At 68.4% G+C, this 57,261-nt stretch carries 51 protein-coding genes (1 of these 51 running past the window's edge); 34 read left to right on the top strand and 17 right to left on the bottom strand.

The genetic code is table 11. The features are described from left to right. Positions 1–504: 504 nt before the first annotated feature. The 6 genes from D3869_RS22985 to D3869_RS22960 are packed head-to-tail and all read left to right on the top strand — an operon-like array spanning position 505 to position 10,247. Positions 505–2,853, top strand: coding sequence for a GumC family protein (locus D3869_RS22985; RefSeq protein WP_175426579.1), 2,349 nt, complete (start codon positions 505–507; stop codon positions 2,851–2,853). Positions 2,854–2,905: 52 nt separating this feature from the next. Then, positions 2,906–5,146, top strand: coding sequence for an NAD-dependent epimerase/dehydratase family protein (locus tag D3869_RS22980; protein ID WP_137142148.1), 2,241 nt, complete (start codon positions 2,906–2,908; stop codon positions 5,144–5,146). After that, on the top strand, positions 5,143–6,420 hold the full coding sequence (locus tag D3869_RS22975) for a lipopolysaccharide biosynthesis protein (RefSeq protein ID WP_247895987.1): 1,278 nt from the start codon (positions 5,143–5,145) through the stop codon (positions 6,418–6,420). Before D3869_RS22980 ends, D3869_RS22975 begins: the two co-directional genes overlap by 4 nt. Next, entirely contained in the window at positions 6,407–7,633 is a 1,227-nt protein-coding gene (locus D3869_RS22970) for a glycosyltransferase family 4 protein (protein ID WP_137142147.1), read from the top strand. Before D3869_RS22975 ends, D3869_RS22970 begins: the two co-directional genes overlap by 14 nt. Further along, positions 7,630–8,964 carry an O-antigen ligase family protein gene (locus D3869_RS22965; protein ID WP_137142146.1) on the top strand — a complete coding sequence of 445 codons (1,335 nt, stop codon included), beginning with the start codon at positions 7,630–7,632 and terminating at the stop codon, positions 8,962–8,964. Before D3869_RS22970 ends, D3869_RS22965 begins: the two co-directional genes overlap by 4 nt. A gap of 17 nt (positions 8,965–8,981) precedes the next feature. Continuing rightward, entirely contained in the window at positions 8,982–10,247 is a 1,266-nt protein-coding gene (locus D3869_RS22960) for a glycosyltransferase family 4 protein (RefSeq protein ID WP_137142145.1), read from the top strand. Between the two features lie 119 nt (positions 10,248–10,366). Here the strand turns inward: D3869_RS22960 and rffA are convergent, their stop codons facing one another. Beyond that, the gene (gene rffA, locus D3869_RS22955; protein ID WP_247895986.1) at positions 10,367–11,653 is read right to left on the bottom strand and encodes a dTDP-4-amino-4,6-dideoxygalactose transaminase; all 1,287 of its coding nucleotides are present in this window, start codon (positions 11,651–11,653) and stop codon (positions 10,367–10,369) included. A gap of 606 nt (positions 11,654–12,259) precedes the next feature. After that, positions 12,260–15,058, bottom strand: coding sequence for a carbohydrate-binding domain-containing protein (locus tag D3869_RS22950; protein ID WP_137142144.1), 2,799 nt, complete (start codon positions 15,056–15,058; stop codon positions 12,260–12,262). 331 nt (positions 15,059–15,389) lie between these two features. Between D3869_RS22950 and D3869_RS22945 the strand changes: the two genes are divergently transcribed. Beyond that, positions 15,390–15,746 carry a c-type cytochrome gene (locus D3869_RS22945; RefSeq protein ID WP_137142143.1) on the top strand — a complete coding sequence of 119 codons (357 nt, stop codon included), beginning with the start codon at positions 15,390–15,392 and terminating at the stop codon, positions 15,744–15,746. 34 nt (positions 15,747–15,780) lie between these two features. Here the strand turns inward: D3869_RS22945 and D3869_RS22940 are convergent, their stop codons facing one another. Further along, positions 15,781–16,794, bottom strand: coding sequence for a LysR family transcriptional regulator (locus D3869_RS22940; RefSeq protein WP_432613431.1), 1,014 nt, complete (start codon positions 16,792–16,794; stop codon positions 15,781–15,783). A 221-nt stretch (positions 16,795–17,015) separates the two neighbouring features. On the opposite strand from D3869_RS22940, the gene D3869_RS22935 reads away from it, so the two are divergent. The 11 genes from D3869_RS22935 to D3869_RS22885 all read left to right on the top strand — a co-directional run bounded on the left by D3869_RS22935 (position 17,016) and on the right by D3869_RS22885 (position 30,668). Next, positions 17,016–18,329: a M20 family metallopeptidase gene (locus D3869_RS22935; RefSeq protein WP_247895985.1), complete on the top strand. Its 1,314-nt coding sequence runs from the start codon at positions 17,016–17,018 to the stop codon at positions 18,327–18,329. 40 nt (positions 18,330–18,369) lie between these two features. Continuing rightward, positions 18,370–19,980, top strand: coding sequence for an ABC transporter substrate-binding protein (locus tag D3869_RS22930; RefSeq protein ID WP_137142142.1), 1,611 nt, complete (start codon positions 18,370–18,372; stop codon positions 19,978–19,980). 113 nt (positions 19,981–20,093) lie between these two features. Beyond that, positions 20,094–21,074 (top strand): ABC transporter permease, encoded by a 981-nt coding sequence (locus D3869_RS22925; RefSeq protein WP_014241864.1) that lies wholly within the window; start codon positions 20,094–20,096, stop codon positions 21,072–21,074. Further along, complete coding sequence (locus tag D3869_RS22920; RefSeq protein ID WP_137142141.1) at positions 21,071–21,943, top strand: ABC transporter permease; 873 nt, start codon at positions 21,071–21,073, stop codon at positions 21,941–21,943. Before D3869_RS22925 ends, D3869_RS22920 begins: the two co-directional genes overlap by 4 nt. Beyond that, the gene (locus D3869_RS22915; RefSeq protein ID WP_137142140.1) at positions 21,943–23,607 is read left to right on the top strand and encodes an ABC transporter ATP-binding protein; all 1,665 of its coding nucleotides are present in this window, start codon (positions 21,943–21,945) and stop codon (positions 23,605–23,607) included. The genes D3869_RS22920 and D3869_RS22915 overlap by 1 nt, the downstream gene beginning before the upstream one ends. 10 nt (positions 23,608–23,617) lie before the next feature. Further along, entirely contained in the window at positions 23,618–24,568 is a 951-nt protein-coding gene (locus D3869_RS22910) for a ketopantoate reductase family protein (protein ID WP_137142139.1), read from the top strand. Positions 24,569–24,595: 27 nt separating this feature from the next. Further along, positions 24,596–25,825: a Zn-dependent hydrolase gene (locus D3869_RS22905; protein WP_137142138.1), complete on the top strand. Its 1,230-nt coding sequence runs from the start codon at positions 24,596–24,598 to the stop codon at positions 25,823–25,825. Positions 25,826–25,995: 170 nt separating this feature from the next. Next, positions 25,996–27,057, top strand: coding sequence for a histone deacetylase family protein (locus D3869_RS22900; RefSeq protein ID WP_040136159.1), 1,062 nt, complete (start codon positions 25,996–25,998; stop codon positions 27,055–27,057). Continuing rightward, positions 27,054–28,631, top strand: coding sequence for an acetolactate synthase large subunit (locus tag D3869_RS22895; RefSeq protein ID WP_137142137.1), 1,578 nt, complete (start codon positions 27,054–27,056; stop codon positions 28,629–28,631). The genes D3869_RS22900 and D3869_RS22895 overlap by 4 nt, the downstream gene beginning before the upstream one ends. A gap of 62 nt (positions 28,632–28,693) precedes the next feature. Continuing rightward, positions 28,694–29,638 carry a 3-keto-5-aminohexanoate cleavage protein gene (locus D3869_RS22890; RefSeq protein WP_137142136.1) on the top strand — a complete coding sequence of 315 codons (945 nt, stop codon included), beginning with the start codon at positions 28,694–28,696 and terminating at the stop codon, positions 29,636–29,638. Between the two features lie 91 nt (positions 29,639–29,729). Continuing rightward, a complete protein-coding gene (locus tag D3869_RS22885) occupies positions 29,730–30,668 on the top strand; it encodes a DMT family transporter (RefSeq protein WP_137142135.1) in 939 nt (312 codons plus the stop codon). Here the strand turns inward: D3869_RS22885 and D3869_RS22880 are convergent. After that, entirely contained in the window at positions 30,634–31,719 is a 1,086-nt protein-coding gene (locus D3869_RS22880) for a LacI family DNA-binding transcriptional regulator (RefSeq protein ID WP_137142601.1), read from the bottom strand. The two genes, D3869_RS22885 and D3869_RS22880, sit on opposite strands and share 35 nt — an antisense overlap. A gap of 134 nt (positions 31,720–31,853) precedes the next feature. Here D3869_RS22880 and D3869_RS22875 point away from each other — a divergent pair, with 134 nt between their 5' ends. The 7 genes from D3869_RS22875 (at position 31,854) to D3869_RS22845 (ending at position 39,389) form a co-directional block, all read left to right on the top strand. Beyond that, positions 31,854–32,897: a TRAP transporter substrate-binding protein gene (locus D3869_RS22875; RefSeq protein WP_137117246.1), complete on the top strand. Its 1,044-nt coding sequence runs from the start codon at positions 31,854–31,856 to the stop codon at positions 32,895–32,897. Positions 32,898–32,975: 78 nt separating this feature from the next. Beyond that, complete coding sequence (locus D3869_RS22870) at positions 32,976–34,826, top strand: TRAP transporter large permease subunit (protein WP_137142600.1); 1,851 nt, start codon at positions 32,976–32,978, stop codon at positions 34,824–34,826. A 44-nt stretch (positions 34,827–34,870) separates the two neighbouring features. Continuing rightward, on the top strand, positions 34,871–35,410 hold the full coding sequence (locus D3869_RS22865; RefSeq protein WP_137117247.1) for a VOC family protein: 540 nt from the start codon (positions 34,871–34,873) through the stop codon (positions 35,408–35,410). Positions 35,411–35,418: 8 nt separating this feature from the next. Continuing rightward, a complete protein-coding gene (locus tag D3869_RS22860; protein ID WP_137142134.1) occupies positions 35,419–36,690 on the top strand; it encodes a ribulose-bisphosphate carboxylase large subunit family protein in 1,272 nt (423 codons plus the stop codon). Next, positions 36,687–37,991: a four-carbon acid sugar kinase family protein gene (locus tag D3869_RS22855; RefSeq protein WP_137142133.1), complete on the top strand. Its 1,305-nt coding sequence runs from the start codon at positions 36,687–36,689 to the stop codon at positions 37,989–37,991. Before D3869_RS22860 ends, D3869_RS22855 begins: the two co-directional genes overlap by 4 nt. Positions 37,992–38,183: 192 nt before the next feature. Continuing rightward, positions 38,184–38,915 (top strand): helix-turn-helix domain-containing protein, encoded by a 732-nt coding sequence (locus D3869_RS22850; protein ID WP_114857017.1) that lies wholly within the window; start codon positions 38,184–38,186, stop codon positions 38,913–38,915. Between the two features lie 99 nt (positions 38,916–39,014). Beyond that, positions 39,015–39,389, top strand: a complete 375-nt coding sequence (locus tag D3869_RS22845; RefSeq protein WP_137142132.1) for a response regulator — start codon at positions 39,015–39,017, stop codon at positions 39,387–39,389. Between the two features lie 15 nt (positions 39,390–39,404). Here D3869_RS22845 and D3869_RS22840 read toward each other — a convergent pair whose 3' ends face one another. Together D3869_RS22840 and D3869_RS22835 are read right to left on the bottom strand one after the other, a co-directional pair. Further along, positions 39,405–39,593 (bottom strand): hypothetical protein, encoded by a 189-nt coding sequence (locus D3869_RS22840; protein ID WP_137142131.1) that lies wholly within the window; start codon positions 39,591–39,593, stop codon positions 39,405–39,407. Positions 39,594–39,679: 86 nt separating this feature from the next. Continuing rightward, positions 39,680–39,964, bottom strand: a complete 285-nt coding sequence (locus tag D3869_RS22835; RefSeq protein ID WP_014241890.1) for an HU family DNA-binding protein — start codon at positions 39,962–39,964, stop codon at positions 39,680–39,682. Positions 39,965–40,135: 171 nt separating this feature from the next. Between D3869_RS22835 and D3869_RS22830 the strand changes: the two genes are divergently transcribed. From D3869_RS22830 to D3869_RS22820, 3 genes are all read left to right on the top strand, one after another. Beyond that, positions 40,136–40,690 carry a sigma-70 family RNA polymerase sigma factor gene (locus D3869_RS22830; RefSeq protein WP_137142130.1) on the top strand — a complete coding sequence of 185 codons (555 nt, stop codon included), beginning with the start codon at positions 40,136–40,138 and terminating at the stop codon, positions 40,688–40,690. A gap of 2 nt (positions 40,691–40,692) precedes the next feature. Continuing rightward, the gene (locus D3869_RS22825) at positions 40,693–41,568 is read left to right on the top strand and encodes an anti-sigma factor family protein (RefSeq protein WP_137142129.1); all 876 of its coding nucleotides are present in this window, start codon (positions 40,693–40,695) and stop codon (positions 41,566–41,568) included. Between the two features lie 79 nt (positions 41,569–41,647). Then, entirely contained in the window at positions 41,648–42,370 is a 723-nt protein-coding gene (locus D3869_RS22820) for a Bax inhibitor-1/YccA family protein (protein WP_109469072.1), read from the top strand. Positions 42,371–42,442: 72 nt separating this feature from the next. Here D3869_RS22820 and D3869_RS22815 read toward each other — a convergent pair whose 3' ends face one another. Together D3869_RS22815 and oxlT are read right to left on the bottom strand one after the other, a co-directional pair. Next, positions 42,443–42,931: a hypothetical protein gene (locus D3869_RS22815; protein WP_137142128.1), complete on the bottom strand. Its 489-nt coding sequence runs from the start codon at positions 42,929–42,931 to the stop codon at positions 42,443–42,445. 153 nt (positions 42,932–43,084) lie between these two features. Next, complete coding sequence (oxlT, locus tag D3869_RS22810) at positions 43,085–44,413, bottom strand: oxalate/formate MFS antiporter (protein WP_137142127.1); 1,329 nt, start codon at positions 44,411–44,413, stop codon at positions 43,085–43,087. 775 nt (positions 44,414–45,188) lie between these two features. Here oxlT and napE point away from each other — a divergent pair. The 6 genes from napE to D3869_RS22780 are packed head-to-tail and all read left to right on the top strand — an operon-like array spanning position 45,189 to position 49,955. Further along, positions 45,189–45,410, top strand: a complete 222-nt coding sequence (napE, locus tag D3869_RS22805; protein WP_137142126.1) for a periplasmic nitrate reductase, NapE protein — start codon at positions 45,189–45,191, stop codon at positions 45,408–45,410. A 13-nt stretch (positions 45,411–45,423) separates the two neighbouring features. Further along, positions 45,424–45,933: a ferredoxin-type protein NapF gene (gene napF / locus D3869_RS22800; protein ID WP_137142125.1), complete on the top strand. Its 510-nt coding sequence runs from the start codon at positions 45,424–45,426 to the stop codon at positions 45,931–45,933. After that, positions 45,923–46,237 (top strand): chaperone NapD, encoded by a 315-nt coding sequence (locus D3869_RS22795; protein ID WP_137142124.1) that lies wholly within the window; start codon positions 45,923–45,925, stop codon positions 46,235–46,237. The genes napF and D3869_RS22795 overlap by 11 nt, the downstream gene beginning before the upstream one ends. 44 nt (positions 46,238–46,281) lie before the next feature. Beyond that, a complete protein-coding gene (gene napA, locus D3869_RS22790) occupies positions 46,282–48,774 on the top strand; it encodes a periplasmic nitrate reductase subunit alpha (RefSeq protein ID WP_137142123.1) in 2,493 nt (830 codons plus the stop codon). A 15-nt stretch (positions 48,775–48,789) separates the two neighbouring features. After that, complete coding sequence (locus tag D3869_RS22785) at positions 48,790–49,272, top strand: nitrate reductase cytochrome c-type subunit (RefSeq protein ID WP_137142122.1); 483 nt, start codon at positions 48,790–48,792, stop codon at positions 49,270–49,272. Then, positions 49,269–49,955 (top strand): cytochrome c3 family protein, encoded by a 687-nt coding sequence (locus D3869_RS22780; protein WP_137142121.1) that lies wholly within the window; start codon positions 49,269–49,271, stop codon positions 49,953–49,955. Before D3869_RS22785 ends, D3869_RS22780 begins: the two co-directional genes overlap by 4 nt. Before the next feature lie 94 nt (positions 49,956–50,049). Here the strand turns inward: D3869_RS22780 and D3869_RS22775 are convergent, their stop codons facing one another. The 9 genes from D3869_RS22775 to cyoA form a co-directional block, all read right to left on the bottom strand. Next, positions 50,050–50,334 carry an HU family DNA-binding protein gene (locus D3869_RS22775; RefSeq protein WP_014241890.1) on the bottom strand — a complete coding sequence of 95 codons (285 nt, stop codon included), beginning with the start codon at positions 50,332–50,334 and terminating at the stop codon, positions 50,050–50,052. A gap of 231 nt (positions 50,335–50,565) precedes the next feature. Beyond that, a complete protein-coding gene (locus tag D3869_RS22770) occupies positions 50,566–50,919 on the bottom strand; it encodes a hypothetical protein (protein WP_014241891.1) in 354 nt (117 codons plus the stop codon). A gap of 126 nt (positions 50,920–51,045) precedes the next feature. After that, positions 51,046–51,579, bottom strand: coding sequence for a response regulator transcription factor (locus D3869_RS22765; protein WP_137142120.1), 534 nt, complete (start codon positions 51,577–51,579; stop codon positions 51,046–51,048). Beyond that, positions 51,569–52,843 (bottom strand): ATP-binding protein, encoded by a 1,275-nt coding sequence (locus D3869_RS22760; RefSeq protein WP_137142119.1) that lies wholly within the window; start codon positions 52,841–52,843, stop codon positions 51,569–51,571. Before D3869_RS22760 ends, D3869_RS22765 begins: the two co-directional genes overlap by 11 nt. A gap of 184 nt (positions 52,844–53,027) precedes the next feature. Continuing rightward, positions 53,028–53,762 (bottom strand): SURF1 family protein, encoded by a 735-nt coding sequence (locus D3869_RS22755; protein ID WP_247895984.1) that lies wholly within the window; start codon positions 53,760–53,762, stop codon positions 53,028–53,030. Continuing rightward, on the bottom strand, positions 53,759–54,160 hold the full coding sequence (gene cyoD, locus D3869_RS22750) for a cytochrome o ubiquinol oxidase subunit IV (RefSeq protein WP_137142118.1): 402 nt from the start codon (positions 54,158–54,160) through the stop codon (positions 53,759–53,761). Before cyoD ends, D3869_RS22755 begins: the two co-directional genes overlap by 4 nt. Then, complete coding sequence (gene cyoC / locus D3869_RS22745; protein WP_137142117.1) at positions 54,157–54,792, bottom strand: cytochrome o ubiquinol oxidase subunit III; 636 nt, start codon at positions 54,790–54,792, stop codon at positions 54,157–54,159. Before cyoC ends, cyoD begins: the two co-directional genes overlap by 4 nt. A gap of 3 nt (positions 54,793–54,795) precedes the next feature. Then, complete coding sequence (gene cyoB, locus D3869_RS22740; protein ID WP_137142116.1) at positions 54,796–56,802, bottom strand: cytochrome o ubiquinol oxidase subunit I; 2,007 nt, start codon at positions 56,800–56,802, stop codon at positions 54,796–54,798. Positions 56,803–56,815: 13 nt separating this feature from the next. Further along, positions 56,816–57,261, bottom strand: partial view of a ubiquinol oxidase subunit II gene (cyoA, locus tag D3869_RS22735; protein WP_137142115.1) — the 3' end only. It continues 742 nt past the right edge of the window; the window shows 446 of its 1,188 coding nt (coding positions 743–1,188); its start codon lies off the right edge, out of view; it ends in the stop codon at positions 56,816–56,818.

The following is a 57,261-nucleotide window of genomic DNA, read 5'->3' as shown; positions in this document are numbered from 1 at the left end:
GCAGATCGCGGGGATATCGCGCCAAACCGCTTCCACGATTATTTTAAAATCCAGCGTTGATGCACAGCATTCCGCGACACGACGCAACCCGTTGTCTGTCATATTACGCGGGAATGCACGGCCATATCTGGAATTGGGCGGCATCTCGAAGCCTGAACCGGCTCCGCTGCACCCGGCAGACTGTGACCGGCGCGGAGTTGACGGTCAAACACGCGGACGGGGTAACGGATATGATTATTTATGACGGTCGCCGTCGTAAGCACAGCGACGGATGGGCCTTCTTTTTTTCAATTGTTGACCGGCGCCATTCACGGTACTCGGAGTCTGTCCGGCAACGGTTGCAGCGGCGGAACGCCACGGTTCATTCGGGACGCCTCTTTAAAAGGCGCCCGAATTCTCGGTTATCTCTACAGAAAACAAAAAGGCCGCAGCGCGTCCTTTGACCCATGCGCCACGCCCACACCGGGCCGGACCGCCAGCCAGCAAGACGAAAGGGGCGACGACGTGACATCTTCGATCGGCAAAGGCGGAACGCTTCCAGGCCACGAAGCGCACGCCAGCGTCCTTCCGGACAGCCTTCTGCAGTCCGGCGCCGCGGACTCCACTGACGTCCGCGGGCGGCAGGAGGCGACCGTTTTCGCCACGCTGGCCGTGCTGTGGCGGCGCAAGCTGCTGCTGCTCACCATCATCCTGCTGGGAACGGCGACCATCACCTACGTCATGCAGTCGCTGAAGCCGATGTACCGCGCCACCGCGATGGTGCAGCTCGATTCCCGGCGGGTCGAGCTGGCGGAGTTCAAGTCGGTGGTGTCCAACCTGACGCCTGAGGCGCCGGCGGTGCGCAGCGAGGTGTCGATCGTCGGTTCGCGCGCGCTGGCGGAACGGGTGGTGGAGAAGCTCGGCCTGCTCAACGACCCCGAATTCAACCCGACGCTCAAGGCGCCGGACGGCGCGGACGATCACTGGCTGAAGCGGGTCACCAAGGCCGGCGTCGGCGCCCTGCCGCCGGAGGGCAACGACGTGCTGCGCCGGATCGTGCAGCAGGCGACCGCCCTGTTCCACGTCGACGACAGCCCCAACGCCCAAGACCCGGACCAGGCCCGCCTGCTGACCATCGACACGCTGCTGCGCCGGATCGAGGCGCGCAACGACGACCGATCCTTCACCATCATCATCGAGGCGTCGTCGGTCGATCCCGCGAAGGCCGCCGCCATCGCCAACGCCTTCGGCCAAGCCTATCTGGACTATCGGACGGAAATGAACCGCGACCTGACCGAGCGGGTCAACCAGTGGCTCGGCGGGCGGCTCATCGAGGCGCGCGAGGCGGTGCGCGGCGCCGAGGAGGCCATCCGCGGCTTCCGCAAGGAGAACAGCCTGCTGGAGCTGCCGCCGGACGGGCGCAACATGGTCCAGCAGCAGATGAACGAACTCGCCACCCAGCTGACCGCCGCGCAGGCGCAGAAGGCGGCGGCCGAGGCGCGCGTCCGTCAGGCCCGCGACCAGACCGCCGCCAACAACGGCGCGGCGATCCCGGAGGTGCTGGCGTCCGCGCTGATCCAGAAGCTGCGCGAGGCGGAGGCGATGCTGGAGCGCCGGCTGGCCGAACTCCAGCAGGTCTATGGCGACAAGCATCAGGACATCGTGAATCTTCGCCGCGGCATCGGCGAGTTGAAGGCCCGCATCCGCGACGAGGTGGGCAAGATCCAGAAGGGACTGGACGCCGATCTGGAGGTGGCGCGCATCCGCGAGGCCACTCTGCTGAAGAGCATCGCCGACCTGCAGGAGCAGCAGAAGGGCATCGAGGCGACGGGCATCCAGCTCCGCGACCTGGAGCGCGCCGCCGACGCGCACCGCACGCTCTACCGCAGCCTCGCCGAACGCTACGAGCAGACGATGGCGCTGAAGAACACCGGCGCGCTGGACGCGCATCTCAGCGCTCCGGCCCTGCCGCCGATCCGCCCGGCCTTCCCGCAGCTGCGCATGTCGCTGGGCGTCGGGCTGGTCGGGTCCACGGCGCTGGCGGTGGCGCTGGTGCTGCTGCTGGAGCGCCTCAGCTCCGGCCTGCGCACGCCGACCCAGGTGGAGCGGGCAACCGGCGTGCCCTGCCTCGGCATGGTCCCGTCGCTCCCCCGCAACGAGGCGGCCTGGAACCTGCCGCTCCATCCCGACAGCCGCCGCGCCCGCGAGATCGGCGCCTTCCGCGAGGCGATCCAGACCGTCCGCACCATGGCCTGCATGCCGCGCAAGCGGGGGACGCCGCCCAAGGTGCTGCTCGTCACCTCCTCCATCCCCAAGGAAGGCAAGTCGGTGCTGGCGGCCAATCTGGCGCGGTCGCTGGCCGGGCTGGGGCTGAACACGCTGCTGATCGACGCGGACTTCCGCCGCCCCTCCATCGCGAAGCTGCTGGGCTACCAGCCGCAGGGCAGCGTCGCCGACCTGCTGGACGGCCGCGTCGGCATCGACGACCTGGTCCATCAGGAGACCACCAACCTCGCCGTCCTGGGCAACGCCGTCGGCACCCCCGACGCGCACGACCGCATCAGCTCCCAGGCGATGAGCGACCTGATCCAATGGGCGCGCCACAACTACGACGTGGTGGTGATCGACAGCGCCCCGGTGATGCTGTTCTCCGACGCGCTGGCCCTGTCCTTCCTGGCCGACAGCGTGATCTACGTCGTCCGCTGGCAGCACACCCCGCTGGACACCGTGATGGCCGGCTTCAACAAGCTGAAGTCGGTCGACAGCGCGGTCGGCGGCGTCGTGCTGTCGCGGGTCGTCGCGTCCAAGCACGTCAAGTACGGCCACAAGGACGACGCCTACTACTACGCCCTGCACGCGCCCGCGCGGCATTGACGGCGCCGACGGACGGCGCCCACGCGACGGCAATCCCAAAAGCGAGGATTCCATGACCAACGCCGAGTTCCCGCGGCTCGCCATCATCGGCTGCGGCAGCATCGTGAGCCATCACCTGTTGCCGGCGCTGCTCCGCCTGGGCTGGCGGCCGAGCGTGCTCGTCGATCCCACGCCGGGACGGCTGGAGGCGGTGCAGGCCATGCTCGGCCGCAACCGCGCCCCGGTCGCCGTGGCCGACTGGCGGGAAGCGGCGGACCAATTCGACGCGGCGCTGGTGGCGGCCCCGCCGATGTTCCACGCGCCGGTCGGCCAGAGCCTGCTGGAGGCCGGGAAGCACGTCTTCATGGAAAAGCCGCTGGCCGTCACGCTGGCCGATGCCGAACAAATGGTGCGAACCGCGGAGGAGCGCCGGCGCGTGCTCGCGGTCGGTCTGATGCGCCGCTACGTCAACGGCGTCCGCTGGCTGAAGGCGCTGGTGGATTCCGGCCAGCTCGGTCGCGTCCTGCGCTTCGAGGCGCGGGAGGGCTTCGTCTACAACTGGGGCATCAGCTCGCCGGCCATGCTGCGCCGCGACGGGGCGGGCGGCGGCGTGTTGCTCGACACCGGGTCGCACACGCTGGACCTGCTGCTGTGGTGGTTCGGGGAGACGGCGGAGGTCGACTACAGCGACGACAGCTACGGCGGGCTGGAATCCGACTGCCGGCTGTCCCTGACCATGGCGTCCGGCGCCACCGGAACGCTGGAGCTGAGCCGCACCCGCGCCCTGCGCAACACCATCCGCGTCTACGGCACCAAGGGCAGCGTCGAGGTCCATCTCTACGAGAACCAGATCGCTTCGGACGTGCCGCAGATCCTCGATTTCGTCCATGACGGCTTCTCGGCCAACCACATCCCGCCGCAGATCTTCGGCGACCTGTTCCAGGCGGAGCTGAAGGATTTCGCCGACGCCATCCGCGACGGACGCCCGGCCACCGTCGGCGGGCGCGAGGCCCTGCCCTCCACCGCCTTGATCGAGCGCTGCTACGCCAGCCGCAAGCCGCTGGCCCTGCCCTGGGTGGACGGTCCGGCCCCCGCTGCCGCCCTTCGCACCGATGGTCCCACCGTGGTGGTGACGGGCGCCGCCGGCTTCATCGGCGGACGGCTGGTCGAGCGGCTGTGCCTGGAGTATGGCGCCAGGGTCCGCTGCATCGTCCGCGACATCGCGCAGGCGGTGCGTCTGGCCCGCTTCCCGGTGGAGATCATCCGCGCCGACCTGCTGGACCGCGAAGCCATCGGCACGGCGGTGGCCGGCGCCGACTGGGTCTTCCACTGCGCCTACGACGTGCGGTCGCGCCGCCAGAACATCGACGGGATGAACGCGCTGATCGACGCCAGCCTCACCAACGGGGTGAAGAGCTTCGTCCATCTCAGCACCTTCTCGGTCTACGAGCCGCTGCCCGACGGCCCGCTGTCGGAGGAGACGCGCGACGGCGACCGGGCTTGGAGCTATGTCCAGAACAAGCTCGACCTGGAGGCGATGGTGCTCGACGCGGCGCGCAAGCGCGGCCTGCCGGGGGTGGTGCTCCAGCCCTCCATCGTCTACGGCCCCTTCTGCAAGCCCTGGACGAACGCCCCCGCCGAGATGCTGCTGAGCGGAACGGTGGTGCTGCCGCAGGAAGGCGGGCTGTGCAACGCCGTCTACATCGACGATCTGGTGGACGCGATGATCGCGGCGACCCGCAGCCCCCAGGCCATCGGCGAGCGCTTCGTGATCTCCGGCCCCGACGCCCCGCCCTGGGCCGCCGTCTTCGGGCGCTTCCAGGAGGCGCTGGGCGTCGACAGCCTGCGCTTCCAGCCCGCCGAGGCCATCCGCAAGGAAATGAAGAGCCTGCGGCGCGACATCGCCATGGTGCTTCAGGACCCCAAGAAGATCATCCAGATCATCGTGCGCTGGCGCCCCGCCCGCCGGCTGCTCCAGGGCGGGTTCGACAGCCTGCCGCCGCGGCTTCGCCACCTCGTGATGGTCCATTATTTCCTGAAGAAGAAGGCCAGCCGCAACCAGCTCTGGCTGCCCGACGCGCAGAAGCTGGCGCTCTATCAGGCCAGGGCGCTCATCGACCTGACCAAGGCGCGGCGCCTGCTCGGCTACGAGCCGCGCTTCGCCTTCGAGGACGGCATGGCGCTGACCGCGGACTATCTGCGCTGGGCCTACCGCGACGTTCCGCGCACCGCTCCCGCCGCCGCGCGGCCTGCCAATGAGGACCGGCATCCCCTGCCCGCCCCCACCGAGACGACGCGGGTCGGCAGCGCATGAGAATGATCCCGGCGTCGCTTCCAGCCTCGTTGGTGCGCAGCTTCTGGACCCTCGCCGACCAGGGCGTGGTCAGCCTGGGCATGTTCGCCATCAACATCCAGCTCGCCCGGACCTTCCCGTCGGAGGAATACGGGACCTTCGTCTTCTTCCTCTCGGTCCTGCTGGCGCTCCAGGTCGTCAATGTCAGCCTGATCCAGTACCCGCTGTCGGTGGAGGGCGCGGTGCTGGACCGCGCCGAACGCCGGACCCTGGCGGGCCGCGCCGTCCTGATGACCGCCGGGTCGATCCTGCCGCTGTCCGGCATCGTGGCGCTGGTCGGCTATGGGCTCGGCATGCCGGAGCTGGTCGGCCCCGCCGTGCTCTACTTCATCGTCTGGCAGGTGCAGGAGATCGGACGGCGCGGGCTGATGTCCGGGCTGAAGCACGACAAGGCGCTGTGGGGCGACAGCGTCACCTATCTGGGCCAGATCGCCGTTCTGAACCTGATGGCGCTGGGCGGTCACCTGACGCTGGAACGGGTGTTCATCGCCATGACCGGTCCGGCGCTGGCCGGGGCGGTGGTCCATTTCGCGATCCTGCGCCCGCGCTTCGACGGCCTGTCGGATTTGCCGGCGGTGGTCCGCCGCTTCTGGTCGATCGGCCATTGGGCGCTCGCCAACAACCTGTTCCTGATGCTGCGGGTGCAGAGCCTCGTCTGGCTGATGGCGGCGATGGACGGCATGGCGTCGACCGCGGCGTTCCAGGCCGTGGTCAATCTGGTGAACATCGCCAACCCGATCATCATTGGCATGGGCAACCTCGTCCCCCAGATCGCGGCACGCGGGCGCAGCACCCTGCACACGGAAGCGGGGGGGCTGCATCCCGACGAGCAGGCGTGGCTGGCGATCCGCGGCTACGTCGTCATCGGGGCGGCGCCGCTGCTGGTCTATTACAGCCTCGGCCTGCTGTTCCCCGACCAGATGCTGCACATCGTCTATGGCGCCATGTCGCCCTACGCCGACCAGGAATGGCCGCTGCGCCTGCTCTCCATCGGGGCGCTGGCCGGCTATCTGGCGGAGATGGTCTGCTCCTACTTCTACGGCGTGCAGCGCAGCCAGTTCGCGCTGGTGGTGAACGTCACCGGGACACTGGCGGTGTTCGCGGTGGTCGGCCCGCTGGCGGCGATGTACGGGGTCGCCGGGGTCTGCATGGCCCTGCTGTTCTCCAGCCTGCTGCGCGTCGGCGCCGCCCACCACTACCTTTCCAAGACGAGGACCGCCCATGTCGCCCGCTGACGGCAGCGCCGCATTTGCCATGGAAGAGTCCCGGCTGCGCCCGCTCGACCTCCGGCACGTCGTGATCCAGCCGGCCATCGCCCACCCCTCCTCGGCGAACGGGCTGCACAATGTGGTGCGCAACCTGATCGCGGAGCAGCGGGCCATGGGCGACGACGCCCGGCTGTGCCTGTTCTCCGACGATCCGGACGCCCTGACCGGCATCCCGGCGGACTGCCCGGCGCAGCGCTTCCCCCTCGGCGGGCCGCGCCTGTCCGGACGGTCGCTGACCATTGCGGACGCGACGCTGGACCGCCTGCTCGACGGCGCCGGACCGGACACGGTGGTGCACATCCATGGCGCGGTGAAGCCGCTGTTCGCGGCGCTCGCCCGCGGGCTGCACCGGCGCGGCGTCGCCTATGGCGTGACGCTGCACGGCCAGTGCTCCCACATCTACGACATCGCGGGCCGGGTGCGCCGCCCTCTGCCCGCCGCGTGGTTGCGCGTCTTCGATGGCCCGGCCTTCGCCCGCGCCCGCTTCGTCCACGCCATCACCGAGGAGGAGGCCGCCATCGTCCGCCGGGTCGCGCCCGGCGCCGCTGTCCGCCTGCTGCCCAACACCGCCTGGTCGGCGCGGCGCGGCGCCCTTCCCGCCCCGATCCCGAGGGCCGCGCCGTACGGCGGCCGGCCGACCTTCGGCTATTGCGCGCGCTACGAGATCGAGCACAAGGGCGTGGACCTGCTGATCGACGGCTTTGCCGCCTACCGCCGGGCCGGCGGGCGCGGGGTGCTGGAGCTGGCCGGGTCCGGCCCCGCCCGCACCGAGCTGGAGCGGCGTGCGAACGCCCATGGCCTCGGCACCCACATCCGCATCCACGGCCCGGTCTTCGGGGCGGAGAAGGCGGCGATGATGGCGGGCTGGCATTACTTCGTCCTGACCTCCCGCTTCGACGTGATGCCCACCGGCTGCCTGGAGGCCGCCCTGTCCGGCCTGCCGCTGATCGTGACGCGGGAGACCGGCCTCGTCCCCTATGTGGAGGGCCACGGCGCCGGCTTCGGCGTGTCCGCCCTGACGGCGGAGGCGGTGGCCGACGCGCTGGCGCGGGCCGAGCGCACCGGTCCGGGTTCCTGGCAGAGCATGGCGGCCAACGCCCACCGCATGGTGGTGGTGATCGGCGACTGGGGGCGGATCGCCGCCCGGCTGCGCGCCGCCGCCTACGGACGCCCGTCATGAGCGCCGTCCTCGCCACGCCGAAGCGCAGCCGGACCCGCGTGGCGGACCACTACCTGACCTTCCTGATGCTCGTCCTGCTGGGCTATTCCCTGGCCGGGCGCGGCTTCGCCTACATCGGGGCGCCGCCGCTGTTCATCGGGGAGGTTCTGCTGCTCTCCGGCTTGCTGGTCATGCTGCGCACCGGCGGGGTCTTCGCCACGGTCTCCAGCCTGCCGGGAACGTTGCTGGCGATCCTGATCGTCTGGGTGCTGGCGCGCACGCTGCCCTATTTCGGCACCTACAGCTTCGACGCGCTGCGCGACAGCGTGATCGTGATGTACGGGCTGCTCGCCTTCGTCGTCATCGCCCTGCTCTACGACGAGCCGGATCGGCTGCGCCGCCTCGTGCTGGCCTATGGCGGCTTCGCGGTGTTCTTCGTCACGGTCATGCCGGTCGTCTACCCGCTGTTCCAGCTTCTGAACGCGCAGATTCCGACCTGGCCGCGCTACGGCGTCCCCTTCATCAGCCTGCGGCCGGGCGAGGTCGGCGTGCATTTCGCGGGCGTCGCCCTGTTCGTTCTGCTGGGCTTCCGCCGCCTCAACCCGCTGCAACTGGCGATGCTGGTGTTCGGCATGGCGCTGGTCGCCGCGCACAGCCGCGGCGGGATGCTCGCCATCGTCGTGCCGCTGGCCATCGCGCTGGCCCTGGTGCCGCGCAGCCGGCAGCTCGCCCCACTGCTCGGCATCGCCGGGGTCACCGTCATCGTGGCGCTGGTCCTGAACCTGGAGATCGAGGTCTCGTCGCGGAAGCTGTCGGTCGACCAGCTCGTCACCAACGTGATGAGCATCCTGGGCACCACCGACACCGCCACGCTCGACGGCACCAAGCAGTGGCGCATCATGTGGTGGGACAAGATCATCGGCTACACCGTGCAGGGCGACCATTTCTGGGACGGCAAGGGCTTCGGCATCAATCTGGCCGACGATGACGGGTTCCAGGTGGTGGATGCCGAGGACGGGCAGGTGCTGCGCAGCCCGCACAACGCCCACATGACGATCCTCGCCCGCGCCGGGGTGCCCGGCTTCGCCCTGTGGGCGGCGCTGCTGGGAAGCTGGTCGGTCTTCATGATGCGCGCCTTCCTGCTGGCCCGCCGCAACGGCGACCGCGCCTGGGCGCGGCTGTTCGTCTTCCTCTTCTGCTACTGGTTGTCCATCGTCATCAACGCCTCCTTCGATGTGACGCTGGAGGGGCCGATGCTGGGCATCTGGTTCTGGGTCCTGTTCGGGGTCGGCATCGCCGCCGGCCTGATCTACCGCAACGAACTCGAAAACCGGTCCCCGCTGCCGCATTGATAGAGGGAGGATGAACGATGAGCGTGCCGTTCACCGGCGAATCCGCCAACTCCGGAAAGTCGGTTCTTCTGGTGGCCTTCGCCTGCGAGCCGGACAGCGGGTCGGAATCCGCCAACGGCTGGAACTGGGGCGAGGGGCTGAAGCGCTCGGGCTGCCGCGTGACGGTGGTGACGCAGGGGCGCCTGCGCCCGAAGATCCTGGACAAGATCGAACGCGGCGAAACCGCCTTCGAACCCGACGACTTCGTGTTCATCGACCGCCCCGACACCATGGCGCACCACGACAGCAAGACGCGGTTCCAGCTCTCCTACATCGCGTGGCAATGGCGCTGCCGGGCGGTGGTGAAGGAGCTGGTGCGCCGGCAGCCCTTCGACATCATCCACAACGTGACCATCGGCGGAATCCGTTTTCCCGCCTTCTGCGGCGGGCTGGCGCCCCTGTCGGTGATCGGCCCGGTCGGCGGCGGGGAGCGGGCACCCTGGCCGCTGATCCGACCGCTGGGCTGGAAGGCCATCGTGACGGAGCTGGTCCGCGACGCCGCCATCGCCATGACGCGCATCGACCCCTTCCTCCGCCTGACCTACCGGCGCTACAACCTGATCTATGTGAAGACCCATGAGAGCCGCCACGTCCTGCCCGCCGGGGACCGCCACAAGGCGCGCCAGCATTTCGGCTGCTCCCTCCCGCCTGAACGCTTCGTGCCGATGAAGGCCCAAACCGGCGGCGATGCCGGAGCGCCGCTGAAGCTGCGCTTCTCGGGCCGCTTCCTCTACTGGAAGGGTGGCTACTACGCGCTGGCCGCGCTGGCCAGGGCGCTGGAGAAGGGGGCGCGGGCACACCTTCAGATGATCGGCAGCGGTCCGCAGTCGGAGGAGTGGAAGACTCTCGCCGACCGGCTGGGCATCGCCGAACATGTCGATTTCGTCGAATGGCTGTCGCAGCCCGACTATATGGAGGTGCTGCGAAGCTCCGACGCGCTTCTGTTCCCCAGCCTGCACGACTCCGCCGCCAACGTCATCATGGAGGCGCTGGCCAACGCGCAGCCGGTGATCTGCCTCGATCTCGGCGGCTCGGGAATCATGATCGATTCCTCCTGCGGCTTCGCCATTCCCTGCCGCGGGCGCGCGGCGGCGGAGGTGATCGACGGGCTGGCCGACGCCATCGTGACCCTGGACCGGGACCGTCCGCGCCTGCGCGCCATGAGCCGTGCCGCCCACGCGCGCGCCCAGGATTTCGCGAGCTGCCGCATCACCCCCGACCTCTACACGCCGGCGCCGGCATGAGAGCAAGCATTGGGAATGGCCAATGCCGGGACGATTGATGCGGTTGGAGAATGATCGCTTCCATCATTTTCCAACCGTGGAAACCCTCTCGATCAACGCGAACACATTGATCGAGAGGGTCATGCCGGTGGCGTCCCATGTGGCGTTGCGGGTGGCGTTGCGGGTGGCGCTGGCAAAACCTCGCCGGATGCGCTTCGCACCCAAGCCGAATGACGAGCCAACACCTTTGAGGCAGCATAGCCTGTCGTTGCCGCCGCCCTCGAATGGGCCGTACGGAAGAAGTCCTGCACGGCTTCGACCACTTGCCCGGCTCCAGCACCCAGCCCGTACCACATCGGAAGACGCAGCAGCCTTGCGGAGAGATCGGTCGTAACCGGCAATTCCCCCGCGGCGCGCGAATAACGCCGTCCTGCCGGTGCGGTGTGCAGCGGCACGTAATGAAACGGCGCCTGAATACCGGTCGTTCGCAGGTGGGCGATCAACGCATTGCGTTCATCGGCTGTGCGCGCCAGGACGTAATACAGATGCGCATTGTGCCGACACTCGGCCGGGATCACCGGACGGCGCAACAGGCCGCGTTCCTCCAGCGGTGCCAGAGCCTCGTGGTAGGCGTTCCACAAGGCATGGCGCTCCTCGTCCAGCCGCTCGGCATTCTCGAACTGAGCGAGAAGAAACGCCGCCAGCATGTCAGAGGGAAGATAGGACGAACCGACGTCCACCCAGCTGTACTTGTTGACCTCGCCACGGAGGAAGCGCGTGCGGTTTGTGCCCTTCTCGCGGATGATTTCGGCGCGGGTGATCAAATCCGGATCGTTGACGACCAGGGCGCCTCCCTCGCCGGAGATCAGATTCTTGGTTTCGTGGAAGGAGAAGGCCGACAAGGCGCCGAAGGTGCCGAGCGGACGGCCGCGGTACGCGGACATTAGCGCCTGCGCGGCATCCTCGATCACCGCCAGGCCATGCCGGGCGGCGATGGCGCAGATCGCGTCCATGTCGCAGGCGACGCCGGCGTAATGCACCACGCAGATCGCGCGGGTGCGGGGCGTGATCGCCGCCTCGATCAGGCGCTCGTCGATGTTCAGCGTGTCCGGCCGAATGTCCACGAAGACAGGCACCGCCCCGCGCAGCACGAAGGCGTTCGCGGTGGACACGAAGGTGTAGGAGGGCATGATGACCTCATCCCCCGGACCGACGTTGGTCAGAAGGGCGGCCATCTCCAGCGCTGCCGTGCAGGAATGGGTCAGCAAGGCCTGCGGTGCCCCAAGCCGCCGTTCCAGCCACGCGTGACAGCGTTTGGTGAACGCACCGTCTCCGGAAAGGTGCGCCTGCTCCAGGGACTGGCGGATGTATTCCAGTTCGTTACCGGTTAACTTGGGGCGGTTGAAGCCAATCTTCATGTCGCTCATCAGCATCACCTCGCGCTCGGACTCGCCGCAGAACGCCATGGGTCGGGGAGCGAGCGCGGCGAAATGAAGGGCACGGGTGATCGCCCTCCACCGCTCGCCCGCCTGGGACCCGGCGATCCGTGTTTCCTGGATGGCCTGTTGATAGCGTTCCTTGGTCTCGGTCGGGGGTGTCAGTCATTGCACACCCCGGGCCGTCCTGATGCGGTTGCGCCAGCCGCACCGGGCGAACGACACGCAGTCGAACAGGGAAAATCCGTCTATCGAGGAGATGATATCAAAGCGCCCTTTCTAGGACACGTAGCTAGATTGAATGATAATGATGCGCTTACCCGTCAGAGACACATCGGGACGATGTGTAACACCAACGGCAAGTGAATAGTCCCAATGAGGCGCGGCCGATCCCATGTTGGAAGGCATGGGGGCAAGGTTCATTTGGACCGCCGTCTCGATGAGGCGGAACCGTGTCGGCTCTATCACGACGAGAAGGATGGAACGCAGCGTTCGGATCTGCCGATTATCTGGCTGCTGCCCCCGCAGCGCTCAGCAAACAAAGGGGCGGTCCTGTCGACGGACCGCCCCATTTTTCACCAGCCGGCCGAAGCCGCGTTACGCCGCGTGGCTCAGCAGCGACGGGTCGGCGTGGTCGAACAGCGGGTCATAGCCGGCCTCGACCGGCATGGCCGCGTACAAGCTGTTCGCCACCGCATCGGCCACGGCAACCGGAGCGGCCGCCGCCTGCTGGGCCGCGACGTGGCTCCACACGCTGTCCGTCCCGGCGTCGAGCGCCAGCGCCGTGGCCTCTCCGACCGGGGTGGCCGAGGGGAAGAAGCTCTTGTCCGCGTCCACCACCAGCGTGCCGTTCCACCACATCCCGGACTGGCCCTTGACCACGTCCTTGCCGTCCAGCGCGCCCTTGTCGTAGGTGACGACGCCGTCGGTGGGCAGGACGGACTTGCCGTTGATCGTGACCTTGTTGACGAACAGGCTGCGATCCTGCCCGTTCACCACGGCGTCGTTGTCGTACTGGATCTGCACCTTGTGCGCCTGATCGGCGCTCAGGCTGGTGGTGAAGCTGTAGTCCTTGGCCGCGGTGCCGGCCACGCCCTCGCCGACCTTCTGGCCATCGACCAGCAGGTTGAAATGGGCGTTCACCCCGCCCGCGGCGGCGCCGGAAGCGTTGACGGTGATCGTCGTCGTGCTGGGACCGCTCTGCGGCAGCGAGCCGCCCGCGGGGAACTCCTTGGCCGGGGCATCGACGACCAGCGTGCCGCCCCACCACATCGACGACTGGCCCTTGACCACATCCTTGCCGTCGAGCGCACCCTTGTCGTAGCTGACGATGCTGTCGGTCGGGTTGTGGGCGGTGCCGTTGATGGTGATCTTGTTGACGAACAGGTTGCGGTCCTGCCCGTTCACGAAGCCGTCGTTGTCATACTGGATCTGCACCTTGTGCGGCTGCCCGGCGGTCAGCGTGGTGGTGAAGTTGTAGTCCTTCGCCGCCGTGCCGACCGTGGCGTCGCCGATGGCCTTGCCGTCCACCAGCACCTTGAAATGCGCGTTCACCCCGCCCGCGGCGGCGCCGGAGGCGTTGACCTTGATCGTCGTGACGCTGGCCGTGGGGGTCGTCGGAACAGTGGTCGTGGTGTCCACCGCGAAGCCGGCGGAGGCCCCAGCCTTGCCCGCGTTGCCGGCGAGGTCGGTGTAGCTGCCGGCCTTCACCGCGACGTTGGCGTCGGTGATCTTCGTGTTGGTCGAGGGTGTGAAGACGGCGGTGTAGGTGGAGGCGTCCACCGTCTTGAAGCCGCTCAGCGTGCCGCCCTTCACCGTGGTGTCGGCCAGCGCGAAGTCCTTCACCGCCTCGCTGAAGGCGAAGGTGACGAGCGGCGCCTCACCCTTGGTCACGCTGGTGTCGGCGATGCTCACCTTGACCGTGGGCGGCGTGGTGTCGGTCGGGGTGGGGGCCGGCGGGGCGGTGGGGGTGACCGTCGTCCAGCCGGCGGTCGAGGGGTAGGCCTGGGACAGGGTCGAATGCTCGTCCTGCGTGGTCGCGTTCATGTAGGCGGACCAGCTGTCGCCCTCCGGAAAGTCGCCCCAACGCCAGCGGTCACCGTCCGGCATGTAGTAGGTGTTGTTGTCCCACGTGTTGCCGCCGTTCAGCATGCCGGCTTCGTCGTAATCGGCGACGCCGCCCGACTGGCCGTTGCCGTCCTTCGAGACGATGATGTTGTCGTGGATCTTGTTGTTGGTCGTTTTCCAGGTCCCGAACTCGCCGGCGCCGCGGTCCTGCTGGATCATCACGATGCTGTTGGCGCCCTTGACCCCGGTGATGTCGATCTTGTTGCCGTAGGCCTCGACGTTCTGGGAGTTCTGGATCTGGATCGACCCGCCCCACAGCCAGCCCTCAGCCTGCGGCTTGGCGCCGTTGCCGACCATCACATTGTTGCGGATGATGGCGTCGTAGCTGATCTCGTGGGTGATGCCGCCGCCGCTGTTGTTCACGAGCACGTTGTTCTCGTACAGCGTCCCGACATTGTCGATGTCGGTCCACAGGCCGAAGCCGGTGTTGTCGTGGGAGTAGTTGCCGCGGACCACCAGATCGGTGGTGTAGGCGAACTTGGTGCCGCCGCCCTCCCAGAACACGTCGATGCCCGACCAGGCGCCGTTACGCGCGATCTCGTTGCCCTCGACCAGGATCTTGGCGCCGGCGCCGCCGAGCCCCATCTCGCCGTTGTCGTGGACGTAGTTGCCGATGAACTTGCTGCCGTCCTGCGCCGTGGCGCCGACCGCGTAGTTCAGCCGCAGCTCGTTGTCCTGGATGGTCCAGTTGGCGTCGCCCTGGATGGCGCCTTCCTGCGCCGGCGGGGTGTATTTCTCAATGACGAGGTTCTTGACCGTCACGCCCTTCGCGGTGCCGCCGAAGGCGTGGGCGGTCGTCCCGGCCTCCACCTTGTGTCCCGCCGGGTTGTCGCCCAGATAGATCTTGTCGGCGTTGTAGTCGAAGTAGAAGGTTCCCGCCTTCAGCTTCGACAGCGCGTCCACGGGCGTCAGCGGCTTGTCGTCGACATAGACGGTCTCCGGATAGCCGGCGCGCATGGCGCCGGGCGTCGCCTCATCCGTCGCGCGGCGCTCGCCCTGCTGCGTTTGCCCACCGATGACCCAGCGCCCGGCGCTGTCCTGGGTGAAGCCGGTCAGCAGCTTCGACCCGTTCAGCACGGCGCCCTCGGCCCCGATGAAGGTCTGGTTGTCCTTGGGCGTGATCGACTGAAGACGGTACTCGCCCGGCTGCAACCAGAAGGTCGCGCCAGCGGGAGCGCCATTGACGATGGATTGGATGTTGGCGCCCGGTGCGATGACGATCGCACCAGCGGGGGCCGTCAGCGTCTTCGGTCCGTACAGGTTAGCCATATGTCAATGCTCTCTTAAGATGTTGTCTTCTGGTATGAGTTCTCAGGCGTTTTCGCCCTTTGGCATATGCATCTACTACCAATTAGGCGCCCGCTCCTGGCGGGGCATTTTTGTGAGATTCCGTGTATCTTTTGCGAAGACTCCGGGAAGTCGCTGTTTTCCAAAAGAGATTCTTTTGCTTATCAATGTGGCGGCAGCGTGGCGGAAATCTTTGCTTGCGAACTCTGTCCTATCCCGTCCGAGGAATGGACAGGCGGAGGTGGGCCGCCCTACTCTGGAAAATTATTAGCGTTCTCTGATGATCCCGGCATGACCGGAAGGAGGCGCCGCCATGCGGGCCAGCATCCTGCTCGTCGCCCTGACGTTGACGGTTCCGCCCTGCCCGCTCGCGGCGCAAACCAACCCGGATGGGCTTGGAAGCGTCGAATACGGCCGCCGGCTGGCCGAGGAGATCTGCGGGGAATGCCATCACGTATCGGCGGGACGGACAGCCAAGCCGTCCGCGACGGACGAAGGCGTCGAAGCGCCCGACCTGACTGAACGGCTGTCCGATCCGGGAGTGACCGAAATGGCGTTGCGCAGCTACCTGCGCAGTTCGCACCCGGTTATGCCCAACATCCGCCTCACACCCGACGAAACGGACGACATCGTGGCCTATCTGATGACGCTGAAGACGCGGGCACGGTGATCGCGGCGGGCCGAATGGCGCCGCCTGACGGCGCTCACGCGCCGCCGAACTGGCGGTCGATCCACTCGCTCACCGCCGCCGGGTCGAAACGCAGGTCGAGCGGGATGCCGGCGATGGCGGCGCGGCAATGCTCGATGAAGGCCCGCTCCGCCCGGTTCATCTTGGCGGCGGGATTCCACAGCAGATGGATGTCCACCGGCGCCACCCCCTCCTCCGGCGGCAGCGGCCAGAGCAGGCCGTCGCGCACGTCGCGCTCCGCCACATGCCGGGGCAGCGGCCCGATGCCCAGCCCGACGGAGATCATGCGCCGCACCTCATCCAGATTGACCGAGGCGCCGACGATCCGGCTCTCGATCCCTTCCTGCGCGCGGAAGACGGCCAGCGGCGACAGCACCCCGCCGATCTGGTCCGAGGTGAAGGAGACAAACCCCTCGCTGCGCAGATCGCCCAGCGTCAGGCCGGTGCGGCCGAACAGATGGTGCCGCGGCCCGCAATACAGGCGGTAGATCTGGCGGGCGAACAGCGCGTGCTCGACCAGCGGCGGCGGCTCCCGCATCAGGCAGAGACCGAGCGAGCCGGTCTTCTGCTGGATCGCCATGTGAACGTCCGCGCTCGCCATCACGTCCAGCCGGAAGGTCACCTGCGGGTGGGTGGCGTGGAAGCGCTCCAGCAGGGCGTCGAACAGCAGCGACTGGATTCGGCTGGCCAGCAGGATTCGGATGTGGCCGGAAATCTCCTCGCGGATGTCGCGCATCAGGACGGCGAAGCGGGAGATGTTGCCGTAGATCTCCAGAACCTCGGCGTAGATGATCTCGCCGGCCTCGGTCACGCGGAAGCGGCCCTGCCCGCGCTCGATCAGGCTGCGGCCCATCTGGTCCTCCAGCCGCTTCAGGGCCTGGGACACCGCCGGCTGGGTCAGCCCGAGACGCTGCGCCGCGCGGGTCAGCCCCTGCTCCTGCACGATCACCATGAAGGTGCGCAGCAGGTTCCAGTCGAGCTGGTGGCCCAGCCGTTCCAGATCGCGCGCCGTCATCGGAGGAAAACCCATCGCCATAAATCCTGCTTATGTCGGCAATGAGGATTATCGATTTGGCGGACGATGAGAAGCTGAATTGTAATACGCCAGTCGTCAGCGGTCGATCCCCGGCTTCGCCCAACCAGGCAAAACCAGGGTCATAGTCCGAAAGTCGAAATCGCCACAGTTTCTTTCCGGAGATTTACCGACACACACGGACGACTGCGCGGCGGAGTGGTAAGAACGGAGTCGTCATGCCCGCATCCCACGAGGGTGAGCGGAGCATTGCAGCCGTGGACCGGGATGCGATCCTGGGCGCGGTCGCGACGCTGCGCGAGGATGGAGTGAGCCTGCTGTCCGATCTGGTCCGGAGCCCCAGCCTGCTGGGGCAGGAAGGCCCGGCGCAGGATCTGATGGAACGGATCTTCCGGGACATGGGCCTGGAGGTGGACCGCTTCGCCATCGACGAGGAGGCGCTGAAGGCCCAGCCCGGCTGGTCCCCCTCGCTGATCTCCTACGAGGGCCGCGAGAACGTCGTCGGCGTCCACAAACCCCGGCGGGCGACCGGCAAGTCGCTGATTTTGAACGGCCACATCGACGTGGTGCCGACCGGGCCGGAGGAGCTGTGGTCCGCCCCGCCCTTCGAGCCGGTCGTCCGCGACGGCCGCCTCTACGGGCGCGGCGCCGGCGACATGAAGGCGGGCATCGCCGCCTACGTCATGGCCTTCAAGGCGCTGCAAAGCCTGGGCGTCCAGCCCGCCGCCCCGGTCTATCTTCAGTCGGTGGTCGAGGAGGAATGCACCGGCAACGGCGCGCTCGCCTGCGTCGCCCGCGGCTACAAGGCCGACGCCGCGGTGATTCCGGAACCCTTCAACCACACGCTCCAGATCGCCCAGGTCGGCGTGATCCGCTGCGAGCTGGAGGTGACCGGCCGCCCCGCCCATGTGCTGGACACCGGCGCCGGGCTGAACGCCATCGAGGCGGCCTTCCGCGTGCTCAAGCATCTGAAGGCGCTGGAGTCGGCCTGGAACCACCCCGACGGGCGGCATCCCGCCTACGCGCACCATCACCACCCCTACAACCTGAACGTCGGGCACATCGAGGGCGGCGAATGGGCGTCCTCCGTCCCCACCCGCTGCCGGATGGAACTGCGCTTCGGCTTCCCGCCCGGCCGCGCCGCCGCCGAGGTCAGCGCCGAGATCGAGCGCGCGGTGGCCGAGGCCTGCCGCGGCGACTCCGACCTCAAGGGAATCGACGCCCGCGTCATCTTCCGCGGCTTCCAGGCGGAGGGCTGCACGCTGGACCCCGATCACCCGATGCTGGAGGCGCTGGACGCCGCCCATCGGTCGATCTTCGGGACCCCGGCGCCGAAGCTGGCCCAGACCTGCACCACCGACGTCCGCAACTTCCTGCTCTACGGCGACACGCCGGCCACCTGCTACGGCCCGGAGGCGGAGCGCATCCACGGCATCGACGAGTCCGTCTCGCTCGACAGCGTGGCGAAGGTGACCGCCGTGCTCGCCCTGTTCATGGCCGACTGGTGCGGCCTGGAACCCATCGATCCATAACGGTCGCGTGACGAGAATCAACAATAAGGGGGCTTCAGACATGAGCAATCGTTTGCGTCACTTTCGTCAAACCCTGACCGCCGCGGCGCTGGCCGCCGCCCTGGCGGCGCCGCTGGCGCTGACCGTGCCCGGCGTGGCCGCGGCGCAGGAGCGCGGCGGCACGATGAACATCATCGTCCAGCCGGAACCGCCGATCCTGGTGCTGGGCCTCAACCAGCAGGGTCCGACGCAGACGGTCGCCGGCAAGATCTACCAGGGCCTGCTGACCTTCAGCTTCGACCTGAAGCCGCAGCCGGAACTGGCGGAAAGCTGGGAAGTCTCGCCCGATGGCAAGGTCTACACCTTCAAGCTGGTGAAGAACGCCAAGTGGCACGACGGCAAGCCCTTCACCGCCCACGACGTGGTCTTCTCCACCTCCAAGCTGCTGATGGAGACCCACCCGCGCGCCCGCGCCACCTTCTCCAAGTGCGAGAAGATCGAGGCGCTGGACGACTACACCGTCCAGTTCACGCTGAAGGAGCCGTTCGGCCCGTTCCTTCAGGCCTTCGAGGTGTCGTCGGCCCCGATGATGCCGAAGCACATCTATGAAGGCACCGACTTCAAGGCCAACCCGGCCAACGCCACCCCGATCGGCACCGGCCCCTTCAAGTTCAAGGAGTGGAACAAGGGCTCCTACATCCACCTCGTCCGCAACGACGAGTATTGGAAGGCCGGCAAGCCCTATCTGGACGACATCTATTTCCGCGTGATCCCCGACGCCGCCTCGCGCGCCGTCGCCGTGGAGCAGGGCACCGTCCAGCAGACCCAGTTCAACGACATCGAGACCTTCGACGTCCCGCGCCTGAAGGGCCTGCCCAACGTCGAGATGACGACCAAGGGCTACGAGTTCTTCGCGCCGCTGTCCTGGATCGAGATCAACACGCGCAACAAGCCGCTGGACGACAAGCGCTTCCGGCAGGCGATGATGCACGCCATCGACCGCAAGTTCATCCGCGACAAGATCTGGTTCGGCCTCGGCCGTCCGGCGACCGGCCCGGTGAACTCGGTCACCCGCTTCCACGAGTCCAACGTCCGGAAGTACGACTTCGACCCGAAGAAGGCCGAGGCGCTGCTTGAGGAGGCCGGCCTCAAGAAGGGCTCCGACGGCACGCGCGCCAAGGTCCGCCTGCTCGTCATGCCCTATGGCGAGACCTGGACCCGCCTCGGCGAGTATGTGAAGCAGGCGATGAAGCGCGTCGGCGTCGACGTGACGCTGGAGACCACCGACGCCGCCGGCTGGGTCAACCGCGTGTCCAACTGGGACTACGACCTGACCTTCAACTTCGTCTACCAGTACGGCGACCCGGCGCTCGGCGTGTCGCGCACCTACGTGTCGGAAAACATCCGCAAGGGCGTGATGTTCTCCAACACCATGGGCTACGCCAACCCCGAGGTGGACAAGCTGTTCGCCCAGGCCGCCCAGACCAACAAGGACGAGGAGCGCCAGCAGCTCTACTCCGCCGCCCAGAAGATCCTGGTCGAGGACGTGCCGGTGGCCTGGCTGCTGGAGATGGAATTCCCGACCTTCGTGGACAAGCGCTTCAAGAACGCCGTCACGACCGCCATCGGCGTGAACGAGAGCTACGACAGCGTCTACATGGTCAAGAAGTAAGAAAAGGGAGCGGTTGCCCCCCACCCTTCCCACGCTGCGCGTGGGCCCCTTCCCTTCCCTGCGAAGCGGGGGAGGGTTAGGGAGGGGGCAAAACGCATCCCGGGAGTGACAACATGCCCCGCATCGCCCTATTCATCTCACAGAGGCTGGTGAAGGCGGTCTTCGTCATTCTGGCGATCGCCGTGTTCAACTTCTTCCTGGTCCACGCAGCGCCCGGCGACCCCGCCGCGGTGATGGCGGGCGAGGCCGGGGCCGCCGATGCCAAGTTCGTCGAACAGCTCCGCCAGCAGTTCGGCCTCGACCGCCCCCTGTACGAGCAGCTCGGCACCTACATGTCCAAGGTGGTGCAGGCCGACCTCGGCTATTCCTACCGCCAGCAGCGTCCCGTCTTCGACCTGCTGATGGACCGCCTGCCCGTCACCCTGTCGCTGACGCTGACCGCCTTCGTGCTGGCCCTGCTGGGCGGCGTGGCGCTCGGCACGCTGGCGGCGATGCGCGCCGGCACCTGGTCGGACACCGCCATCACCGTGGTCGGCCTGACCGCCTACGCGACGCCGATCTTCTGGATCGGCCTGATGCTGATCCTTCTCTTCTCGGTCAATCTCGGCTGGCTGCCCGCCTTCGGCACGGAGAGCATCGGCGCCGGCTACACCGGCTGGGACGCCTTCCTCGACCGGGCGAAGCACCTCGTGCTGCCGGTGACCACGCTCGGCCTCTTCTACATGGCCGTCTACACCCGGCTGACCCGCGCCTCGATCCTGGAGGTGCGCGACATGGACTTCGTCAAGACGGCGCGGGCCAAGGGCCTGCCGGAATGGCGCATCGTGTCGGTGCACATCCTGCGCAACGCCATCCTGCCCGTCATCACCGTTGCGGGGTTCCAGGCGGGGCACCTGATCGGCGGCTCCATCCTGATCGAGACCGTCTTCGCGCTCCCCGGCATCGGGCGCCTCGCCTTCGAGGCCGTGTTGCAGCGCGACTATCAGGTCCTTCTGGGCATCTTCCTTCTGACCTCGGTGGTGGTGGTGGTGTTCAACCTGCTGACCGACCTGATCTATTCCCTCGTCGATCCGCGCATCGAGGTGGCGCCATGACCGCCGCGGCCATCACCCCCGCCCGCAAGGGGTCCGGCTTCTGGAGCGCCTTCGCCCGCAACAAGGGCGCGGTGATCGGGCTGGCCTTCCTGACCCTGGTCATCCTGATGGCGGCCTTCGCCGATGTGCTCTACCCGGCCAGCCCGTGGGACATGACCGCGATGCCCTTCCAGCCGCCGCTGTCGGAGGACGCTCTGCTCGGCTCCGACACGCTGGGCCGCGACATCGCGGCGGGCATCGCCCACGGGGCGCGGGTGTCGCTGCTGATCGGGCTGACCTCGACCGCCGTCGCCGTGCTGATCGGCGTGTTCCTGGGGGCCGTCTCCGGCTTCTACGGCGGACGCGTCGACGATCTGGTGATGCGCTTCACCGAGCTGTTCCAGACCATCCCGAACTTCGTCCTGGCCGTGGTGCTGGTGGCGATCTTCACGCCGTCGCTGACCTCCATCGTGCTGGCCATCGCCATCGTCTCCTGGCCGCCGCTGGCGCGGCTGGCGCGCGGCGAGTTCATGAGCCTGCGGAGCCGCGAGTTCGTGCACGCCGCGGTGACCACCGGCCAGTCGAACATGACGATCATCTGGCGCCAGATCCTGCCCAACAGCCTGTCCCCGATCATCGTGTCGGCCTCGCTGATGGTGGCGACGGCGATCCTGCTGGAAAGCTCCCTCTCCTTCCTCGGGCTCGGCGATCCGAACCTGATGAGCTGGGGCTACATGGTGGGCGCGGCCCGCACCGTGATCCGTCAGGCCTGGTGGATGAGCTTCTTCCCCGGCATCGCGATCCTTCTGACCGTGCTTGCCCTCAACCTCGTGGGTGAAGGGCTGAACGACGCGCTGAATCCCAAGCTGGCGCGAAAGGGCCGTTCCTGATGACCGAGACGCCTCTCCTCGACGTCCGCAACCTGACCATCGACCTGCCGCGCGGCGCCGACCGGCCGCACGCGGTCCAGGACCTGACCTTCACGCTGGAGCCCGGGGAAATCCTCTGCGTGGTCGGCGAGTCCGGGTCGGGCAAGTCGATGACCGCGCACGCCGTGCTGGGCCTGCTGCCCAAGGCGGTGAAAGTCTCCTCCGGCGAGATCCGTCACCAGGGCACCAACGTGTTCAGCCTGCCGGAGCGCGACCAGCGCGCGCTTCGCGGCGGCCGCATCGCCATGATCTTCCAGGAGCCGATGACGGCGCTGAACCCGCTGATGCGGGTCGGCGACCAGATCGACGAGGTCCTGCGCTACCACACCACGCTCGACCGCGCCGCCCGCCGGGCGCGCGTGGTGGAGCTTCTCGCCTCCGTCGGCCTGCCGGAGCCGGACCATCTGCGCCGCAGCTACCCGTTCCGCCTGTCGGGCGGCCAGCGCCAGCGCGTGATGATCGCCATGGCGCTGGCGGTGGAGCCGGACATCCTGATCGCCGACGAGCCGACGACCGCGCTCGACGTCACCACCCAGAAGCAGATCCTGGAGCTGATCCAGGACATCCAGGCCAAGCGCCGCATGGGCGTGATGTTCATCACCCACGACTTCGGCGTGGTGGCGGAGATCGCCCACCGCGTGGCGGTGATGCAGCGCGGCCAGATCGTCGAGATCGGCACCGCCGAGGAGGTCTTGAACCGGCCGCAGCATCCCTACACCCGCCAGCTCATCGCCGCCGTCCCGCACCTGATTGAGCACCGCGAGGACTTCACCCGCGCGCGCCAGCCGGTGCTGACGGCGGAGAAGGTGTGCAAGACCTTCCACCTCGGCGGCGGCTTCTTCACGCCGGGGCGCAAGGTGGTGGCGGGCGACGACCTGTCGCTGACCATCCACCAGGGCGAGACGGTCGGTCTGGTCGGCGAGTCCGGCTCCGGCAAATCGACGCTCGGCCGCTCCATCGTCGGGCTGATCAAGCCGGATTCGGGCAAGATCCTGTTCGAGGGCGTCGATCTGCTGTCGCTGTCGCGCCCGGCCTTCCGGCCTTACCGGCGGCACGTGCAGATGGTCTTCCAGGACCCCTACGCCTCGCTGAACCCGCGCCACACCGTGGGCGACATCATCACCCAGGGGCCGGTGGCCTTCGGCGAGGACCGCCACAAGGCGCTCGACAAGGCGAAGGCGCTGCTGAAGCTCGTCGGGCTCGACGCCTCGGCGGCGGAGCGCTTCCCGCACGAGTTCTCCGGCGGGCAGCGCCAGCGCATCTCGATCGCCCGCGCCCTGGCGCTGGAGCCGAAGCTGCTGATCGCCGACGAGCCGGTGTCGGCGCTCGACGTGTCGGTGCAGGCGCAGGTGCTCGACCTGCTGGAGGATCTGCGGCACCGGCTGAACCTGTCGATGCTGTTCATCACCCACGACCTGCGAATCGCCGCCCAGATCTGCGACACCATCGCGGTCATGCAGAAGGGCCGCATCGTCGAGATCGGCCCGGCGAAGGAGGTGTTCGGCAACCCGCAGCACGCCTACACCCGCACCCTCCTGGACGCCATCCCCGGCAAGGGCTGGACCATCCCGGAGGACGTGGTTCCGGTGACGCGGCGGTCGGCCGCCCTGCGCAACAGCGCCTGACGGGGCGGGGATGAAGGTCGCCGTCATCGGGGCCGGGGCGGTCGGCGGCTTGATCGCCGCGCGGCTGACCGCCGCCGGGCTGCCGGCCGCGCTGGTCGCCCGGCGGCGGACGCTCGACACGCTGCGGCGCGACGGGCTGACGGTCGAAGGCCCCTCGGGCCGTCCGGTGACGGTGCGGCCCCTGGTGACCGACGACACGCTGGCCCTCGGCCCGCAGGACGTGGTGGTGCTGGCGGTGCCCTCCCCCCTGCTGACCGAGGTTCTGGACCTGCTGCTTCCCCTGCTGGGGCCGAAGACGCGGCTGGTGCCGGTGGTCGGCGGCATTCCCTGGTGGTATCCGGCGGATGAGGCCATCGGCGGCCCGTTGGCTGTGGTCGATCCCATGGGGCTGCTGTCGGACGCCATCCCGGCGGACCGCATCGTCGGCGCCGTCGCCCGCGTGGCGGTGGAGCGGCGGACCCCCGGCTATCTGCGGCATCTCGGCGGGCTGCGGCTCGCCCTCGGACCGGCAACGGGGAACGACGGAGCCCGTGATCTGGCGGCTCTGTTCGGGGCGGGCGGCTTCAACGCGCTGGCCGTGCCGGACATCCGGGCGGAGGTGTGGACGGCGCTGCTGGCGCCCTTCGCCTTCGGCCTGCTCGGCCTCGCCACCGGCAAGACGGCGCAGGAGATCGCCCACGACGACGCCCTTCAGCCCGGCTTCGCGGCGGTGGTGGAGGAAATGCTGGCCCTCTCGGCGGCGCTCGGCCATCCGGCGACGGCGAAGGTCGAGGATGTGTGGACCATGGCCCAGCATCCGGGCCGCATCCGTCCGGCGCTGCGCGCCGACGTGGCGGCGGGCCGGCGGGCGGAGATCGAGGCGGTGCTGGACGCGCCGCTGGAATTGGCAAACAGGGCGGGGCTGAGCCTGCCCACGGTGACCGGGCTGCTGACCGCGGTTCGCGCCGAGCCTCAACACTAATTCGGAATTGGGATCGGGATAGGGACCATGTCTGACCTGCGCATCGACGGCGACCGCCTGTGGCGGACCCTGATGGACCTCGCGACGATCGGCGCGACGCCGAAGGGCGGCCTGTGCCGGCTGGCGCTGACCGACCTCGACAAGGAAGGGCGCGACCTCTTCGTGCGCTGGTGCGAGGAGGCCGGCTGCACCGTGAGCGTGGACGAGGTGGGCAACATCTTCGCCCGCCGCCCGGGCCGCAACCCCGACCGCCCCGCGGTCTGCATGGGCAGCCATCTGGACACCCAGCCCACCGGCGGCCGCTTCGACGGCATCTACGGCGTGCTGGCCGGGCTGGAGGTCATCCGCAGCTTCAACGACCAGGGCATCGAGACGGACGCCCCCATCGACCTGATCGTCTGGACCAACGAGGAGGGCGCGCGCTTCTCCCCGCCGATGCTGGGCTCCGGCGTGGCGATGGGCGTGTTCACGCTCGACCATGTGCTGGACATCCGCGACACCGACGGCGTCCGCCTGGGCGACGAGCTGGCGCGCATCGGCTACAAGGGCGAGGTCCCGGTCACCGGCCACGCCATGGGCGCCTATTTCGAGGCGCACATCGAGCAGGGTCCGGTGCTGGAGGCCGAGGACGTCGAGATCGGCGTGGTGACCGGCGCGCAGGGCCAGCGCTGGTACGAGGCGACGGTGACGGGCCGCGAATCCCACGCCGGGCCGACGCCGATGCGCCTGCGCCGCGACGCGCTGGCCGGTGCGGCCGTGATGATGGAGGCTGTGGAGGCCATCGCGCTGGAGGTCGGCGGCGACGCCTGCTCGACCATCGGGCGCGTCCAGGTCCACCCGGACTCCCGCAACGTCATTCCCGGCCGCGTCTGGTTCACCATCGACCTGCGCAACCCGGACCCCGACGCGCTGGCCCGCATGGACGCGCTGCTGCGCGAGCGGCTGGCCGCCATCGCGGACAAGCGCGGCCTGACTCTGGAGCTGACCGACTTCTGGGCCTTCCCAACCACGCCCTTCGCGCCGGAGCTGGTCGGCCACGTCCGCCGCTCGGTGGAACGGCGCGGCCTCAGCCACCGCGACATCGTGTCCGGGGCGGGCCATGACGCGGTCTATGTCGCGCGCAAGGTGCCGACGGCGATGATCTTCATCCCCTGCGAGAACGGCCTCAGCCACAACGAGGCGGAGAACATCAAGCCCGAGCACGCCGCGTCCGGCTGCGCGGTGCTGGCCGACGCGGTTCTGGCCGCGGCTGGGTAACATCCATCTCTCCCTCTCCCGTCCCGGGAGAGGGTGCCCGCGCCAGCGGGCGGGTGAGGGTACCGCCAAGAATCAGCGCCTTGATCCTCGAACGACCCTCACCCGGCGCCTCGCGGCGCCACCCTCTCCCGAGGCGGGAGAGGGGATCAATTCCTTCCGGGAGCCTGTCCATGCGCTACGTCTTTGCCGAGGCCCAGTTGCGCCATCGTCCGCCGACCTTCCTGGTGCGCGGCCAGCCGAAGCCCTCGCCGGAGAAGGCGGAACGGGCGGAGGCGCTCGTCGGCTCCCTGCGGGCGCGCGGCGCGACGGTGGAGGAACCGCCGTCCTACGGCGCCGGCCCGCGCGCGGCGGTCCATTCCGCCGATTACCTGCGCTTCCTGGAAACCGCCCACGCCCGCTGGTCGGCCCTGCCCGACGCGTCGGAGGTCATCGTCCCCAACGTCCACCGCAACACCGACATGGCCGAATATCCCACGGGCATCGTCGGTCAGGCCGGCTGGCACATGGCGGACACCGCCTGCCCGATCGGCGCCGGAACCTGGGAGGCGGTCTGCGGCGGCGCCGACACGGCGGTCCACGCGGCGCTGATGGTGGCGAGCGGTCGGGAGCGCGCGGCCTACGCGCTGTGCCGCCCGCCGGGTCACCACGCCTCGCGCGATATGGCCGGGGGCTTCTGCTACATCAACAACGCCGCCGTCGCCGCCCAGGCGATGCTGCCGGTGCTGGCCCAGCAGGGCCGCGCGCCGCGCGTCGCCGTCTTCGACGTGGACGTCCATCACGGCAATGGCACGCAGGCGATCTTCTACGAGCGCGACGACGTGCTGGTCGTGTCGATCCACGGCGATCCCAACAACTTCTACCCCTGGTTCGCCGGCTACGCGCACGAGCGCGGCAAGGGTCGCGGCCTGGGCAGCAACCTGAACATCCCCCTGCCCATGGGCACCGAGGAGTCCACCTTCCTCGACGCGGTGGACGGGGCGCTGACCCACATCGCCGCCTTCGGGCCGGAGGCGCTGGTGCTGTCGCTGGGCTTCGACACCTACGTCGGCGACCCGCTGGCCTTCTTCAAGGTGACGACGCCGGGCTTCGCCACGCTGGGCCGCAAGATTGCGGGTGCCGGCCTGCCGACTGTGGTTGTGCAGGAGGGCGGTTACGACTGCGACGCGCTGGCGGTGAATCTCGCCAGCTTCCTGGACGGTTTCGAGGGCGGACTCACGGAGGCGGCACGATGACCGGCGTAAAAATCCCAGGTGCGAAAATCCCGGGCGCGGAAATTCTGGTTCGGACGCTGGTGGCGAACGGTGTCGACACCTGCTTCGCCAACCCCGGCACGTCGGAGCTGCACGCGCTGGCCGCCTTCGACAGCATGCCCGGCGCCCGTTGCGTGCCGACGCTGTTCGAGGGGGTGGCGACGGGCGCGGCGGACGGCTACGCCCGCATGACCGACCGCCCGGCGGCCACGCTGCTGCATCTCGGGCCGGGGCTGGCGAACGGGCTGGCCAACCTGCACAACGCCCGGCGCGCCTGCGTGCCGATGGTCAACATCGTCGGCGACCACGCGACGTGGCACCGCGGCGTCGACGCGCCGCTGACCTCCGACGTGGAGGGGCTAGCAAAGCCCATGTCGGCCTGGGTGCGCACGGTGCCGGACGCGGCCTCGGTCGCCTCCAACACGGCGGAGGCCATCCGCGCCGCGCTGACCCCGCCGGGCGGCGTGTCGACGCTGATCCTGCCGTCGGACTCCTCCTGGGACGACACGGCGGCGGTGGACCCGATCATCGTGGAGCCGCCCGCCCCCGCCGCCCCGGACGCCGACGCTCTGCGCGCCGCCGCCGACGCCCTGCGGAGCGGGGAGCGGGTGGTCGTTCTGCTGAACGGCCGCGCCACGCGGGCGGAGGGGCTGGCCCTGGCCGGCAGGATCGCCGCCGCGACCGGCGCCACGCTCTACGCCCACACCGGCGCCACCCGCATCGAGCGCGGGGCGGGCCGCGTGACGGTGGAGCGCTTCCCCTACCCCATCGACCTCGGCATCGCCGCGCTGGCCGGGGCGAAGCATATCGTCCTGATCGGTTCGGGCGAGCCGGTCGGCTTCTTCGGCTACCCGAACAAGCCCAGCCGCCTAGCGCCCGAGGATTGCCGCATCCACAACGTCGCCCCGCCGGGCGCGGACGCCCTCGCGGCTCTGCGCTGGCTGGTCGAGGCGGTGGGCGCCGCCGAGGCATCGGTTCCGGCGCAGCCGCTCGCCCTGCCTGAACCGGCGACCGGCGCGTTGACCGCCGAAAGCGTCGGGCAGTCCCTGGCGGCCCTGCTGCCGGAGGGCGCCATCGTGGTGGACGAGGGGATTTCCTCCAGCCCGATGGTCTACACGGCCTGCGCAGGGGCGCGCCCGCACGACTGGCTGACCATCACCGGCGGGGCCATCGGCATCGGCATGCCGCTGGCGCTGGGTGCGGCCATCGCCTGCCCCGACCGCAAGGTGGTGACGGTCCAGGCGGACGGCAGCGGCATGTACACGCTCCAGGCCCTGTGGAGTCAGGCGCGCGAGAACGCCGACGTGGTGACCATCATCTTCGCCAACCGCCGCTACGGCATCCTGCAATGGGAGCTGGGCAACCTCGGCTTCCGCGACATGGGTCCGAACGCCCGCAACTGCACGGAGCTGGGCCGCCCCGACCTCGACTGGGTGGCGCTCGCCCGCGGCATGGGGGTGGAGGGGGGACAGGCCACCGACGCGGAAAGCTTCAACCGCCTGCTGACGGCCGCCTTCGCCCGCAAGGGCCCCTTCCTGATCGAAGCGGTGATCTGAACAGGCCCTCTCCCGCCCCGGGAGAGGGGATCGGGCAGAGGAAGAAGAAACGGGAGGACAACATGACGACGCCCAAGAAGAGCGCGCGCAAAGTCATCATCACCTGCGCGGTCACCGGTTCCATCCACACGCCCAGCATGTCGCCGCACCTGCCGGTGACGCCGGACCAGATCGCGGCGGAGGCCATCGCCGCGGTGGAGGCCGGGGCGGCCATCGTCCACCTGCACGCCCGCGACCCGGAGACCGGCCGCCCGACCCAGGACCCGGAGCTGTTCCAGCGCTTCCTGCCGCGCATCAAGCAGGCGACGAAGGCCGTGGTGAACATCACCACCGGCGGCAGCGCCGCCATGACGGTGGAGGACCGGCTGCGCCCCGCCGCGCAATTCCAGCCGGAGGTCGCGTCGCTCAACATGGGCTCGATGAATTTCGGCCTGTTCCCCATGCTGAACCGCTTCAGCGAGTTCCAGCACGATTGGGAGCGCACCTATCTGGAGAACAGCCGCGACCTCGTCTTCAAGAACACCTTCAAGGACATCGAGCACATCCTGAAGACCTGCTCCGGCAACGGGACGCGCTTCGAATTCGAGTGCTACGACATTTCCCACCTTTACACGCTGGCCCATTTCCTGGACCGCAAGCTGGTGACGCCGCCGCTCTTCGTGCAGTCCGTGTTCGGCATCCTGGGCGGCATCGGCGCGCATCCGGAAGACGTGATGCACATGAAGCGCACCGCCGACCGGCTGTTCGGCGACCAGTATGTGTGGTCGGTGCTGGGGGCCGGGCGCAACCAGATGCCCATCGCCACCCAGTCGCTGGCGCTGGGCGGCAACGTGCGCGTCGGGCTGGAGGACAATCTGTGGGCCGGTCCGGGCCGGCTCGCCGCCTCCAACGCCGAGCAGGTCGCCATGGTCCGCAAGCTGATCGAGGGGCTGGCCCTGGAGGTCGCCACGCCGGACGAGGCCCGCGCCATGCTGTCGTTGAAGGGTGGCGACGCGGTGACGTTCTAGGACATATGAAATTCCCTCTCCCCTCCGGGGAGAGGGAAAATTAAGGCCGTCTTGATCGCTCCCGACCACCCCACACCCGGAATCCCATGCCATGATAAGCCGCGCTCGGGCGCTGGATCTGTCGCTGGTCGGCCTCATCAGCGTCTGCTGGGGCCTGAACTGGCCCGCCGTCAAGATCATCCTCACCCAGATCCAGCCCTGGACGCTGCGCAGCCTGGGCTTCGCCGTCGGGGCGGCGGTGCTGTTCGCCTACGCGCGGTCGCGCGGGGAATCGCTGGCCGTGCCGCGCGGGCAGCGCTGGCCTCTGGTCGCCGTCGCGCTGCTGAACATGGCGGGTTTCAACATCTGCTCCGCCTTCGGGCAGATGAACATGGCGACCTCGGGCGCGGCGATCATCGCCTACACCATGCCGGCCTGGGCGACGCTGCTGGCCATCCCCATCCTGGGCGAGCGTCCGGGGCCGCGCCAGTGGATGGGGCTGGCCTGCGGGCTGACGGGCCTGGCCGTGCTGCTCGGCCCCGATCTGCTGCGGCTGGGCGCCCTGCCGCTCGGCCCCGCCTTCATGCTGACCGGCGCGCTGAGTTGGGCGCTGGGCAATGTCCTGATCAAGCGGACGGCCTGGACCATGGGGCCGAACGCCATCACCGGCTGGCAGTTCGCCATCTCCCTGCCGGTGGTGCTGCCCTTCGCGCTGGCCCTCGACCCCGCCCCGACGTTGGCGCTGGAGCCCCGCGTGCTGGTCGCGCTGGTCTTCCACATCCTGGTGGCGATGGTCGGCGGCTATCTGCTGTGGTTCGCCATCGTGCGGCGGCTGAGCGTCGCCCAGGCCTCGGTCAGTTCGCTGATCGTGCCGGTGATCGGCGTGACCGGCGCCATCGTCGTGCTGGGCGAGACGCCGCCGCTGCGCACCTACGCCGCCCTGGCTCTGATCCTCTGCGCCGTCCTGCTGGTCGTCATGGTGCGCGACAAGCGGCCCGTGCCCACCCCGGCGCCGGTCACGGCGGAGCCGCGGGGGGCAGGTTCTCCCTGAAGATGACCTCGATGCGCGGCGGCTCCACGCCGTGCATCGCCTCGCGGCCCGCGCGCAGATTGGCGAAGACGGCGGCGCAGCCCATCAGCGCGCTGCGCGGGTCCTGGGTGATCACCGCCTCCATCGTGCCGTCGATCAGCAGCGCCCGCGTCTCCGGCGTGAAGCCATGGCCGATGAAGACGACCTCGCGCTCCCGCCGCGCCTCCTTCAGCGCGCGGGCCACGCCCTCCGCACCGCCGCCGATGGTGTAGATACCGGCAAGGTCGGGGTGATGGCTGAGCAGCGTCCGCGTCTGCCGGTAGCTCTTGGCCTCGTCGTCGTGGGCCTCGCGCAGCCCCACCACCTCGATGGCCGGGGCCATCTCCTTCAGGACGTTCAGGAATCCCAGCTCGCGGTCCTCGTGCGCGCGGTAGCTGAGGCTGCCGGCGATCATCGCCACCTTGCCCGCCCGCCCGCCGAGGAAGCGCGCGAACAGATAGCCCGCCGTCCGCCCCGCCGCCCGGTTGTCGAGCCCGACATAGGCGGCCCGCCGGCAGTTCTGCACGTCGGAGATCAGCGTCACCGTCGGCACGTTGCGCGCCGCCAGCTCGTTCACCGCCTCGCGCACCGCCGGATGTTCCAGCGCCATGAAGGCCACCCCGTCGACCTTGCGCCAGTGCTGGAGCAGGGTGCGCGCCAGCAGGTCGGGGTTGAAGCTCTTGATGAACTCCACCTGCGCGCGGATGCCCAGCGGGGCCAGCGCCGCCTCCGACTGGCGGATGAGCTGCCCAAGCCGCGTCAGGTAGCGGTTCGTTCCGTCCGGCAGCAGGAAGGCCAGCCGCACCGGCTTCGGCCCCAGCGCCGCGCCGAGGTCCGATTCCGGGATGTAATCCAGCTCCGCGGCGGCCTTCATCACGCGCTGCACGGTCGCCGGGCGGACGCCGGGGCGGTGGTTCAGCACGCGGTCCACGGTGGCCGTGGAGACGCCGGACAGCCGCGCGATGTCGGCGATCCGCGGCAGGCCACGGGTGTGTTCGGGGGGCGCGGCGACGGCGTCCGCATCATCCTGCATCACGTCTCAAAACCCTCCGATCCCATCAAATCACATCATCATTCGCGTTTGACACCGGCCATTCGCGCACATACCGTCCAACCAACAATCACCGTCGAACATCAAACTACATCAACGTTTCCTGGGAGGAAAGCATGAACCCGCTCTCGCGCCGCACGATGCTCAAGGCGTTGGCCGCCACTCCGGCGGTCGGGTTGGCCGCGGGGGCCGGCACCGCCACTCTGATCGGCGCGCCGCGCATCGCCCGCGCCGCCGAGTTCGACTTCAAGTACGGCAACAACCTGCCGCTGACCCACCCGCTGAACGTCCGCTCGCACGAGGCGGCGGAGCGCATCCGCCGCGAGACGAACGGCCGCGTCGACATCCAGATCTTCCCGAACAACCAGCTCGGCGGCGACACCGACATGCTGTCGCAGGTGCGCAGCGGCGGCATCACCTTCTTCACGCCCTCGGCGCTGGTCATCGCCACGCTGGTCCCGGTGGCCGCCATCAACGCCGTGGGCTTCGCCTTCGCCGACTACGGGCAGGTCTGGTCCGCCATGGACGGCAAGCTCGGCGAACATGTGCGCGGTGCCATCTCCAAGGTCGGCCTGCACGCCTTCGAGAAGATGTGGGACAACGGCTTCCGCCAGATGACCAGCGGGGCCAAGCCGATCCAGACCGCCGCCGACATGGACGGGCTGAAGATCCGCGTGCCGGTCAGCCCGCTCAGCATCGCCATGTTCAAGTCGCTGTCCGCCGCCCCGGCCAGCCTGCAGTTCTCGGAGGTCTATTCCTCGCTGCAGACGCGCATCGTCGACGCGCAGGAAAACCCGCTGCCGATCATCCAGGTCGCCAAGCTATACGAGGTGCAGAAGTACTGCGCCCTGTCCAACCACATCTGGGACGGCTTCTGGTTCATCGCCAACGGGCGCGCGTGGCGCGGCCTGCCCCCCGACCTGCAGAAGATCGTCTCCACCGCGATCAACGACGCCGGCGTCCAGCAGCGCGAGGACATCAAGGCGCTGAACCAGTCGGTGCAGGCCGACCTCCAGTCCAAGGGCCTCGCCTTCAACCAGCCGTCCCCCGACAGCTTCCGCGCCAAGCTCCGCGACAGCGGCTTCTACGGCGAATGGAAGGGCCGCTTCGGCGACGAGGCCTGGGCGCTGCTGGAAGGCGCCGTCGGCAAGCTCGCCTAAAGAACGGCTGTGGGCAACACGGGAAGGGAGGGTGCGGCTTTGTCTCACCACGCGACGGCGCTCGACGAGGGCGGCGCCATGCCAGGGGCCGCGTCCGGCGGTTCCTGGACCGATCGGCTGGACCGCGGCCTCGCCGCGACGGTGGAGGGTGCCGCCGCCCTCATCGTTCTGGCCGAGATCGTCATCCTGCTGGCCGGGGTGACGGCGCGCTACGTCTTCCACGCGCCGCTGGTGTGGTCGGACGAGTTGGCCTCGATCCTCTTCCTGTGGCTGTCCATGCTGGGCGCCGTGGTGGCGCTCCGCCGCGGCGAGCACATGCGGATGACCGGGCTGGTCAGCCGCGTCGGCCCGACGCCACGCGCCCTGCTGGAGACGCTGGCGATCACGGCCCCCATCGCCTTCCTGGCGATGATCCTGCACCCCGCCCTGGACTACGCCATGGAGGAGCAGTTCATCGTCACCCCGGCGCTGGAGATCAGCAACGCCTGGCGCGCGGCGGCCCTGCCGACCGGGCTGGGGCTGATGGCCGTGGTCGCGCTGATCCGGCTGATGCGGATGCGCAACCTTCGGATCACGCTCGCGGCGGTCGCCCTGACCGCGGCGGTGACCGTGGCCTTCTGGCTGGCCGGCCCGGTGCTGAAGCCGCTGGGACAGGCCAACCTCGTCATCTTCTTCGTCGGCGTGGTCGCGGCCTGCGTGTTCGGCGGCGTTCCCATCGCCTTCTCCTTCGCGCTGGCCACCTTCGGCTATCTGGCGCTGACCACCTCGACGCCGCTGCTCGTCATGGTCGGGCGGCTGGACGAGGGGATGTCGCACCTGATCCTGCTGGCGGTGCCGCTGTTCGTCTTCCTCGGCCTGCTGATCGAGATGACCGGCATGGCCCGCGCCATGATCCAGTTCCTCGCCAGCCTGCTCGGCCACGTGCGCGGCGGCCTGTCCTACGTGCTGATCGGGGCGATGTATCTGGTGTCGGGCATCTCCGGCTCGAAGATCGCCGACATGGCGGCCATCGCGCCGGTGCTGTTCCCGGAAATGAAGAAGCGCGGCGCCCCTCCCGGCGACCTCGTCGCCCTTCTGTCGGCCACCGGCGCGCAGACCGAGACCATCCCGCCCTCCATCGTCCTCATCACCATCGGCTCGGTCACCGGCGTGTCCATCGCGGCGCTGTTCGCGGGCGGCCTGCTGCCGGCGGTGGTGCTGGGTGCGGCGCTCTGCGCCGTCGTCTGGTGGCGCTACCGCCATGAGGACCTCAGCCACATCCGCCGCCCGCCGGCGTCGGAGATTGCCCGTCTGGCCGTGGCCGCCCTGCCCGCTATCCTGCTGCCCTTCGTCATCCGCGCCGCGGTGGTGGAAGGGGTCGCGACGGCGACCGAGGTGTCGACCATCGGCATCGCCTACTCCACCATCATGGGCCTGCTGGTCTACCGCCAGTTCGACTGGGCGCGGCTGAAGCCGATGCTGATCGAGACGGCGTCGCTGACCGGGGCGATCATCTTCATCGTCGGCTGCGCCACCGCCATGGCCTGGGGCCTGACGCAGTCCGGCTTCTCCCGCGCACTCGCCCTGTGGATGGCCGACATCCCCGGCGGCGGCTACGGCTTCCTCGCCATCTCCATCGTCGCCTTCATCATCCTGGGCAGCGTGCTGGAGGGCATCCCCGCCATCGTCCTGTTCGGCCCGCTGCTGTTCCCCATCGCCCGCGACGCCGGGGTGCACGAGGTGCATTACGCGATGGTCGTGATCTTCGCCATGGGCATCGGCCTGTTCGCCCCGCCCTTCGGCGTCGGCTACTACGGCGCCTGCGCCATCAGCAAGGTCAGCCCGGACGAAGGTCTGAAACACATCTGGGGCTACGTCGCCGCCCTTCTCGTGGGCCTGATCGTGGTCGCCGCCATTCCGTGGATTTCCACCGGCTTCCTTCCCTACTGAAGTCTTGCCGGTCCCCCCATAACGATAAAATCAGGAGTTCCTTCATGAGCCGATTCTTCGGCCAGATCCGGCAGGCTGGCTACGTCGTCGACGACATCGAGGCCGCCATGGACTATTGGAGCCGCACCCTGGGCATCGGCCCGTGGTTCTACAACGAGCGGGTTCCAATCAAGAACTACACCTACCGCGGGGAGCGGTACGAGGTTCACAACTCGGTGGCGCTCGCCAATTCCGGGCCGCTCCAGATGGAGCTGATCCAGACCCGCAACGACGCGCCGTCGATGTACCGCGACTTCCTGAAGGCGGGCCGCACCGGCCTCCAGCACGTCGCCTACTGGACCGAGGACTACGACGCCGACCTGGAGCGGCTGACCGCCCAGGGCTTCAAGCCGGTGATGAGCGGCGAGGTCGGCGAGAAGGGCCGCTTCGTCTATTTCGACACCGAGTACCACCCCGGCACGGTGATCGAGCTGTCGGAGGTCGCCGGGCCGAAGGGCAAGATGTTCGACCTGATCCGCAACGCCTCCCTCGACTGGGACGGCCGCGATCCGGTCCGGCCCTTCCCCGACCTCAGCCGCCTGTGAGTCTCGCCATGCGCTCCGACCGCTTCGAGGCGACCTATCTGATCGAGACCCCGCTGGACCCCGCCAAGGTGGCGGAGGTCATGGCGGGGGAGCAGTCCTGCGGCACCTTCACCCGCGTCCATGGCGAGACGGACGACCTGCGCGCCCGCGCCCGCGCCGTGGTGGAGCGGGTGGAGGAGCTGGAACCCGCCGCCTCCCCCAGCCTGCCGAACACGTGGCTGGAGCGGCAGAAGCGGCCCGGACCGTGGCGGCGCGCCCGTGTCGCCATCAGCTTCCCCACCGGCAACGTCGGCGCCAACCTGCCGACGCTGGCCGCCACGGTGGCCGGCAACCTGTTCGACCTGGGCGAGGTCACCGGCCTGCGACTCGACTCCGTCCGCCTGCCCGCCGCGTACCGCAAACAGTTCGACGCGCCGCGGCACGGCGTGGCCGGCACGCGGCGGCTGACCGGGGTGGAGCGCGGGGCGCTGGTCGGCTCCATCATCAAGCCGAACCTCGGCCTGTCGGCGGAGGAGACCGGCGAGCTGGTCGGCACGCTCTGCGCCGCCGGGCTCGACTTCATCAAGGACGACGAGATCTGCGCCGATCCGGTCCACGCCCCGCTGGCCCGGCGCGTGCCGGCGGTGATGGACCGGGTGCGCCGCCACCAGGACCGCACCGGCAAGCACGTCATGGTCGCCTTCAACATCAGCGACGAGACGGACGCCATGCGCCGCCACGCCGATCTGGTGGAGCGCGAGGGCGGAAGCTGCGTGATGGTCAGCCTGAACTGGTGCGGCTTCTCCGCCGTGCAGACGCTGCGCCGGCACAGCGGGCTGGTGCTGCACGGGCACCGCAACGGCTTCGGCGCCCTGTCGCGCCACCCCAGCCTGGGCATCGGCTTCGACGCCTACCAGACGCTGTGGCGGCTGGCCGGGGTGGACCACATGCACGTCCACGGCCTCCAGGGCAAGTTCGCCCAGCCCGACGCGGAGGTCATCGACGGCGCCAAGTCCTGCCTCGCCCCGCTGGCCGAGGGCTGCGACGACGCGGTGATGCCGGCCTTCTCCTCCGGCCAGTGGGCGGGGACCGTGCCCGTCACCTGGGACGCGGTGGGGACGGACGACCTGCTGTTCATGTCCGGCGGCGGCATCATGGCCCATCCGGACGGCCCCGCCGCTGGCGTCACGAGCATCCGCCAGGCCTGGGCGGCGGTGCGCGAGGGCGTGACCCTGCCCGACGCCGCCACGACCCGGCCGGAGTTGAAGCGCGCCCTGGAGTTCTTCGGAGCGGCCAAGTGACGAGCCATCCGCCGCCCCGGCTGGGCTGGTACGGGGACGACTTCACCGGGGCCACCGACACGCTGGCCACACTGGCGAAGGCCGGGCAGCGGGCGCTGCTGCTGCTGGAGATTCCCGACGCGGAGCGGCTGGCCGGGCTCGGCCCGCTGAACGCGCTGGGAATCGCCGGGGCGTCGCGCACCATGGACCCGGAGGCCCTGCGGGCGGAGCTGGAGCCGGTGGGGCGCTTCTTCGCCGGGCTCGGCGTGCCGGTGATGCACTACAAGTGCTGCTCGACCTTTGACAGCGCGCCGCGGATCGGCAGCATCGGGGCGGCGGTGGGGGCCCTGCGGCCCTTCTTCCCCAACCGCTTCCTGCCGGTGGTGGGCGGACAGCCGAACATCGGGCGCTATTGCCTGTTCAGCACGCTGTTCGCCGCGGCGGGCACCGGCGGGACGGTCCACCGCATCGACCGCCACCCGACCATGAAGGCCCACCCGGTGACCCCGATGACGGAGGCCGATCTGCGCCTCCATCTCGCCGCGCAGGGGCTGGAGGGGATGGGCGCCCTGCACTACCCGGATTACGGGCTGGACGCCGGGGCGCTGGACGAAAAGCTCGACCGGATGGTGGCGGGCGGCGTTCCCGCCGTCCTGCTGGACATCGCGCAGCCGGCGGATCTGGCCCCTGTCGGGCGGCTGATCTGGGAGCGCGCGCTACGCGCCCCCCTGCTGGCGGTCGGGCCAAGCGGCGTGGTCCAGGCGCTGGCGACCCAATGGGAGCCCGACGGGGCGGTCGGCGACGCGCCACTGGCCGCCACGGAGGGACCGGTCTTCGTGCTGGCCGGCAGCCTGTCGCCGGTCACGCGCAAGCAGATTGCCGCGGCCTCCTCCTTCCACCGGATGCCGGCGGACGCCGGCGCGCTGTGCCGCGACCCCGCCTACCGCGAACGGTTGCGGAGCGAGATCGCCGGTCTGCTGGGCCAGGGCCGGAACGTGCTGGTGTGGACCGCCCCGGCGGAGGGCGAGGCGCCCGACACTGCCCAATCCGCGGCCATCGCCGACGCCACCGCGGACTTCGTCGCCTCGGTCGCCCGCGCGGTGCCGCTGCGCCGCATGGGCATCGCCGGGGGCGACACCTCCAGCAAGGCGGTGAAGGCGCTGGGCCTGTGGGGCCTGTCCTACCGGACGGCGCTCAGTCCCGGCGTGACGGTCAGCCTGACCCACAGCGCCGACCGGCCCACCGACGGCGTCGAGCTGATGCTCAAGGGCGGGCAGATGGGATCGGAGGATCTGTTCGAACGGCTGGTGCACGGGGGGTGAGCGTCCTCGCTCCCCTCCCGCCCCCATGCGTCCACCGAGGCGTCCGCAATGCCCCCTAGGTAGTCTTACGTACGCAAAGCCCCTTAGGTACAAGACCGAACTGCACAGGGTACCTCGCAGCGCATAACGTCGGCTCATCGAGCGGTTGCCCCACGGGGACGGGCCGCTTCCACGAACGCCGAGGGGCCCGACATGCACGCTCACACCGCCATCGCCGCCCAGCCGACGCGCGTTCCGCACGGCCATCAGGCCGCCGTGATGGCGATGCCGCGTGTCGCCCCCTCCCGTCCCGCTGCCGGCTTCGCCGCCAACGATATCGACCCGCTGGCCGCCATCGCCCAGTTCCGGGTGTTCGACCGCGAGCAGTCGATCTTCGCCGAGGGCGAGGCCGCCGACGCCGTCTTCCGCGTGGTGGACGGCATGATCCGCCTCTACAAGCTGCTGCCGGACGGGCGCCGCCAGATCATCGGCTTCCTCCAGGCCGGCGACATGGTCGGGCTGGCCTTCGCCGACCGCTACCTCTACTCGGCCGAGGCGATCACCGCCTCCACCGTCCAGCGCATCCCGCGCTGCCAGCTCGACGCCCTGCTGGACTCCCAGCCCGCCCTGGCCCGCCGGCTGCTGTCGGTCACCACCTCCGAGCTGGTGGCGGCGCAGGACCAGATGCTGCTGCTGGGCCGCAAGTCGGCGCTGGAGAAGCTGGCCAGCTTCCTGCTGGCGCTGAGCCGCCGCGCCGGTGCCGGCCGGGCCATCGCCCTGCCGATGAGCCGCTGCGACATCGCCGACCATCTGGGGCTGACCACGGAGACCGTGTCGCGCGGCTTCACCAAGCTGAAGACCTCGCGCCTGATCCGCATCCTGGACGGCGGCCGGGTCGAACTGCTGGACGCCGAGGCGCTGGCCGATCTCGCCGAGTGCGCCTGATCCCCAGCGTTCCGATCACCCTACGCAATCTGGGGAAATCCATCCGGCCGGCCGCAACGTACCCCTTACTCCCTTTGCGTTGCATTGTCAGGCCGAACCATGGAGTCCGCTCCCCACATCCTCGTCGCCGAGGATGAACGCCTCGAAGCCCTGGCCCTTGCCGACACGCTGGAAGGCCAGGGTCTGCGCGTCACGCTGACCCACAACGGGTTGGAAGCCATCGCCGCCCTGGAAAGCGGCCCGGCATCGCTGCTGATGACCGACCTGCGGATGCCGGTGATGGATGGCAACGAACTGATTCGCCGGACTCGGGTGCGGCGGCCGACCCTGCCGGTGATCGTCATGACCGCCGACAGCGGCGCTCTCTGGCATCCGGAGTCGGAGCGGCTGCGCGTCCTGCACAAGCCCTTCAGCTTCCAGGCGGCGATCGGCGCGGTCCGCGCCATGCTCGACCGGGTCGGGACGACCGGATAGAGCGGGGCGTCAACCCTATTCGCCGACGTCGTCCCTGGGAGCGGCGTTGCGGGACGGCGGCTCGATCACCGGGCCGACCTTCACGCTGCGGGCGGACAGCGGCACGATGTCGCCGATCGGCATATAGGAACCATCGGCCAGTTGCTGCGCCGGCTCCCACCGTCCTTCGACCTTGATCCAGCGGTAAACGTTGTTGCTGCTCATGTCGTCCCCAAGAAATTTGGAAAGACAAAAGGGGCGGCGTTGCCGCCGCCCCTTGATCCGATACAAGGATCGTCCTTGCGGAAGGCTTACTCGGCCTTGCCGTTGACGGCGTCCTTGAGGGCCTTGCCGGCGGAGAACTTCGGCGCCTTGGAGGCGGCGATCTTGATCTCCGCACCGGTCTGCGGGTTGCGGCCCGTGCGCTCGCCGCGCTCGGCGATCTCGAACTGGCCGAAGCCCGGCAGCTTGACCGTCTCCCCCTTGACCAGCGCGTCCTGCAGGCTCTCCAGAACCGCGTCCAGCGCCTTGCCGGCGTCGGCCTTCGTGCCGCCCAGCTTGCCGGCGATCGCGTCGATGAGATCGGCCTTCGTCATTCCCTACTCCCCTTGTTCATGGAGGAACCCCAGCATTCTCCAGGGCTCCAGGCGCTTCTGACCTACTCCGCCCCGCGTCCGCGCGCAAGCCAATCCCGTGGCGATTTTTTCCCCCGGAGCGGATTAAGCCACGGCATGATCCGTATGCCGAGTGTGAAGAAGCAATCCGGGATGGTGATGAAAGACGAGCTGGGACAGCATCTGGACGTTCTGAGGCGCTACGCCCTGGTCCTGATGCGCGACCCCGACCAGGCGGAGGACCTCGTCCAGGAGGCGCTCGTCAAGGCCATCGAGGGGGCGTCGTCCTTCACGGACGGGCGCGACCTGCGCAAGTGGCTGCTCGCCATCGTCCACAACACCTTCGTGGACCGCTGGCGGCGCCAGCAGGCCGAACGCCAAGCGACCGGCGAGCTGATCTCGATGGCGGAGGAAGGCTCCCCGCCGGCGCAGATGAGCCACGTCCATCTCGGCCAAACCATCGCGGCCCTGATGACCCTGCCGGTCGAACAGCGGGAGGCCCTGGTGCTGGTGGCGCTCGACGGCATGTCCTACCGGGACGCCGCGGAGTGTCTGGGCATCCCCGTGGGCACCCTGATGTCCCGCCTGGGCCGCGCGCGCGACGCGCTGCGGGCCAAGACGGGCGGCGGGCGCCAGCCGGCGTCAGACCAGTCCGACCGAACCCCATCAGACCGGGTCCAGCGCCCTTCGTTGCGCGTGGTGAAATGACGATGAACGAACCGATCAGCGACATCGACCTGAACGCCTATGTGGACGGCGAGCTCGACGCGCAGCGCCGCATCGAGGTGGAAGCCTATCTGGAGGCCAATCCGGACGAGGCCGCCCGCGTCATGCACGACATGCGGGTGCGCGACGAGATCCGCCTGTTCATAGCCGGTCCGGCCGTCGAGAAGGCGGAGCCGGAACCGGCCCCGCCCGAACCGCCTGCCGCCCCGGCCCAGCCGGCGGTCGGCGCCGGCGCGCCGCTGCCGCGCCGCAAGCAGTGGGGCGCCCTGTGGCGGCGCCCGGCGGCGGAGCTGATGAACCGGGCGCGGGCGCGGGCCGCCACCGGCTCGGGCCGCGGGCGGCGCGCCGTGGCGGCGCTCTGCCTCGTCGGGCTCGGCTGGACGGCGCACAGCGCGGTGTCGTCCCTGTCGGTCAACCCGGTGGCCACGGCGCACGCGGCCACCCACTACATCACCATCGCGGCCCAGACCCACCAGCAGGCGCTGCACAGCGGGATCGACTTCAAGCCCTTCGCCGACGCCGCCCATTCCCTGGTGAATCGGCTCGCCCCCGCCACCCCTGAGGTTGCGGTGCCGATCCCGCAGCTCGACATCGGGCAGGCGCCGGATGGGCTGCGCACCGTGGCCTGGGACGGCGGGGTCGCGGTGCAGGCGGCCTACCGCCACGGCGGGTCGCAGTTGATCACGCTGTTCGCCAGCGAGGTCGACCGCTTCGCCGTCACCGAACCCCAGGCGGAGCGGATCGGCAACGTCTCAGTCGCCTACTGGCAGGTCGGGACGACGGTCTACGCGCTGTGCGGCGAACAGCCGGAAAAGGAAATCCTGGCCCACGCCCGCGACGCCCGCATGGCCTGGTTCTGAAGCCATGGCCTGGTTCTGAAGCCGACGCATTGAACGACAAGCCTCTGAACGACAAGCATCCGAAGGACATGGTGAGACGATGAGCGGACCCTTCTACGGAAACCAATTCGGCAGCGCGGCGCCGGCCTACGGCGCGGCGTTCGACGAGGGCCTGCGCAAGCACATGCTGCGGGTCTACAACTTCATGATGCTCGGCCTTGGCGTGACGGGGCTGGTGGCGCTGTTCGTGGCGAGCACGCCGGCGCTGTACGTTCCGATCTTCACGACCCCGCTGAAGTGGGTGGTGATGCTGGCGCCGCTGGCCTTCATCATGGTGCTGTCCTTCCGCTTCCACGCGATGTCGGCCAGCGCGCTGCAGGGGCTGTTCTGGGCCTTCTGCGCGGTGATGGGCGTGTCGATGGCGTCGATCTTCCTGGTCTTCACCGGGGCCAGCGTGGCGCGGGTGTTCTTCATCACCGCGGCGATGTTCGCGGCGATGAGCCTGTGGGGCTACACCACCAAGGCCGACCTGTCGAAGATGGGCTCGTTCCTGATGATGGGCCTGATCGGCATCGTCATCGCCAGCCTGGTCAACATCTTCGTCGGCTCCAGCGCGCTGCAGTTCGCCATCTCGGTCATCGGCGTGGTCATCTTCACCGGCCTGACCGCCTACGACACCCAGCGCATCAAGGAGGAGTACGCCGAGGGCTACGGCCATGAGGGCAACACCAAGCTCGCCGTCATGGGCGCCCTCTCGCTCTACCTCAACTTCATCAACCTCTTCCAGATGCTCCTCCAGCTCATGGGCAACCGCGAGGAGTAAGGCGGCGCTTCCATCCGGCGCACCGCCTGCCAGAAAGGGCCGGCCGCTTCCCGCGGCCGGCCCTTTTCCTTTCTACGGCTTACCGGTTGCCGGAGCGGCGTCCGGCTTGGGCGGATACTCCACCGACACGATGTGCAGGGAGTTGTTCGGGAAGGAGCAGGCCGCGTCCGGCGCCACCTGGGACGCCGGATCGAAGGCGTAGGGACGGGGAGAGCGGCCGGCCATCGCCCCGCTCCCCCCTCCAGCCGCCCCGGCCGCCGCCGTCTGCACGCCCGGCCCGGTCACCCGCGACGTCCAGGGCGCTCCGGTGAAGACGCCCGGCGTCGATTCCTCGGCCCACAGCCACAGCACGCGGGTGCCCACCGGCTGTGGCTGTGTGAAGGAGTGCAGCACCCGCTCGCAGGTCTCCCGGTCCATGTTGTGGATCGCCCGTTCGACCACCGTGTTCTCCGTCCGGGGCGTCCATCGCGACAGCAGCAGCGAGCCGAGGGCCACGCTGACCGCCACCCCGCCCAGAGAGCAGGCGACCACCAGCCGGAAACTGCCGTCGTCCTTTGCCATTCCGTGACTCCGCCGTCGATTGTCCATGCCCCCTCCGCCGACACGACCACATCCCTGCCCCACTCCGCATCTTCCGATACGCAAGGCCGGCCCGGAACGCCGAAAAGGGGACCACGCGCGTGGTCCCCTTCCGTCGATCCGCTGAGGCGGAGGTTACGGGCTGGCCGCCGCCGTGACCGGACCCGTGCCCTGCTGGGCGGCGAGTTCGGCGTTGCGGGCATGGTGCTTGCGCAACATGGGCCGCAGGACGGTGATGGCGCAGACCGCCGCGAACAGATCCATGGTGGCGCAGATGTAGAGCACGGTCGCCCAGGTGCCGGTGGCTTCCATCAGCAGGTTGCCCAGCGGGACCAGGAGGGCCGCGATGCCCTTGGCGCAGTACAGCACGCCGTAGATCTTCGCCGCGTGCTTGGTGCCGAAGGTGTCCGCCGAGGTCGCGCTGAACAGGCTGTACACTTCGCCCCAGGCCAGGAACACCATGCCCGACAGGATCAGGAACATGATCGGGTCGTGGCCGAAGCGGCTGAGCATCAGGATGCCGATGCCTTCGAAGGTGAAGGCGATGAACATGGTCGCTTCACGGCCGATGTGGTCGGAGATGAAGCCGAACAGCGGACGGGAGATGCCGTTCATCACGCGGTCGAGCATCAGCGCGAAGGGCAGCGCCGCCATGGTGATGCCGAACAGGCTGATCGGGGCTTCCTTCACGCCCAGATCGTGGGCGATCACGCCGAGCTGGGCCACCGCCATCAGACCGCCCGAGACGGTGCAGATGAACATGACCATCATGACCCAGAAGACCGGCGTCTGCAGCGCTTCCTTCAGCGTGTAGTCGCGGCGGGACTGCAGGACCTTGGTCGAGGACTTCACCTGATCCTTCTGCGGGGCGCGCAGGAAGTAGGCGGCGATGAGGATGATCGTGCCCTGCAGCAGGCCGAACCAGAAGAAGGCCGCCTGATAGCCCGAGGAGTGGATCATGTTGGCGATCGGCAGGATCGTCAGGGCCGAGCCGGCGCCATAGCCGCCCGCGGTCAGACCGACGGCGAGGCCGCGCTTGTCCGGGAACCACTTGATGGCGCTGTTGACGCAGGTGGCGTAGACGCAGCCGACGCCGATGCCGCCGATGGCCGAACCGACATAGAGCATGCCGAGCGAGCCGGCGTAGCTGTCGATGATCCAGGAGAGGCCGGTCATCACGCCGCCGAAGGCGACGATGACGCGGGGGCCGTAGCGGTCGATGAAGTAGCCTTCGATGGGGGTCAGCCAGGTCTGGACGACGACGAAGACGGTGAAGGCGGTCTGGATCGAAGCGCGGGTCCAGCCATGGGTGGCCTGGATTTCCGGCACGAAGAGCGTCCAGGCATACTGGATGTTGGCCGCGGCGACCATGCAGACGATGCCGACGACGATCTGCATCCAGCGCGCGCCTTCGGAAACGGACGCCTGCGAGCCGCCAGGCGGTGCAGCGATGGACTGACTCATTACTCTTCCTCCCCAATGCGGTGATCGAACACTCAACTCAGCCGGGCGGGGCCGATGGTTGTTGTCGCATTGCCTTTCTTCGGGGCTTGCGTGCCCTTCACGTCTTGGCGGGAGCACCACCGCCACCGTTGGGAGAGGCTTGGTGTTCCGCATTTCGTACTTGGTATACCACACAATCAGCGGAACACAACATCCGTTTCAGGAATCACAGCACAAATAGTCCCCCTTGTCGCAACTATCGTTGCAGGTATGCCCTACGCAGAAGCAGCATTGGCGACGCCGAACTTTCGTCCTATGACTTTGAAAGAACAAAAAAAAGGCCGCGCCAAAGCAGGCGCGGCCTCTGATTGAGTTCGCTTCACTTACGATCACAACAGTGGAGAAGCCGTTACACCAAGAACGGCTGTTCCAATCTTACAGAACTTCAGATCATCAGCAACCTCGTAGTCGATCCAATCTGTGCGTCCTGTCCGAATCGGAAATAAACAATCCGGAGACCCAAATCACACCAAGGCCATCCGACCTCCTTATCCCCTCATCACTCAGTTTACGGACCCGGGCTCCGCTTAATCCCGGGGACCCTCAAAAAAAAGTTCGCCAAACGAATAATCCGCCCGATCGACCATCAATGAGGCGGCGGGGACGCCCTGCCGACGGCCTCTCCATCGCGCGCCGCGCCACCGGGAACAGAAGCCGCGCTCAACCTGTTGTTGGAGCGCCCGACCGTCTTTCCGGCTGTCGGCACCGCCACCGCCCGCCAAAAACGGGAGCCGCCATGAACCGCCAACCGTTACCGGACCCCGTCCGCTTCCCGGCCCGTCCCACCGCCAACCCGCCTTTGCCCGATCCCGGCGCGAAGCGGCGGGAAATCGCCATGTTCCTGATCCTGGCGGTGGTGATCTGGCCGATCCTGTCGGTCGCCGTCGTGGGCGGCTACGGCTTCCTGGTCTGGATGTCGCAACTCATCATGGGTCCGCCCGGTCCGCCCCCGGTCTGAGGCGTGCGGCGCCATGGCCGATGACCCGGTCGATTTGGGGCGACGAGGCTTTCTCCGCGGACGGCGGCGCGCCGAGCCGGCACCGTTGCGCCCGCCCTGGTCCCGGACGGACCGCTTCACCGACCTGTGCACGCGCTGCGGCGCCTGCGCCGACGCCTGCCCGGAGGGGATCATCCGCCGGGGCGACGGTGGCTTTCCCGAGATCGATTTCCGGCAGGGCGAGTGCAGCTTCTGCGCGGCCTGTGCCGAGTCCTGCCCCGAACCGGTCTTCGACCGCACCGCCCGCCCCTGGACGCTGACGGCGCGGATCGCCCCGTCCTGCCTCGCCATGAACCGCGTCGTTTGCCGGAGCTGCCGCGACGCCTGCCCGGAATCGGCCATCCGCTTCGCCCTGGCGCCCGGCGGCGTGGCGGTTCCCACGGTGGAGGACGGCGCCTGCACCGGCTGCGGCGCCTGCCTGGCCGCCTGCCCCGCCGACGCCGTCACCCTGCACCCCGGACCGGAGACCGTCCATGCACCCTGAGCCCCGAGACCGACCGGCCGACGCGCCGGCGGAATGGCACATCGCCTCCATCCTCGTCCATTTGCGGCCGGAGCGCAGCCCCGACGTGCGCGCCGCCGTCGCCGCGCTGGGCGATGTGGAGGTCCATGCGGAGGAGCGGGGCCGGATGGTGGTGACCGTGGAAGGTCCCCACGAGGGCCGCATCGCCGACCGCATGACCGCGATCCACCTGATGCCCGGCGTGATGTCCGCGGTCATGGTCTTCCACCACGCCGAGCCGATGGCGGCACGGACCGCGGAGGAGGTCGGTACGGCGCAAAGCTGACGCGCCAGATTTCACATTCATCAAGAAAAAGAGGGGAGGAACCCATGCTTGACCGGCGGGATTTCATCAAGGCGCAGGCGGTCGCGGCCGCCGCGACGGCGGGGGGCATCAGCCTGCCCGCCATGGCCCAGCAATCCATGGTGGCGGGCGAGGACGCCCAGCTCACCTGGTCCAAGGCGCCCTGCCGCTTCTGCGGCACCGGGTGCAGCGTCATGGTCGCCACCAAGGACAACCGCGTCGTCGCCACCCACGGCGACATGCAGGCGGAGGTCAACCGCGGCCTGAACTGCGTGAAGGGCTATTTCCTGTCCAAGATCATGTATGGCCAGGACCGGCTGACCCAGCCGCTGCTGCGCATGCGCGACGGCAAGTACCACAAGGACGGGGAGTTCCGCCCGGTGTCCTGGGACGAGGCCTTCGACGAGATGGCCCGCCAGTGGAAGCGGGTCCTGAAGGAGAAGGGGCCGGACGCCGTCGGCATGTTCGGGTCCGGCCAATGGACGATCTGGGAGGGCTACGCCGCGTCGAAGCTGATGCGCGCCGGCTTCCGCACCAACAACCTCGACCCCAACGCCCGCCACTGCATGGCGTCGGCCGCCGTCGCCTTCATCCGCACCTTCGGCATGGACGAGCCGATGGGCTGCTACGACGATTTCGAGCACGCCGACGCCTTCGTCCTCTGGGGTTCGAACATGGCGGAGATGCACCCCATCCTGTGGACGCGCATCACAGACCGGCGGCTGGCCCACAACCACGTGAAGGTGGCCGTCCTCTCGACCTTCGAGCACCGCAGCTTCGAGCTGGCCGACGTGCCGATGATCTTCGAGCCGGGGACCGATCTGGCCATCCTGAATTACATCGCCAACCACATCATCCAGACCGGGCGGGTGAACAAGGCGTTCGTCGAGAAGCATTGCAGCTTCCGCCTCGGCCAGAAAGACATCGGCTATGGGCTGCGCCCCGAAAGCGTGCTGGAGGTGCGCGCGGCGAACGCCAAGGACCCGACCGATTCCAAGCCCATGAGTTTCGACGAGTTCGCCGCCTTCGTCAGTGACTACACGCTGGATAAGGTGGCGGAGCTGAGCAAGGTCCCGAAGGAACGGCTGCTGGCGCTCGCCGAGATGTACGCCGACCCAAAGACCAAGGTCATGTCGCTGTGGACCATGGGCTTCAACCAGCACGTCCGCGGCGTGTGGGTGAACCACATGGTCTACAACATCCACCTGCTGACCGGAAAAATCGCGGAGCCGGGAAACAGCCCCTTCTCGCTGACCGGCCAGCCCTCGGCCTGCGGCACGGCGCGCGAGGTCGGCACCTTCGCCCACCGGCTGCCCGCCGACATGCAGGTGACCAACCCCACCCACCGCTCCCACGTCGAGGAGGGCTGGAAGATCCCCAAGGGCCTGCTGCCCGGCAAGATCGGCTATCACGCCGTCCTGCAGGACCGGATGCTGAAGGACGGCAAGCTCAACGCCTACTGGATCATGGTCAACAACAACCTCCAGGCGGCACCCAACAGCGACAACGAGACCTATCCCGGCTACCGCAACCCGGAGAATTTCATCGTCGTCTCGGACGCCTACCCGACGGTGACCGCCGCCGCCGCCGACCTGATCCTGCCCGCCGCCATGTGGGTGGAGAAGGAGGGCGCCTACGGCAACGCGGAGCGGCGGACCCATTTCTGGCACCAGCTTGTCAACGCGCCGGGCGAGGCGCGCTCCGACCTCTGGCAACTCATGGAGTTCTCCAAGCGCTTCACCACCGACGAGGTGTGGCCGAAGGAAATCCTCGACGCCAACCCCGACTTCCGCGGCAAAAATCTGTTCGACGTGCTGTTCCGCAACGGCAACGTCGACCGCTTCCCCCTGTCGGAACTGGACCCCGCCTACGAGAACCGGGAATCGAAGGAATTCGGCTTCTACGTGCAGAAGGGCCTGTTCGAGGAATACGCCGCCTTCGGGCGCGGCCACGGCCACGATCTGGCGCCCTTCGACACCTATCACGAAGTGCGCGGGCTGCGCTGGCCGGTGGTCGAGGGCAAGGAGACCAAGTGGCGCTACCGGGAGGGGCTCGACCCCTACGTCCCGAAGGGCGAGGGGGTGCGCTTCTACGGAAACCCGGACGGCAAGGCCAACCTGTTCGCCTTCCCCTACGAACCCCCGGCGGAGTCGCCGGACAAGGACTTCGACCTGTGGCTGGTCACGGGGCGCGTGCTGGAGCACTGGCACTCCGGCTCCATGACCATGCGGGTGCCCGAACTCTACAAGGCCATGCCGATGGCGCTGGTCTACATGCACCCGGACGACGCGCAGGCGCGCGGCCTGCGCCGCGGCTCGGAGGTCAAGGTGATGTCGCGGCGTGGCGAGATGCGCACGCGGGTGGAGACGCGCGGGCGCAACCGGCCGCCGCGCGGGGTCGTCTTCGTGCCCTGGTTCGATTCGGCCCGCCTCATCAACAAATGCACGCTCGACGCCACCGACCCGATCAGCAAGCAGACGGACTTCAAGAAGTGCGCCGTCAAGATCGTGGCCGTCTGAGGGAGGACCGCAACCATGCGCCGCCATCTCATGCTCGCGCTGGCCGCGGCCCTGCCCTGCCTCGTGCCGGCACTGCTCGCCGCCCAGGGAACCGGACAGGTCCGCGAGCCCTTCCGCCCGCCGATCCAGTTCACCGACGAGGACCCGGCCCCGCCGATCCCCGCCGACGTCACCGACGACCGGCGGGTCGCCCGCAACTATCCGGAACAGCCGCCGGTCATCCCGCACAACATCCGCGATTATCAGATCAGCCTGAACAACAACCAGTGCCTGACCTGCCACAGTCGCCAGTTCACCGGGGCCACCCAGGCGCCGATGATCAGCATCACCCATTACGTGGACCGCGAGGGCCAGACGCTGGGCGCGGTCAGCCCGCGCCGCTATTTCTGCACGCAGTGCCACGTTCCCCAGACCATGGCCCAGCCCATCGTCCCGAACACCTTCAAGGACATGGACAGCCTCATCAGCCGCCCGTCGGACGGGGGTGACCGGCGATGAAGCTGCCCGACGTCCTGCTGCGGCCTTGGCGGATCATCGCGGGGCCCAGCCGCTACCTCAGCCTCGGCTTCCTGACGCTGGGCGGTTTTCTGGCCGGCGTGATGTTCTGGGGCGGCTTCAACACCGCCCTGGAGGTGACCAACACCGAGAAGTTCTGCACGAGTTGCCACGAGATGCGGGACAACGTCTTCGAGGAGCTGAAGACCACCATCCACTTCACCAACCGCTCCGGCGTGCGGGCGACCTGCCCGGACTGCCACGTCCCCCACAACTGGACCGACAAGATCGCCCGCAAGATGCAGGCCTCAAAGGAGGTCTGGGGCAAGATCTTCGGCACCATCGACACCCGCGACAAGTTCCTGGAGAAGCGGCGCGAGCTGGCCGAGCATGAATGGGCGCGGCTGAAGGCCAACAATTCCCTGGAATGCCGCAACTGCCACAGCGCGGAGTCGATGGACATCACCAAGCAGGGGGCGCGGGCGGCGCGCATCCATCAGCAGTATCTGTTCAGCGGGCAGCGCACCTGCATCGACTGCCACAAGGGCATCGCCCACCGTCTGCCGAACATGGACGGCGTGCCGCCGGGCTGGAGCGAGGCATCCAGCGATACGGGCGGCGAAACGGACGACCCGCTGGGCCGTTGGCTGGCCGACGCCACACCGGGGCCGGCGAACCCGCATTGAGCGGGTGGTAAATCCCCTCTCCCGGGGAGGGAGAGGGTGTCCGCGCAACGGGTCCATCCCTCTCCCGGGGCGGGAGAGGGATGGACCGTCGCCGTTACTCGGCCTTGCCGTTGACGGCGTCCTTGAGGGCCTTGCCGGCGGAGAACTTCGGCGCCTTGGAGGCGGCGATCTTGATCTCCGCACCGGTCTGCGGGTTGCGGCCCGTGCGCTCGCCGCGCTCGGCGATCTCGAACTGGCCGAAGCCCGGCAGCTTGACCGTCTCCCCCTTGACCAGCGCGTCCTGCAGGCTCTCCAGAACCGCGTCCAGCGCCTTGCCGGCGTCGGCCTTCGTGCCGCCCAGCTTGCCGGCGATCGCGTCGATGAGATCGGCCTTCGTCATTCCCAAATTCCCCTTGTTCGTGGCGGAACCCCAGCATGTTCCGGGGCTCCAGGCGCCTCTGACCTACCCTGCCGGGCGGCGTCGCGCAAGATGCTCCCGATCGGAATCGACCGGGCGCGACGCTGTGACCCGCAAAAAGTCGGCGATTCCGGCCAATCCGGCGGATTCGTCTATGCCGAACAGGCGAGTCCTCCCCTGACCGACGTCAGTTGACCAAGTCAATTGACCCAATCAATTGACCAGGGCGGCCTTGACCAGCACGGCAGCGCTTTCCGTGGTGTCGCGCTTGTCCAGCTTCTTGGCGACCTCCTCGATCTCGGCCACCGGCATGACCCGGCGGGCCTGCTTGGCCGCGGTGACGAGGCGGCGCTGCGCCAGCCGGACCTGGTCGCCCAGCTCGGTCAGCGTCTGGTAAGCCTTGCGGCGGGCCTGGGTATCGATGCTGCCGCTCGTCTCGGTCGCGCGTTCGGTCGCAGCAGCCAGATCCTTGCACGACTGCAGGTACGTGGAGATGGCGTCCGTCAGAAGACGGCGGGCCTCGGTCCGAGGATCGGAGGGGCTGCTGCTCGACGTGGAAAGAGACACTTCACACTGCTCCTTGCTGCTGCGTATGACACACGACTGTAACAGGCCGTGAAAAATGGGCGGACTGGCCGCCATTGTCCAGCGGCCTTGCGCATCCTTTGACCGACTGGACAGGGGAAGGCCGGTTCAGGGCACCTGTTTCTTCTCCAGCTTGCGGGCCAGGGTGCGCCGGTGCATGCCCAGGCGGCGGGCGGTTTCGGAGATGTTGAAGCCGGTCTCCGCCAGGGTCTCGTGGATGCGCTCCCACTCCAGCGTCTTCAGCGAGGTCGCCCGCGCGCCCAGGGCGATGGAGGGGTCGCCCTCCGTCCGCTCGAACGCCGCCTCGATGTCGTCGGTGTTGGACGGCTTGGCGAGGTAATGGCAGGCGCCGAGCTTGATCGCCTCGACCGCCGTGGCGATGCTGGCGAAGCCGGTCAGGACGACGATCCGCGTCTCCGGGTCGCTGGCGTGCAGTTCCCGCACGCATTCCAGGCCGGAGCCGCTGCCCAGCTTCAGGTCCACCACCGCATAGGCGAAGGGCATCGTGTCCAGCAGCGCCCGCAGCCCGTCCAGGCTGTCGCACCAGTAGACCTGGTAGCCCCGGCGCTCGAAGGAGCGGCGCAGGACCTTGGCGAAGGCGGCGTCGTCCTCCACCAGCACGAGGGAACGGTCAGTTTCCATGGCTCTCTCCCGCGGACAGGGCGGCGAGCGGCAGGGTCATGGTGACGGACGCGCCGCCACCCGGGCGGTTGCGCGCGGCGACCGTGCCGCCCAGCTTGCGCACCACGTTGACCACCAGGAAGAGGCCCAGCCCGCCGCCGGGCCGCCCCTTGCTCGACCGGTAGGGTTTGCCGAATTCCGCCAGCATCCGCTCCTCGAAGCCGGGGCCGGCGTCGTTGACGGTCAGGACGAGGCTGTCGCCCTGCCGCCCGGCGGCGATGCCGACCCAGCCGGGGGACACCTCCAGGGCGTTGTCCAGGACGTTGAAGATCACCTGCTTCAGCGCGAGGTCGGAGATGATCCCCTCGCGCGAACGGACGCTGTTGTCGTAGTCGACGCAGACCGGGGACCGGCTGGCCTTCCACTCCTCCACCAGATCGTCGAGGAAGGCGGTCACGGTGGTGCGCAGCGTCCCCTCCCCCCGCGCCTCGCCGGAAGACAGCAGGATGCCCGACACGATGGCCTTGCAGCGGTCGATCTGGTTCTGCATCTCGGCGATGTCCTCCGCCATGTCGGGATCGCCCTTGACCACGGGCATCCGCCGCCAGTCGTTCACGATCACCGACAGGGTGGCGAGCGGCGTCCCCAGCTCGTGCGCGGCGCCGGAGGCCAGCAGGCCGAGGCGCACGATGTGGTCCTCCTCCATGGAGCGCTGGCGCAGGTCGGCCAGATGGGCGTCGCGGGCGCGCAGGTTGCGGGTGATCTGGGTGATGAAGGGGACGATCAGGCTGGCCGTCAGCACGAAGCACAGGAACATGCCCTGGATGTGCAGGCCGAGCAGAAGCCCCTCCAGCCCCGGCGGCAGGGCCAGCGGGCGGTAGGCGCCGATCAGGAAGGTGAAGCAGGCCGTGGCGACCAGCACCAGCGCCCAGGCCGACCACGCCTCCAGCAGCACCGCCCCCAGGGTGATCTGCAGCAGGTAGAGCGAGATGAAGGGGTTGGACGCGCCACCGCTGAGGTAGAGCTGGACCGTGAGCGCCGACACGTCGATCAGCAGTTCCAGGAACAGCTGGGTGTTCGACACCGAGGTCTGGCGGCGCAGATGCAGGACGCTGGCGATGTTCAGCGCGACCAGGAACAGGATCACCGCGCCCATCTGGTCGAGCGGCAGCGTGATCCTCATCTGGTAGTGCACGATCAGAATCGTCACCACCTGCCCGGCGACGGCGAGCCAGCGCAACTGCACCAGCAGGAACAGGTTCTTCTTGTCGGTGGTGTCGCGCACGGAAAACGTCTGGCCCTTCGCCGGCTTCCTTCGGTCCCCATTCATATGGGCACGTCGCCCTGGCTTGGCAGCCTTATCCCGGACTCCGGACGGCCTTGATAGCACAAAAAAGCCGGGCGAAAGAGTCCACGAGGAACCCCATCCCACCCGGCAGAAAAACCACAAAGAAAAAAAGCTTATTTCTTCAACCGCGGCGGCGCCATTCACTGCGCGCGACATAGAGCGCGGCGGCGATCACCATGAGATCCAGGGCAAACCAGGTCAGCGCATAGACGAGGTGGTTGTTCGGGAACTTCAGGACGGTCAGCCCGCCGACCGGATAGCCGCCCGGCGGGCTGGCCGCGGCGTCGATGAAATAGGGAGCCGCCTCCGTCACGCCGCGGGCGGCGGCGATGGCCGCCACGTCGCGCGAGTACCAGCGGTCCTGCGCCGGCTCGTTGGAGCGCAGGAAACCGCCCCCCGGCTCCGTCACCCGCAGCAGGCCGGTGACGGTGGTGTCCTGGTCGATCAGCCCGTCGGGGCGGCTGTCCGGGCTGCGCCGCTCGGGCGGCACGAAGCCCCGGTTAACGAGCACGGCGAAGCCGCGGTCGGTGCGCAGTGGGGTGAGGACCCAGAAGCCGCCGCCCCGCTCGGTCACCGCCTGGACCAGGGTTTCCTTGTCGTTCAGGAAACGCCCGGTGACGCTGACCCGCCGGTATTCCTGGCTGGCCGCGGTGACGGCGGGCCAGTCCTGCGGGCCGGGGGCGGGAACGGGCGCGGCCTGCGCCCGCTCCTCCACCCGCTGGATCAGGTCCAGCTTCCAGAACAGCCGCTCGACCTGCCAGACGCCGAGCGATGTGAAGACGGCGACTCCCGCCAGCGCCAGGACGCCGAGAAGGATCAGCCCCCGGCGCGGACGGTGGGTCGCCGTGCCGGTCACGGCAATTGGCTCGGGTCGTGGATCGGCATCATGTTGGTGTTCAGGTGGTACATCACCCACAGCGAACCGGCCAGCATGATGACCACGACGATCAGCGTGAAGATCAGCGACAGCATCGTCCAGCCGCCTTCCGCCCGCCCGTTCATGTGCAGGAAGAAGATCATGTGGACGACGACCTGGACGGCGGCGAGCGCCATGATCGCGAGCGCGGTCATGTTCTTGTCCAGGATCGTCCCGTCCATGACCAGCCAGAAGGGAATGACCGTCAGGATCACCGACAGGACGAAGCCGATCACGTAGCTGCCGAGCGTGCCGTGGGCGTGCCCGTCGTCCCCGTGGCCGTGGTCGTGATGGCCGGCCCCATGGTGGCCGGCATGATGTTCGGCGTGAGGGGTCATCGCAGCATTCCCATCAGATAGACGAAGGTGAAGACGCCGATCCAGATGACGTCCAGGAAGTGCCAGAACAGGCTGAGGCACATCAGGCGCCGGCGGTTGGCCGGGATCAGGCCGCGCTTGTTGACCTGCACCATCAGCGTCACCAGCCAGACGAGGCCGAAGGTGACGTGCAGGCCGTGGGTGCCGACCAGCGTGAAGAAGGACGACAGGAAGGCGCTGCGCTGCGGGGTCGCCCCGATGTGGATCAGGTGGGCGAACTCGTAGAGTTCGATCGCCAGGAAGGCGGCGCCGAACAGGCCGGTCACCGCCAGCCACAGCTGGGTCTGCGACACCCGCCCCTTCTCCATCGCCAGCATGGCGAAGCCATAGGTGATGGAGGAGAACAGCAGCATGGCGGTGTTCAGCGCCACCAGCGGCAGGTCGAACAGGTCCTTGGGCGACGGCCCGGCGGCGTAGTTGCCGCCGAGCACGCCGTAGGTCGCGAACAGCACCGCGAAGATGAGGCAGTCGCTCATCAGGTAGATCCAGAAGCCCAGCATGGTGCTGGAGCCTTCGGGGTGCGCGTGCTCGTCCACAACGTGGAACACCGGAGCTTGGCTGCGGGGCCGCTCGGCTGTCAGGGTCGTGCTCATGCTTTACACCTGCCCGGAGAGGAGACGGGTCCGCTCGTTCTCGGTCCGCACCACCACGTCCGCCGGGATGTGGAAGTCGCGGTGATAGTTGAAGGTGTGGTGGATGGCCGCCGCCAGCAGGGCGACGAAGCTCACCGCCGCCAGCCACCAGATGTACCAGACCAGGGCGAAGCCGAGGACCACGCTGATCCCGGCCAGGATCACGCCGGTGCCGCTGTTGCTGGGCATGTGGATCGCCTTGTAGCCGCCGAGCGGGCGCTTGTAGCCGCGCTTCTTCATGTCCCACCACGCGTCGTTGTCGTGGATCATCGGCGTGAAGGCGAAGTTGTAGTCCGGCGGCGGCGAGGAGGTCGCCCATTCCAGGGTGCGGCCGTCCCACGGGTCGCCCGTGCGGTCGACCAGCTCACGGCGCTTCCAGACGCTGACGGCGATCTGGACGAGGAAGGAACCGATGCCCGCCGCGATCAGGACGGCGCCCACGGCGGCGATCTGGAACCAGATCTGGAGCGACGGGTCCTCGAACACGCGCAGGCGGCGGGTGACGCCCATCAGGCCCAGGACGTAGAGCGGCATGAAGGCGACCCAGAAGCCGACCACCCAGCACCAGAAGGACACCTTGCCCCAGAAGGGATCGAGGCGGAAGCCGAAGGCCTTGGGCCACCAGTAGTAGATGCCGGCGAACAGGCCGAACAGCACGCCGCCGATGATGACGTTGTGGAAATGGGCGATCAGGAACAGGCTGTTGTGCAGGACGAAGTCCGCCGGCGGGACGGCCAGCAGCACGCCCGTCATGCCGCCGACCACGAAGGTCAGCATGAAGGCGACGGTCCACATCATCGGCAGCTCGAACCGGATGCGGCCGCGGTACATGGTGAACAGCCAGTTGAAGATCTTCGCACCCGTCGGGATCGAGATGATCATCGTCGTGATGCCGAAGAAGGAGTTCACGCTGGCGCCCGACCCCATGGTGAAGAAGTGGTGCAGCCACACCAGGTAGGACAGGATCGTGATGACCACCGTCGCGTAGACCATGGAGGTGTAGCCAAACAGCTTCTTGCCCGAGAAGGTCGAGGTGACTTCGGAGAAGATGCCGAAGACCGGCAGGATCAGGATGTAGACTTCCGGGTGGCCCCAGATCCAGATCAGGTTCACGTACATCATCGGGCTGCCGCCGAGATCGTTCGTGAAGAAGTTCGTGCCGACGTAGCGGTCCAGCGACAGCAGGACCAGCGTGGCGGTCAGGATCGGGAAGGAGGCGACGATCAGCACGTTGGTGCAGAGCGACGTCCAGGTGAAGACCGGCATCTTCATCATGGTCATGCCGGGGGCGCGCATCTTGACGATCGTGCAGATCAGGTTGATGCCGGACAATGTTGTTCCGACACCGGCGATCTGCAACGCCCAGATGTAGTAGTCGACACCCGTCTCAGGGCTGTAGGCGATGTTGGACAGCGGCGGATAGGCCAGCCAGCCGGTGCGCGCGAACTCGCCAACGAACAGCGAGACCATGATCAGCACAGCACCGCCCACCGTCATCCAGAAGCTGAAGTTGTTCAGGAACGGGAAGGACACGTCGCGGGCGCCGATCTGCAGCGGCACCACGTAGTTCATCAGGCCCGTGACGAAGGGCATCGCCACGAAGAAGATCATGATGACGCCGTGGGCGGTGAAGATCTGGTCGTAATGGTGCGCGTTGAGGTAGCCCTCGCTGCCGCCGAAGGCGATGGCCTGCTGGAGGCGCATCATGATGGCGTCGGCGAAGCCGCGCAGAAGCATGATCAGGCCCAGCACCATGTACATGATGCCGATGCGCTTGTGGTCGACGGTGGTGAACCACTCCTTCCAGAGATAGCCCCACAGCCGGAAATAGCTCAGCGCCGCGACGAGCGCGATGCCGCCCAGCACGACCGCGACGAAGGTCGCGACCACGATGGGCTCGTGATAGGGGAAGGACTCCAGGGTCAGACGCCCGAAGAGCGGGTGGGTGGCGACGGTCGATGTGTCGATCATGGCGGTGGGCCGCTCAGGGATTGGCCGTCAGCCGCGGCCCGAACGCAGGGGCGGACGCGGAGATCGGCGTGATGGAGGAGCGCGGCAGACCCGCGCCGGAAATCGGACTGGAAATCGGAGACTCGTCGGCGGGAGCGTTCAGCACGCCCAGCGACGACTCGACGGCGCGGCCGGTCAGTTCCTCGGTCGAGCAGATGCCCGCCACATAGACCGGAACCGGGCCGAGAACGGCGGTGCCGCGGCGGGACAGCTTGTCGTGCATCAGCGGCATCACGTTGTCGATGCCGGCGAGGCCGAGGCCGCCCTTGGCGTCGATGGCCATCATGTCGTGCATGCACATCTTGCCCGGCTCGACGCACATCCCGACGATGGCCTTGAACAGGCCCGAGTCGACGGCGCCGTAGCGGCGCACCGGCTCGTTCTCGCTGGGACGCTCAAGCTGGAGGTAGCCGTCGCGGT

This window comes from Azospirillum brasilense (assembly GCF_005222205.1).
In the GTDB taxonomy this organism is placed as follows: domain Bacteria; phylum Pseudomonadota; class Alphaproteobacteria; order Azospirillales; family Azospirillaceae; genus Azospirillum; species Azospirillum brasilense_G.
Note: the sequence above shows the minus strand (reverse complement) of the source record. Positions and strands in the feature narration are given on the sequence as shown.

Bases quoted from the DNA above. Each gene is read 5' to 3' on its own strand.
- D3869_RS22980 (WP_137142148.1), top strand. From the start codon at position 2,906: ATGACCAACGCCGAGTTCCCGCGGCTCGCCATCATCGGCTGCGGCAGC.
- D3869_RS22975 (WP_247895987.1), top strand. From the start codon at position 5,143: ATGAGAATGATCCCGGCGTCGCTTCCAGCCTCGTTGGTGCGCAGCTTC.
- D3869_RS22970 (WP_137142147.1), top strand. From the start codon at position 6,407: ATGTCGCCCGCTGACGGCAGCGCCGCATTTGCCATGGAAGAGTCCCGG.
- D3869_RS22965 (WP_137142146.1), top strand. From the start codon at position 7,630: ATGAGCGCCGTCCTCGCCACGCCGAAGCGCAGCCGGACCCGCGTGGCG.
- D3869_RS22960 (WP_137142145.1), top strand. From the start codon at position 8,982: ATGAGCGTGCCGTTCACCGGCGAATCCGCCAACTCCGGAAAGTCGGTT.
- rffA (WP_247895986.1), bottom strand. From the start codon at position 11,653: ATGAGCGACATGAAGATTGGCTTCAACCGCCCCAAGTTAACCGGTAAC.
- D3869_RS22950 (WP_137142144.1), bottom strand. From the start codon at position 15,058: ATGGCTAACCTGTACGGACCGAAGACGCTGACGGCCCCCGCTGGTGCG.
- D3869_RS22945 (WP_137142143.1), top strand. From the start codon at position 15,390: ATGCGGGCCAGCATCCTGCTCGTCGCCCTGACGTTGACGGTTCCGCCC.
- D3869_RS22940 (WP_432613431.1), bottom strand. From the start codon at position 16,794: ATGGGTTTTCCTCCGATGACGGCGCGCGATCTGGAACGGCTGGGCCAC.
- D3869_RS22935 (WP_247895985.1), top strand. From the start codon at position 17,016: ATGCCCGCATCCCACGAGGGTGAGCGGAGCATTGCAGCCGTGGACCGG.
- D3869_RS22930 (WP_137142142.1), top strand. From the start codon at position 18,370: ATGAGCAATCGTTTGCGTCACTTTCGTCAAACCCTGACCGCCGCGGCG.
- D3869_RS22925 (WP_014241864.1), top strand. From the start codon at position 20,094: ATGCCCCGCATCGCCCTATTCATCTCACAGAGGCTGGTGAAGGCGGTC.
- D3869_RS22920 (WP_137142141.1), top strand. From the start codon at position 21,071: ATGACCGCCGCGGCCATCACCCCCGCCCGCAAGGGGTCCGGCTTCTGG.
- D3869_RS22915 (WP_137142140.1), top strand. From the start codon at position 21,943: ATGACCGAGACGCCTCTCCTCGACGTCCGCAACCTGACCATCGACCTG.
- D3869_RS22910 (WP_137142139.1), top strand. From the start codon at position 23,618: ATGAAGGTCGCCGTCATCGGGGCCGGGGCGGTCGGCGGCTTGATCGCC.
- D3869_RS22905 (WP_137142138.1), top strand. From the start codon at position 24,596: ATGTCTGACCTGCGCATCGACGGCGACCGCCTGTGGCGGACCCTGATG.
- D3869_RS22900 (WP_040136159.1), top strand. From the start codon at position 25,996: ATGCGCTACGTCTTTGCCGAGGCCCAGTTGCGCCATCGTCCGCCGACC.
- D3869_RS22895 (WP_137142137.1), top strand. From the start codon at position 27,054: ATGACCGGCGTAAAAATCCCAGGTGCGAAAATCCCGGGCGCGGAAATT.
- D3869_RS22890 (WP_137142136.1), top strand. From the start codon at position 28,694: ATGACGACGCCCAAGAAGAGCGCGCGCAAAGTCATCATCACCTGCGCG.
- D3869_RS22885 (WP_137142135.1), top strand. From the start codon at position 29,730: ATGATAAGCCGCGCTCGGGCGCTGGATCTGTCGCTGGTCGGCCTCATC.
- D3869_RS22880 (WP_137142601.1), bottom strand. From the start codon at position 31,719: ATGCAGGATGATGCGGACGCCGTCGCCGCGCCCCCCGAACACACCCGT.
- D3869_RS22875 (WP_137117246.1), top strand. From the start codon at position 31,854: ATGAACCCGCTCTCGCGCCGCACGATGCTCAAGGCGTTGGCCGCCACT.
- D3869_RS22870 (WP_137142600.1), top strand. From the start codon at position 32,976: ATGCCAGGGGCCGCGTCCGGCGGTTCCTGGACCGATCGGCTGGACCGC.
- D3869_RS22865 (WP_137117247.1), top strand. From the start codon at position 34,871: ATGAGCCGATTCTTCGGCCAGATCCGGCAGGCTGGCTACGTCGTCGAC.
- D3869_RS22860 (WP_137142134.1), top strand. From the start codon at position 35,419: ATGCGCTCCGACCGCTTCGAGGCGACCTATCTGATCGAGACCCCGCTG.
- D3869_RS22850 (WP_114857017.1), top strand. From the start codon at position 38,184: ATGCACGCTCACACCGCCATCGCCGCCCAGCCGACGCGCGTTCCGCAC.
- D3869_RS22845 (WP_137142132.1), top strand. From the start codon at position 39,015: ATGGAGTCCGCTCCCCACATCCTCGTCGCCGAGGATGAACGCCTCGAA.
- D3869_RS22840 (WP_137142131.1), bottom strand. From the start codon at position 39,593: ATGAGCAGCAACAACGTTTACCGCTGGATCAAGGTCGAAGGACGGTGG.
- D3869_RS22835 (WP_014241890.1), bottom strand. From the start codon at position 39,964: ATGACGAAGGCCGATCTCATCGACGCGATCGCCGGCAAGCTGGGCGGC.
- D3869_RS22830 (WP_137142130.1), top strand. From the start codon at position 40,136: ATGGTGATGAAAGACGAGCTGGGACAGCATCTGGACGTTCTGAGGCGC.
- D3869_RS22825 (WP_137142129.1), top strand. From the start codon at position 40,693: ATGAACGAACCGATCAGCGACATCGACCTGAACGCCTATGTGGACGGC.
- D3869_RS22820 (WP_109469072.1), top strand. From the start codon at position 41,648: ATGAGCGGACCCTTCTACGGAAACCAATTCGGCAGCGCGGCGCCGGCC.
- D3869_RS22815 (WP_137142128.1), bottom strand. From the start codon at position 42,931: ATGGCAAAGGACGACGGCAGTTTCCGGCTGGTGGTCGCCTGCTCTCTG.
- oxlT (WP_137142127.1), bottom strand. From the start codon at position 44,413: ATGAGTCAGTCCATCGCTGCACCGCCTGGCGGCTCGCAGGCGTCCGTT.
- napE (WP_137142126.1), top strand. From the start codon at position 45,189: ATGAACCGCCAACCGTTACCGGACCCCGTCCGCTTCCCGGCCCGTCCC.
- napF (WP_137142125.1), top strand. From the start codon at position 45,424: ATGGCCGATGACCCGGTCGATTTGGGGCGACGAGGCTTTCTCCGCGGA.
- D3869_RS22795 (WP_137142124.1), top strand. From the start codon at position 45,923: ATGCACCCTGAGCCCCGAGACCGACCGGCCGACGCGCCGGCGGAATGG.
- napA (WP_137142123.1), top strand. From the start codon at position 46,282: ATGCTTGACCGGCGGGATTTCATCAAGGCGCAGGCGGTCGCGGCCGCC.
- D3869_RS22785 (WP_137142122.1), top strand. From the start codon at position 48,790: ATGCGCCGCCATCTCATGCTCGCGCTGGCCGCGGCCCTGCCCTGCCTC.
- D3869_RS22780 (WP_137142121.1), top strand. From the start codon at position 49,269: ATGAAGCTGCCCGACGTCCTGCTGCGGCCTTGGCGGATCATCGCGGGG.
- D3869_RS22775 (WP_014241890.1), bottom strand. From the start codon at position 50,334: ATGACGAAGGCCGATCTCATCGACGCGATCGCCGGCAAGCTGGGCGGC.
- D3869_RS22765 (WP_137142120.1), bottom strand. From the start codon at position 51,579: ATGGAAACTGACCGTTCCCTCGTGCTGGTGGAGGACGACGCCGCCTTC.
- cyoD (WP_137142118.1), bottom strand. From the start codon at position 54,160: ATGACCCCTCACGCCGAACATCATGCCGGCCACCATGGGGCCGGCCAT.
- cyoC (WP_137142117.1), bottom strand. From the start codon at position 54,792: ATGAGCACGACCCTGACAGCCGAGCGGCCCCGCAGCCAAGCTCCGGTG.
- cyoB (WP_137142116.1), bottom strand. From the start codon at position 56,802: ATGATCGACACATCGACCGTCGCCACCCACCCGCTCTTCGGGCGTCTG.